Below are 45,794 nucleotides of genomic sequence, written 5' to 3' on the forward strand. Positions count from 1 at the left end.
CGCAGCACGAGTTCGAGCCAGTCGAGCTGATGGGCGATCTCCGCCGCCAGCCGCGGCGGCAGGGGCCGACCATCCCCCGTGATCAGCTGCGCCAGGCGCGGGCGGCGATCCGGCCGTAGCGGCTCGTAGTCGTCAATCCCCTGGGTGGCGCACAGCCCCTGAATCCGGTTGACGAGGCGAATACGCTCCTGCAGCAGCGTGGCCCGCTCGCGGCTCGGGCGACGGGCATCCTCCTCGTCCGGCGACGGCGGGCGGACCATGGAGCAGACCTTCGGCTCGCCGCGGGACCACGCCATCAGCGCCCGCAGCAGAGCCTGGGCATCCAAGCGGTCTGTTTTAACCCGCCGGGCCCGGCGGTCGACCTGCAGCGAACTCGGATCCATGACATGGCTGCTGACGCCGTGCGCCTCGAGAAGGCGGTGCAGCCAGAACCCGTCGCGTCCGGCCTCGTAGCAGCACGACACCTGCGGGCGCACGCCGGTGCGGCGTTCCACGCGGGTTCGGATGCGGGCGAGCAGGTCGAGCACTGCCTGTCCGTCCCCGGCGGGGAGCCGATGCAGCTCGATCTTGGCGGCATCAGGGGCATGCAGCGCCACCAGCCAGGAGCGGCGGCTGAGTTCGAGAGCGAGATAGATCGTGTGGGTGCTGTGCGAGAATGAAGCGTCTGCTGAGGGCGAGTAGAGCATGAGCGGCCTCCGGGGTGAGGTGACCGCCTTACCTCACCAATCCGGCGCTCACTGGCCCATGAGATCTTATATGGTTGTGGGCAATGACGAAAAGCTCGTCTGGGACGACCAGGGCAAGCCAGTCCTCTCTCCCGCAGGCCGCGACAGCGTCTTGATCGTCGACTTGGCAGACCCTGAAATGCCCAACATCATTGCCAATCTGCCCATCAAGAACTCAATCGTCGGACCGCCAGCGAATGTGGCTATTTCGCCGGATGGAGCGATTGCACTTGTTGCCGACTCGGTGGACGTGACAAAGGAAGGCGAGACCCTGAAGCAGGTGCTCGACAACAAGATTCATGTCATTGACCTCAACGCAACCCCGTCCCGCCTCGTTACGTCATTGACCGTCGGCAAGCAGCCCTCAGGTCTCGATATTTCCGCCAAGGGAGACCAAGCCCTTGTTGCCAACCGAGGTGATGGGACTGTGAGCCTGCTGTCGATCAGGGGGACACAGGTGACCATGACCGACACCGTCGCACTCGGGTCGCCGGCTGATCAGGTGGCCGCTGTCGCGTTTACTCCGGACGGTCGCAGGGCGCTGGTGGTCAAGTTCGCGAGCCACAAGGTTTCGGTGATTGAAATCCAGGATGGCAAGCTCGCCTACAACAAGCTCGACCTGCCGACCGGACCCTGGCCCTACAATGTCGCAGTAGCGCCGTCGGGCCAGATCGCCCTCACGGCCGACAACGGAAATGCCGGTGCCTCGGACGGCAGCGTTGACATGGTGAGCGTTGTTGACCTGGAGGCTACCCCTCCCCGCATTGTGGACCGTGTGGTCGTGGGGGACGGCCCCGAAGGATTAGCAATCAGCCCGACAGGCAATCTTGCAGCCACCGCGATCCTGAGTGGCGGTAACTCGGCTAAAACCGCCTATTTCTACAATCCCGCCGGTACGGTCACGATCCTGAAGATTGATGGCAAGCAGGTGGTGCGCCTGAAGGATATCGAGGTGGGCAGTTTACCGGAGCCGGTCTGCTTCACGCCGGATGGCCGCTATCTGTATGTCGGTAACTACCTCGACCAGGATTTCTCAATCCTCAAAGTTGAGGGTACTGAGGTGACGGCCACAGGTAAGCGCTTCAAAGTGCCGGGCCATCCAGCCTCCGCGCGCATGAGTGCCCGCTAATCGAATCGCCGGTGTGTCTTCCAGCGCAGATACAGGACTTAATCGGGATCAAACTTTCGTATTCCGCTGATTGAAGGTCAGCTCGTAAGCGCTGAAGCGGACCAGGCGCCAACGTCTCAGGAGTGCCAAAGCGGACCCTCGCATTTCAAGAGCACCCTTGGATGGTGCAGGGCCCGTGATCCACTTGCGCTCAATGGCGCCGGACGAGTCGCCCCCTGAGTTCGTCCCGGAAGCGTCGGTCCGGACGCGGATTGAAGATCATGGAGAGTGTTTCCCCGACTACAGCCAACCAGCGCATGTTCCCTCTCGCGTGTTGTTTGCGGCATCTTGCTCAAGGCGCCGTTGGCGGTCAAACTGGACAGTTTGTCGCTTTCGGGCTCGCGAGCGTTCAGCCCGTGGCGGCGAGTTCCAATAAAGCGAGATGTTGGCCCTTCAGCCAGCTCTGGGTCATAGAGTAGCGAACAGCAATTTAAATGAAGGTCGGATCCCCGTCTCACAAGCGGACCAAAGCGGCATTCGGTAGCAAACGCCACCAGATCGTCCATTGCCATGTCCCCGGTCCCGTTGACGCAACAGCTCCTGCGGCTGCGGAAACAGACCATCCGATGTTATCGCCAATGCGAAACACCACTGGTATCATGGGCAGGACTGTTGAGACGTCCCGCGAGTTGAGGGATCGGCTGCGGACGCATCAGGGGCCTACCTGGCGTATCTCTCCAGGGAGAGACGGCTATGGCAACAGCATGGGTCGAGCGGCGGCTGTCGGCGATCCTGGCGGCGGATGTCGTCAGCTATTCCCACCTCGTTGAACAGGACGAGGCTGGTACCCTGTCGGCGTTGAAGGGCCTGCGATGCGAGGTCATCGAACCGCTGCTGGCGGTGCACCATGGTCGAATCGTCAAGTTGATGGGCGACGGAGCCATTGCCGAGTTCGGCTCGGTAGTCGACGCTGTGGCCTGCGCGGTTGGCGTGCAGAACGGCGCAGCGGAGCGGCAGACCGATGTGCCGGCCGAGCACCGCATCCTGTTTCGAATCGGCATCAATCTTGGCGACGTCGTGGTCGAGGGGGAGGACCTCCTCGGCGATGGTGTCAACGTGGCGGCCCGGCTGGAGCAATTGTGCGACCCGGGCGGGGTTCTGGTCTCCGGCACGGCTTATGATCAACTTCAGGGCAAGCTCGACCTGATCCTGGACTTCGTCGGCGAGCAGCGGGTGAAGAACATCAGCCGACCAGTGCGAACCTATCGTGTCCGGCTAAAGGGCTCGCGGCCGAGCTTGCGACTCCACGTGCGGCGCTTTCGCCGATGGGTCGCCACTGGGGCGGCCATACTGGTCGTGCTGGTCATTGGACCCATACTCTGGCGGCGTCCGTGGGAACCGCGGCTGGAGGCCGCATCCGTCGAGCGGATGGCCCTGCCGCTACCCGATAAGCCTTCGATCGCGGTCCTGCCGTTTGCCAATCTGAGTGGCGATCCGGAGCAGGAGTACTTCGTCGACGGCATGACCGAGGACCTCATCACCGACCTGTCGAAGGTCGCGGGGCTGTTCGTTGTCGCCCGGAACTCGGTCTTTCCCTTCAAGGGCCGAGCCGTGACTGCGCGTGAGGTGGCGGAGAAGTTAGGCGTGCGCTACGTACTGGAAGGCAGCGTGCGCCGGGCCGGTGACCAAGTGCGTGTCAATGCGCAGCTCATCGACGCGACCACGGGCGGGCACCTCTGGGCTGAGCGTCACGACGGCAACGCCAAGGACATATTCGCCGTTCAGGACCAGTTCGTCCAAATCATCGTTCAGGCTTTGGCGCTCAACCTCTCGAAGGGCGAGCAGGAGGAAATCGGTCGCGGGCAGACAAAGAGCATCGCTGCGCGCGAGGCCTTCCAGCGCGCCTGGGAACTCTATCTCCGCTTCGCCCCTGCGGAGAACGCACGGGCGGCGAGCGAGTTGAAAGCCGCGATCGCTCTCGATCCGAACTACGGGAGGGCCTATGCCGCCCTGGCGCTGGTCTATTTCCGGGCGGTGCATGGCACTGGAGCGAGCCGTTGGGCATGAGCGTCGAACAAGCGTCCGACGCGGCACGCCTCTACTTACGCGAGGCGAAGTCGCGGCCGTCATCGCTTGCGAACGTCGCGGCGGCGCATTTCGCCCTGTTCCGTGGGCGGCATGATGACGCCTTTGCCGACGCGGCGCGGGCTCTTGCACTCGATCCGAATGATCCCGAAGCTCATCTCGGCATGGCCTGGGCCATGATCACAACCGGCAAGCCGCAAGCCGGGCTGGAATTCATCGAGACCGCCATGCGGCTCAATCCAAATTACCCCAGCCATTATGCCCTGGCCCAGGGCATAGCTCTGTTTACAAAAGGTGATCTCGACGAGGCCGCGCGTGTACTCGCAAAGGCGATCCAGGGCGACCCGCACGCCATCGAACTGGCGCCTCCCCTCGCTGCGACGTACGCACACCTCGGACGGCGGCGGGAGGCACGCGAACTGCTCTTGATGTGGAAGCCGGGAGCGAGCCAATCGGAGTTAGAGTATTATCCGATTGCCTATAGACTTCCGTACAGGTGGTCTGCCGCGGCAACTAAAACGGCAGAGCGGCTGTTCGACGGCCTCAGCGTTGCCGCGTTGCCGATGGAGGTGACGGTACCGAACCTTATAAATGCTTTGGAACAGGGCACTGTCTTCGAGCGCGGGCGGGCGGTAAGAACTCTGGGCCAATTCGGGGGCCAAGCTGGGGAGGCGGTTCCAGCCCTAATCCGCGTTCTCGCCAATGAAAGACCGCCCGTGCGCTGGCAGGCCATCATTGCTTTGAGGAAAATCGGCCCTGCGGCGCGGGCGGCCCTTCCTGCCCTCGCTGCCATCCAAGATGATGACTTGCTCGGATCCGACGCGAAGGATGCCGTGAAGGAGATCGAGAACAGGTGACCTGCGGTAGAAAGCGCGTTCAGGCCAGGACAATGAGGACGGCTGGCTGCCCTCTCTTCCTCTTCAACTCTCACGTTCCACACAACACCAGAGGACCCGGAGGGTCCCCGGCAAGCCAAGTCAGATTTGGCGGCTTGTGCTACCGAATGCCGAAGTTTTAGACGGGGTCCGACAGCCTGACCCCACAAGCATTGTGGGACTATTTAAGCGCAAAAAGCTTGTTCAATCAGTACTCAGCACTTGGTGGTCTTTGCTACAGAATGCCGGACCAAAGTGCTACTTCGGCCTCATGCCAAGCGCGGACCATTACCGTAACTCCGGTGGCGAAGAGGCACCGATTGGCGCCGCCTGGAGGCGCTGGAGCCGTCTCATCACAAGGCGACTGTCTCTCGTTTGACCCGAGCCCATCCGGCCTTCCTTTTGTTGAGGGCAAACGGCTTCACAGTCGTAGTCGTGGTGGTCCCGCCTGCATTGCTCCGAGCAATCCTCGTTACCGCACGCCTCGAGGCACGTCTTGAGGACTGGAGCGCATGGACGGCACTGACCCTGGCTCGACCGGTTCGTTTCCTGCGCGAGAGCGGTGGCCGCCGTCACGAGCAGCACGGAGACCAACAGAGCTCGCATATCATCCTCCTTCCGGGAGCAGCGCAAGATGTGTTCGCGATTGAGCGCTAAGAGAGAACGGATCGACAACTCCTTGAGCAGGACTTGAAGTGTGTCCCTATGCGTGCGGCACCATCACCTCGACATGCATTGGGTAACCCACTGTTGTTCTCTCATCCTATCCGCAAAGCCGACCAAGCAGTGTCACTTGCTCTGGCGGATCTTCCGAGGCCAACCCCTGTTCGCGTAGGGCCTCAAGCGTGACGCCGTCGAAGGCCACGATCCGGACGAGCACGCGCAGCCGCTCGTGGGCGCCCAGCGCCTGCTCAAAGGCAGAAACCAGGAGATGCATGTCATCCCGGCGGATGCGCCCGTTCACCTCGAATGCGATCACGTCCGGCCTGGTCGTTTCGATGAGGCGGACCGAGGGCGGTGCCAGCGCCGCCTCGGGCTCACCGGTCGTGATCGGCCGGGCCACCCAGGTCAGCGCTTCGTCCCGGTCCTCCGGCGCGAAGGTGCGGATCTCGATCTGAGGCAGGATGCGGCCTTGCATCTGGACGATCCGGCGCACCCACTCCTGCTCGGTCACACCGCCATTCGGGCGAAGCGGCGCAACTCGCTCAAATGGCGAAGCCCGTAGCCGAGATCGCGGGCGAACGCGCCCGGCGTCATGCCTGACATGGCGACCTCCGCATAGAGCGCAATACGGTCCTGACGAGCCAGGGCTTCCTCGACTGCGGCGATGCAGCGCTCCACATCCTCCTTTTCGATGCGTCCGCTCACGCGCATGGAGACCACATGCTCGGCGCCAGGCAGAACTTCCAGCACGACGGCACCCTCCCAGATGTCAGACTACCCCTGCGATCCGGCGTGGCCTCATTATAGGGCGTCACACCACGATGTGGTGTTCCAGTGAGCGCACAGCAGCCGCGATCTGTCCTACTTGGCAACGCTCGAGGTGATGGAGGTAATCACCTCGGATGTCTTCAGGAAGGCAGCATCCCGATCCGTAATGCCATGCCGGCGGGCGAGGTACTGGAAATTATTATAGACCGTCCACACTGTGCCGGTTTCGTCTTCTGTCACTAACAGCCGCACCGGCCTGTCAATGCCCGCATTCGGGTTGGAGGTAATGAACTGCTAGCCGAGTGCCGGATTGCCGAACACCAGAAGCGTGGACGGCCTGAGCTTAATGCCGGCCTCGGAGGCAAGCTTCGATTGGTCGACGGCGAAGAAGAACATGATGCCCTTTGCCGCGACATCCTGTTTGATCCGGTCGATGGTGTCAGCGAATGGATAAGCGCTTTTCACGCGCACGATGCCATTCTCGAACACCTGCCGGCCAGGATCCTCCGCTCTGGTCGGGACGGGCGCGAGAGCGAGCGCGAAAGGGATCAGGGCAGCGGCATAAAGGCCTGCAATGCGGGTAGCCATCGGGCACTCCTTCGGGTTGCCGCCCACGCACCGCGCGTGAGCCATGGCAGCAGCATGGACAAGGCCGCCTGCCTGTTGAAATACCGAGTGGCTCCCAAATCCATACCCATCAGCTATCGTCACCTAATGGCGGAGCCAGCGTCCGCGACGTGCGAGGGATGAGGCCTCGCCTGCAGCCAATCGTGCTGCCGTCATAGCCGCCGGCTATCGGCTCCATTGTTCAACGGTATTTCAACCGTACGGCCCTTTCCGGGATTATGTCCCAACCGGCAGCGCAAGCAGGGACGAAGCTCCGTTTCGAGGAATCAGATCAATGCTTCCTGGCTGCTGGAACGGAACGGGAGGGAACTGTGGGATCTTCAGCCTCCGGCATGCGCTCCGACGTCGCTAGCCTCACCGAGGCGCTGGCAACCCGGTTCCCCGTCTGCCGGTCGCTTGCGGGGGAGGATGTCTTCCGGGCCATGGCGCACGCCTTTATTGCGTTGTCGCCGCCCCTCTTTCCCGTGCCCATGACCTACGGCGACGACTTTGGTGATTTCATCGACACTTTCCCGCCGGCCCACCCGGTGCCGTATCTCGGGGACGTGGCGCGTCTCGAGGCAGCGCGAACCCGTGCCTCTCATGCGGCGGATGCAAACCCTTTGACCGTCGGGGAGCTTGCTGCTTTCGCCCCTTATGCCTGGGAGCGGTGTCTGGCCGTTCTCCATCCCTCCGTTCAGGTCGTGAGATCCACCTACCCTATCGTGACGATCTGGGAGGCGCACGCCACTGAGTCCCAAGGCCCGGTTACCAGTTCAAGGCCGGAGGACGCCCTGATCGCCCGTCCGGATCTTGGAGTCGAGGTCCATCGGCTGCCGCCTGGGGGCGCGGTTTTCATCCAGCACCTGATGAGCAAGGCGACGTTCAGGGAGGCGGCGGACAAGGCTGCTGTGGCCGACCCACGGTTTGATCTCGTCACAAGTCTGAGCATGCTTCTCAGCCATCACCTGATCGTCGGGCTCAACTCACGCGCCGACCGTTGATCTGAGCCGGGAAAACTGTGGCCGTCACTGGTTGCATGTATGAAATCATCCAGTCGGGAGCCGCGCTCAACGCGGTGGGCCTGAATGCGTCAATACGGCGTGCCCTCAGTCCGCTGACGCCGCAGCGCCTCAGCGTACCAGACCAGCTCGTCGAAGAAGCGCCCGGCCGACTTGTCGAGCCAGGGCTGCTGCGGGTTCCCTTCTGGGTCGAGGGTTTTGCCGATCTCGGGGACCGGCAGCAGGGATGGGATGCTGGGCATCCCGAGTTCGCAGAGCATCGCTCGCAGCTGCATGGCGGCCCTGACGCCGCCAAAACGCCCGCCCGAGTAGCAGACGATGGCGGAGGGCCGCCAGAAATACTCCTCCAGGAAGTGATCCAGCGTGTTCGACAGGCCAGGTGGGATGCTGTGGTTGTACTCGCCGGACACGACCACGAAGGCATCTGCCCGTCGGAAGAGCTCCGCGAGACGCTCGAGAGTCTCGGGTGCCTCTCCCTTGGGATATTCCTTGTACATGCGATCGAGCAGCGGCAGCTTCAGCTCGACCGGATCCACCAGGGGCGCTTCATGTCCTCGGTTCTCAAGATAGCGAATGATGAAGCGGGCGGCCTTCAGGCCCTGGCGGTCGGAGCGGATGGAACCCAGGATCACTGGCATAAGAAGCGGCATCTCATCCTCCTGTTCGATCGGGTGTGGCTGCTGTCGGCCGCGATCCCAAGCCCCTGTCGCAGTCTTGGGATCACTGGCGTCATCGTACCAGCCCGTTGCCAGAAGCGCTCATAGACGGATCCTATCGACATGGCAGGCAACAGGTATTTCAATGGATACGCAACTGCTGCCACCATGCTGGTGTCGAACATGGCCGGACCAAGCCGGCGAGCGGCGCGGCACAGGGAGGCCGTCATGAGCAGGAACGAGCACGAACGCATTCTGGTTGTCGATGACAACCCGATCTTCCGGGAAACCCTTGTGAGCTGGCTCCGGGCCGCAGACTACGATGTCGTCGCGGCGGACAGCGGTCAACGCGCTTTCTTCATGCTGCGAGATTGGCAGCGCCCCATCGGCTGGCTCTACACCCGAGCCACGCTTCCCGGGTTGATCGACGGCTGGATCCTCGCGGATGAGTACCATGACACCCATGTGGGTCGTGCGGTCATCATCGCGGCTCCGCAGCCTCGGGGTTCTCGTGAAGGCGATATCATCCTGGGTCAACCGAGCCCGCGCGTGGTCTTGGAATCGATCCGCCAGGTGATCACCGGCGGCATGAATGTGCCGGCAGCAGCTGAGATCGACTGCGGCCCTCAGCAGCAAGCTGCGTGATGACGATGCATCTGCTGTCACCGCGGGTCCCTGATTGCCTAACCATCGACGAGACTTGTCCCATTCGCCTCGTCCTCTGACGCGGTGTCGCCACTGACATCAGGCCCCGACCAACCAGGCCTCACTCATGAGAGGCGATAGCGCCACGACATGAAGCCGATAGAGAGGCGATATGTCTGCTTCCGGGAACCACCTGGGACAATTGAAGGCATCTCTACAGGAGGATCACATGACGGAACGCTCCAATGCCCCCAAGCGGGCCCGCGTTGTGATCGTCGGCGCTGGCTTTGGCGGTCTGACGGTCGCAAAGGCCTTGGCCAAAGCTCCGGTCGATCTCACTGTGGTCGATCAACACAATTACCACCTGTTCCAGCCCCTCCTGTACCAGGTTGCGACGGCGGCACTGTCGCCGGCCGACATCGCTTCGCCCATTCGCACCGTTCTCAGGCGACAGCAGAATACCTCTGTGATGCTGGCACAAGTCACCGGCATCGATACGACGTCCGGCGAGGTCATGGCGGGGAACCGCAGGATTCCATTCGACTATCTTGTTCTCGCAACTGGCGCCCATCATGCCTACTTCGGTCATGATGAGTGGGAAACCCATGCCAGGGGCATCAAGACAATTGATGATGCAACCGCCCTGCGTCGGAAGATCCTGCTCGCCTTTGAGAAGGCTGAATTCGAGGCTGACCCAGAGGAGCGTCGCCGCTTGCTTACCTTTGCGGTCATCGGCGGCGGTGCGACAGGCGTGGAGATGGCCGGCGCCATGGCCGAACTGGCCCGCAAGGCCCTTGCGACGGACTTTCGTTCAATCGATCCGACGCACGCCCGCATCCTCCTGATCGAAGCGGGCCCGCGCCTCCTCCTAGTCTTCGAGGAGCGTCTCTCGGAGGCTGCCCGGCGCTCGCTGGAAGAGCTCGGCGTTGAAGTGCGCCTCTCCACGGTGGTGACGGGTTGTGACGAGGATGGCGTCACGGCTGGAGATCAACGGATCGAAACCTGCACCATCGTCTGGGCTGCAGGGGTGCAGGCATCGCCGGCTGGTCACTGGCTTGGAGCCGAGGTCGATCGAGCCGGGCGTGTCATGGTCATGCCGGATCTCAGCGTTCCCAAGCACCCGAACATCTTCGTCATCGGAGATACGGCCCACGTGCTCGATATGAGCGGAAAGCCTCTCCCGGGTGTTGCTCCCGTGGCGAAACAGGAGGGGAAGGCCGTGGCGGGGCGATCCGTGGACGGATCGAGGGCCGCCCAGTCGCACCCTTCTGCTACCGCGACCCGGGATCGCTGGCGACGATTGGCCGGAAGAAAGCGGTAGTGCAGTTCCGCCGGATCCGCCTCAGCGGCTATCTGGCATGGTGGCTCTGGTGCCTGGCCCATATCTACTTCCTGATCGGCTTCTGCAACCGGCTGGTTGTGGCGATGAACTGGGCCTGGACTTACGTCAGCTTCCAGCGCGGGACACGCCTCATCACGGGGCCCGAGCCCGGACCCGAAAAGGGAACCTCGAATGCCACCACGACGAAAGCATCACTGCAGGGAGCAGCGTAGCTCTCATTCGGCCGGCTCGAAGGATGGCCGCTCGATAGCCCCCCGCTCTTTTTCGGCTCGAGCGGCGATCGCCGGCTGACCGAGCCAGCGGGCCTGCATCGCCTCTTTGACCAAGGCGCCGACCGCGGGTGAATGCGGACGCCCGCGGACGGTCACCAGGTTGACCTCGCGCCAGAACTCGGGGTCGACCATGGGGCGGCACTCCACGAGAGGATGCTTGGCGCAGCTCTGGGTCATGAAGCCAAAGCCAAGCCCGGCGGCAATCATCGCCAGGATCCAGTCGTCCCGTTCGCTGCGGTAGACGGTCTCACAGCCCTCGAACCCATGCTCCCGCCAGAGCGCCCCGGCATAGCAGAAGAACTCGCAGTTGACCCGGTTGAGGTAGCGATCGCCCGTGAGGTCGCGTGGGCGGATGGTGTTGTGATGCGCCAAAGGGTGGTCGGGCGACACCACGATCATGAACTGCTCCCGGAACAGCGGCATGTAATGCAGGCGCTCGTCCGGTTCCTGCCCGGGGATGCAGTAGATTGCGACCTCGAGATTCCCGTTCAGGAGTCGGTCCTCCAATTGGGCTGCACTGGCGTCGACCACCTCAAGCTCAATTCCCGGGTGCCGAACCTGCAAGCCACTGACCAGATCGATGAGCTCATCCGGCTGGATGGTGCACATCACCCCGAGCCTCAGTCTGATCCTCTTGAGCTCGGTGAAGTCGAGCGCCTGCCTTTTGGCTTCCTGGGCCTGAGCATAGACCTCCTCCAGGTGGGGCTTCACCATGCGCCCAAGCTCCGACAGATGGGTGTTGGTGCGCTCCCGATGGAAGAGCTGACCGCCCAGTTCCTCCTCGAGCAGCTTGATCGCCCGGGTCAGGGAGGGCTGGGCCACATTGCAGCGCTCCGCCGCCCGCGTGAAGTTGAGTTCCTCGCAGACCGCCAGGAAATACCGGATCTGATGCATCTCCATTGGAGTCCTCCTTCACGAGGCTTGATCACATTGGCCGTTGCTGCCCATGCACGCGGCCACAACCCGAGTCTTAATCTACCCCCGTACAGTCGGCCGTGGTGATAGCTTCTGGCTATGGAATTGGGGCCCATTCGGCATTTCACATCCACGCCCCTCTGGCCGACGATCAGATTACCGCATCGCGTCGGCTCCGCCCAGGTGCCTCCATCCGGGCGCGGCGGAACAGAGGAGACATCGACATGCTGAACCGAATTCAAGATCCTCGTCTCATCCCGACAGGACTCTGCGCGGTCGCTCTTGTACTAGATCCTCGACACAGTGATTTTGACCGGTTGGCCTGCCGTCTCTTGTGACGGCACTTCGAAGCGGTGCGGGATCTGCAAGTGGATTGATCCCCATTGGACGGGGCCTCGGTACCAGATGCGAAGTCCGCAGCACGAGCTTGGCGGTGTCAAACCGTCAAAATCACTGTGCTAAGGATCTAGGCGCCGTCCTCGTTACCCCGGCGAGTGCCGGGGAATGCCCAGCGGACAAAGTGAGCCCAGGCGTCCGGACGTCGGGTGAGACAATGCCCAGAGGCGTCATGGATACAGTCCTGGCCTCAGTGGATCTGTCGAAGGAGAAGGTGAACCTCCAGGATCACCTGTTGCGGACCCGGAAGCTGGTCATCCAGCCCGGGGGGATCGTTCCCTGGCACAGCCATGAGGACCGTCCGGCCCTGATCTCCGTCATCTCGGGCACGATCGAGGAATACGCCAGCAACTGCTCCGTGCCGATCGTGCATAAGGCCGGTGAGGTCTCGGTCGAAAAGAGCGGGGTCCAGCACTGGTGGAAGAACACCGGCAAGACCCCGGTCGTGCTGCTGTCCTCGGATGTGTTCCACGACATGCCCAAGGCAGACGCTCACATGATGTGAGTGACCTGCTCGATAGGTCGACATGCAACGCGCCCGGCCGTCCGGACCGGGCGCCAGCCTGCCGTTGCCACGGGAGACGAAGATGACAGATCTCAGCCAAAGCCAGCCAGTGCCAATGCATGGTCATCATGCCGGTACGCTGGAACGGACCTTTCTGATCGGCCTGATCGCCTTCCTGACGGTGGTCGATCTGTTTGGCACGCAGGCCATCCTGCCGGCGCTGGCCAGGGCTTATGACGTGACCCCGGCCGCCATGGGGTTTGCCGTCAACGCGACCACCATGGGCATGGCCGTCGCTTGCTTAGGCGTCTCCTACTTCAGCCATGGCATCGACCGGCGCCGCGGCATCCTGATCAGCCTGACAGTGCTCGCGATCCCCACCGCCCTGCTCGCTGTCGCACCCACCCTCGCAACCTTCATGGTGCTGCGGATTGCTCAAGGTCTGTGCATGGCGTCCGCCTTCACGCTCACCCTCGCCTATCTCGGCGAGCATTGCAGCGCCGCGGACGCCGGCGGAGCCTTTGCGGCCTACATCACCGGCAATGTCGCCAGCAATCTCGTTGGCCGGCTGTTTGCAGCTGGGCTCGCGGATCATCTCGGCTTACCGGCGACCTTCGTGTCCCTGGCTGGATTGAACCTGCTTGGTGCGGTGATCGTCTATGTCTGGCTCACGCAATCCGCAATGATGACGGCTCAGGACGAACCCGGCCGGGCGCCATTGTCGATCTGGGCCGAGCACCTGCGCAATCCGCTCCTGCGACCCTGCTTCGCCATCGGCTTCTGCATCCTGTTCGCCTTCATCGGCACCTTCACCTACGTCAACTTCGTGCTGGTGCGCGAGCCGATCGCGATCAATCAGATGACGCTCGGATTCGTCTACCTTGCCTTTGCGCCTTCCATCGTCACCACCCTGTTGGCGGGCCGCGCGGTGCAGCGGTTTGGGACCCGGCCCACCTTCTGGGGATCGCTGGCCGTTGCCGGACTGGGGCTGCCGCTCCTCGTCGTTCCGCAGCTGGCTGCGGTTTTGATCGGGCTGATGCTCGTTGGCATCGGCACCTTCTTCGCCCAGGCGACCGCCACAGGCTTCGTCAGCCGTGCGGCTACAACCGACCGCGGCTCCGCGAGCGGGCTCTATCTCGCCTCGTACTTCTTCGGCGGGCTCGTCGGCAGTGCCGTCCTGGGCCAGATTTTCGATCGCCTCGGCTGGGCGGCCTGCGTCACCGGTGTCGGGATCTCGCTCCTGGTCGCCGCATTCCTCGCTGTCCGGCTGCGGAAAACGGCGGAGACGACCTTACCAAGGGCGGGAGGCGAGACCTCGGTCCCGGCCGCTCTCCACTAGGCGTGTGCGTATTCCGGCAGCTCGATAGCGGCTCTCTATGGAAACGGCAGCGAACCGGCATTTCCGCTCCAGGCCACTGGCTGCCATCGTCAGACGGGTTGGGTTTCGCTCCGCCCGGACAGTGCACCACAACCATGCAGGAGGATCATCATGAACATCGCCCTCATCCAGCCCGCCACCGGTACGGCAAGAGTTCTGGATGGCAAGGTTGCCGTGATCACCGGCTCCACCAGCGGAATCGGCCTTGGCATCGCCCACTCATTCGCCTCTGCCGGCGCCTCTGTCGTCATCAACGGCTTCGGCAAGCCGGAAGAGATCAACGACACGGTCGAAGGCCTGCAACGTGAGACCGGCAGCAAAGCCGTCTATTCCGCGGCTGACATGACCAAGCCGGACGAGATCGCGGCGATGGTAACCCTTGCCCTGGAGACCTTTGGTCGCCTGGATATCCTGGTCAACAACGCCGGCATCCAGCACGTTAGTCCGATTGATCAGTTTCCGGTCGAGAAATGGGATGCGGTTCTGGCGATCAACCTATCCTCCGCCTTTCATACGATCCGCCTGGCGCTCCCGGCCATGCGTCGGCAGGGCGGAGGCCGCATCATCAATATCGCTTCCGCGCACGCGCTCGTCGCCTCCCCGTTCAAGGCCGCCTATGTGGCCGCAAAGCACGGGATCGTCGGCCTGACCAAGGTGGTGGCGCTTGAGACGGCGGAGCAAAACATTACCTGCAATGCCATCTGCCCGGGTTATGTCTCGACCCCGCTGGTCGAGGCCCAGATCGACGACCAGGCCAGGTCCCATGGTATCCCGCGCGAGCAGGTTATTCGGGACGTGCTCCTGGCGCAGCAGCCCAACAAACGCTTTGCGACCGTCGAGGAGATCGGGGCTTTCGCCACGTTCCTGGCCAGCGATGCCGCCGCCTCGATCACGGGCGCCGCTCTGCCCATAGACGGCGGCTGGACCGCCCATTGAGGAGGATGCCATGATGAAACACGTCACGCCTGATGTCCTTACGGCGGAGAGAGGCTCCGAAGAGGCGGTGATCAGCGAACTCGAGCGGACCGGAACGCCGGCTTCGGCAATCACAGAACAACGAATCCCCGCCGATACTCCGCGCCGCCTGCGCCGGCCCCCGAAGGAACTTGGCCAGATCGTCCTGGTCCTCCAGGGCGGCGGAGCGCTCGGCGCCTACCAGGTCGGCGCCTATCAGGCCTTGCACGAGGCCGGAATCGAGCCGGACTGGGTCATTGGTACCTCGATCGGAGCGATCAATGCCAGCCTCATCGCCGGAAACGCGCCAGAGGATCGGATGGAGCGGCTCCAGGAGTTCTGGCGCCGCATGCAGCACAGTCCCTGGATGGAGGCCCTCGGGGCTTGGCCCCTGATGGGTCCCCTCGCCTGCAACCTGATGACGGTCGCCCAAGGTATCCCGGCCTTCTTCCGGCCGAACACGCCTGCCTTCCTCGGCGTCAATGTTCCGCTCGGGCCGGATGCGGCAGCCTACTACGATACCACTCCTCTCGTTAGAACACTGACTGATCTCGTTGACTTCGATCGCATTAATGACAGGGAGACACGGCTGACCGTTGGGGCGGCCAATGTGCGCACCAGCGAGATGCGCTACTTCGATAGCCGAGATATGAATCTCGATGTACGGCATGTGATGGCGTCCGGTGCCCTGCCTCCGGCCTTCCCGGCGGTGCGCATTGATGGCGACCTCTACTGGGACGGCGGCATCCTGTCGAACACGCCGGTCGAAGCCGTATTCGACGACAACCCACGGAAAAACTCGGTCATCTTTGCGGTTCATATCTGGAACCCGCAAGGGTCTGAGCCGGATACGATCTGGCAGGTCATCAGCCGGCAGAAGGACATCCAGTATTCGAGCCGTGCCGTCAGTCACATTGCCCGGCAAAAGCAGATCCATCGCCTGCGCCATGTGATTGCGGAACTGGTCCGCCGCCTGCCGGAGAGAGAGCAGAAGACCGAAGCAGTCAGGGAGCTGGCAAGCTACGGCTGTCTGACCCGCATGCACGTGGTCCGGTTGCTGGCCCCGCCGCTCGATGGGGATGATCACACCAAAGACATCGACTTCAGCCCGCGGGGCATCCGCAAGCGCTGGGAGGCCGGCTATGCCGATACGAGCCGGGTGCTCGAAATGGCGCCCTGGTCGGGTGAGTTCGACCCGGTCGAGGGCTTTATCCTGCACGAGGCGCGGCCCGGAGTCATGATGACAGCTGGGTAAGGTGCCGATCATGCAGACCGCCCCTCCATCAATGAATGAATGGGTTGACCCGATCGAGCTGCCGCAGGAGATAAATCATGCACATCCCCCTTCCCCAGCCAGCGGTCGGCACCGCGAAGATACTCGACGGCAGGGTGGCGCTTGTCACTGGCTCGACCAGCGGCATTGGGCTTGGCATCGCCCGCGCTTTCGCCTTCGCAGGCGCCTCGGTGGTGATTAATGGCTTTGGGAAACCCGAGGAGATCAACGACACGATTGAAGGCTTACAGAAGGAGACTGGCGCCACGGCGGTCTACTCCGCCGCCGATATGACCAAGCCAGACGAGATCGCCGTGATGGTCAACCTCGCTCTCGAGACGTTCGGCCGGCTCGACATCCTGGTTAACAACGCTGGCATCTTCCATGTTGGCCCAATTGACCAGGTCTCGGCCGAGAAATGGGATGCGGTTGTCGCAATCAATCTGTCCTCCGCCTTCCACACGATCCGCGTCGCTCTTCCGGCGATGCGGCGGCAGGGCGGAGGTCGCATCATCAACATCGCGTCCGCTCTCGCTCTCGTCGGCTCGCCGCTCACGTCGGCGTATACGGCGGCCAAACACGGGATCATCGGCCTGACCAAGGTGGTTGCTCTGGAAACGGCAGAACAGAACATCACCTGCAATGCCATCTGCCCCGGAAACGTCTGGACGCCACTTGCCGAGGCGCACCTTGCAGAGCAGGTCAAGACGGGAGGTCTCCCACGCGAGCAGGTCATTCGAAACGTATTGCTGGCCGAGCAACCGAACAAGCGCTTCGCCATGGTCGAGGAGATTGGGGCTTTCGCCACCTTCCTGGCGAGTGATGCCGCCGCCTCGATCACGGGGGCGGCGCTTCCCATCGACGGCGGCTGGACCGCCCATTGAAGTAGGAATCGGATGAGCCCTGGCGAAGAATGCGGAGATCTGCGTTCACGGGGTTGTGTTGGGGCGATTACATCTCCAGGCCTGGATCGGGTGTACCGTGACAACAGCCTGAGGCCATCGCAACGGGAGACCACCATGGTCGAGCAACCCAGGGCTTCCATTCGCCGGCATTCCGTTTTGGTCCGTGTGACTCATTGGATCAATGCAGGCTGCCTGCTGATCCTTCTGATGAGTGGCCTTCAGATCTTCAATGCCCATCCGGCGCTGTACTGGGGCCAGGCCTCTGCCTTCGATCGCCCGGTGCTCGCCCTGACAGCGACCAGCAGTGACGAGAGCGGCATCAGGGGTGTCACCCGTCTCTTTGGACATGCCTTCGACACCACGGGGGTTCTCGGCGCGTCACCCGGATCCGGAGGGGTGATGCAGGTGCGGGGCTTCCCGGCCTGGCTGACGGTCCCGAGCTACCAGGATCTGGCGACTGGGCGTCGCTGGCACTTCTTTTTCGCCTGGCTGCTCGTTCTCAACGGCGCCGCGTATCTTCTGTACAGCGTGGCAAGCCGACATCTCACGAAAGACCTCCTCCCGACGGGACCACAGCTCAGGAAAATCGGGCACACGGTGTGGGAGCACCTGCTTCTGCGCTTTCCACGAGGTGACGACGCCCGGCACTACAATGTGCTCCAGAAGCTCGCCTATCTGATCGTCGCTCTGGTGTTGCTGCCGCTGATGGTTGTCACCGGCCTGACCATGTCGCCCGAGATCGATGCGGCTTTTCCCGAACTCCTGACCCTCTTCGGGGGGCGGCAATCCGCCCGCACGATCCACTTCCTGGCTGCATCCGGACTGGTGGTCTTCGTCATCGTGCATGTTGCCATGGTCCTGCTCTCGGGCGCCTGGAACAACCTGCGCTCCATGATCACCGGATCCTACGTCCTTCCGGGAGGCGCCCATGCGCACGAATCCTGATCGACGGAGCTTCCTGAAGCGCACGGCCGCCCTGACCGGAACCCTGGCGCTCGGCGGTTGTGACCGCCTGTCCGAGGCGCGCTGGTTCCGGCAGGTCCTCGACAGTGCCGAGAGCGCCACACTGCGGGCACAGCGGCTTCTACTCGGTTCCGGCTCTCTCGCCCGGGAATACACCGAGGCGGATCTCTCGCCGGTGTTCAAGGCGAACGGATCGACCTCGGTCGATGACTTCGACTACCAGACGTTCGCGGACAAGAACTTTGTGGATTGGCGGCTGCAGGTCGACGGTTTGGTCGAGCGCCCTCAGCAACTCTCTCTAGCCGAGCTCCGGGCGATGCCCTCGCGCACGCAGATCACGCGTCACGACTGCGTGGAGGGATGGAGCTGCATCGGCAAATGGACAGGCGTCCCGCTGGCGCACGTGCTGGAGCAGGCCGGAGTGCAACCTCGAGCGCGTTACGTTGTGTTCCGCTGCGCCGACACGCTTGAGCCGACGCTGGATGGAACAGGGCAATACTACGAGAGCATCGGGTTCGAGGATGCCTACCACCCGCAGACGATCCTGGCCTACGAGATGAACGGCCGTCCGCTGCCAATCCCGCATGGGGCGCCGCTGCGACTGCGGGTCGAGCGTCAGCTCGGCTACAAGATGGCCAAATACATCATGCGGATCGAACTTGTGGAGAGCTTTGCCGGGATCAGCCGCGGTCGCGGCGGCTTCTGGGAGGATCGTGGCTACGAATGGTATGCGGGTATCTGACCGGTCTTCTTCATTCGTCTGCGGATTGCACTCTGTTTGGCCTCAGCGCCTTGGAAGGAGTCATCGATGTCATCCAACGCAACCATCAACAGGATCGTGACAGCCGTTCAGAAGCAATTGCCGAACGGTGCCCGTGGAACCCTTCTGGCGGTTGCTGCCGTCGGATTTGCCCTCTGGTACTTGTCGGCTGCTTCGTCCCACGCATCGGTCATCATCCCACCGCCTGCTGTCGATGAACCGGTCAGCGGGAATTCCGAAACCGTTGTTCTCGCAGGCGGATGCTTCTGGGGCGTTCAGGGCGTGTTCCAGCATGTCAAAGGCGTGACCAGTGCCGTCTCCGGCTATTCCGGTGGCACCGCAGAGACTGCGCACTATGAGACTGTCAGTTCGAGCCGGACCGGTCATGCGGAGGCCGTCCAGGTCACCTTTGACCCGCATCAGGTCAGTTTTGGCCAGATCCTGCAGATCTACTTCTCGGTGGTTCATGACCCGACAGAGCTCAATCGGCAGGGGCCGGATGTCGGGCCGCAGTATCGCTCGGCCATCTTCGCGGCCAATCCGTCCCAGCTCGAGGTCGCACGGGCTTACCTTCAACAACTCAGTCAGGCTCGCGTGTTCCCACAACCGATTGTGACCACGGCAGATCGGCTGACAGGCTTCTATCCGGCTGAAAGCTACCACCAGGATTTTCTCACCCTGAACCCCCACTATCCGTATATCGTGATCAACGATCTTCCAAAAATCACTGATCTGAAGCAGCTGTTCCCGGAGCTTTACCGCGACACACCCGTTCTGGTCACGAAATCCGGAACCTGAATTTGCATCAGCTGGGGGCAAGATCACCGATGGATGCAGGCAGCTCTTGGGCCTGCTCGACAGCCAAAGCTCGCTTCCCGAACCAGCGGGTGCTCATCGCCTCGCGCACCAGCGCCCCAACGGCCGGCGAGTGCGGCCGGCCGCGGATAGTGACCAGGTTCACCTCGCGCCAGAATTCGGGCTCGATGATCGGCAGACCGACCACAGCCGGATGATGGACTGAGTTGGCCGGCATGAAGGCCCAGCCCAGCCCGGCCGCGACCATCGCCAGCGTCCAGTCGTCCCGCTCGCTCCAGTAAACAGCCTTGCACTTGACGTTCTGGGCCTGAAACACCGGATCGGCGTAGCCCGCGAACTCGCAGTTCGTGCGATGGATGTAGCACTCCCCGTCCAGATCTTTCACCCGGACGGCATTCCGGCTCGCCAGACGATGTCTTGTCCCGAGCGCCGCCACGATCTGTTCCCGGAACAGCGGGAGAGCATGGAGGCGCTCGTCAGGCTCCTGGCCGGGAATGCAGTAGATGGCGACCTCCAGGTCGCCCTGGAGGAGACGCTCCTCCAGTTCCCAGCCATTGGCGTCGGCCATCTGCAGCTCGATCCCTTCATGCCGCGCCTGCAGCGCACCAATGAGATCAACGATCTGATCGGGAGCAATGGTGCACATGATACCGAGCTTCAACGGAGTATGTGTCAACCTCGCGAAGTCCCCGGCTTGGCGCTTGGCTTCCTGCATCTCGCGGTAGACCTGCTCCAGATGCGGGCGGACAATCCGGCCGAGCTCAGACAGGTGGGTGTGAGCACGCTCGCGGTGGAAGAGAGCGCCGCCCAACTCTTCCTCGAGCTGCCGGACGGCTCGTGTCAGAGAAGGCTGGGCCACATGGCAGCGCTCAGCCGCGTGGGTGAAGTTCAGGTCCTCGCACAGGGCCAGGAAGTATCGCACTTGATGCATTTCCATGGCACGCCTCCCGGGAGTTTAGGCTTCAAACGATCGGGTTGTCCTCTTCTTGTCATTCAGACTTCTGCTCCACCACTGCAGGTGACGGAGAGAGCCAGGAGGGCCGGATGCTCCAACCTGCCTCATTCTGGGTACAGCGGCTTCACGTGAAGCCCGAGCGTCTTGCGAACTCATGGCGTGACATGGCGAAGGGCCACAGTCGGTAGACCCGTTACGGTACAGATGCCAAAGCGATGATCAGGCCGATGCCTCGTGGGACACCGATATCAAGGCTGATCGTCGCAACCGGCTCCAGCGCCAACCGCAAGGCACAGTGTTACGCCAGGCGATGCCGATTTCCTAGTTTCCTCGAAATGATGGCAAACTGAGGATGCTTCCCCGGGGGCAAGGATCAATCGGAACCATGTGGCGGTCAGCGGCCTTCGGCAATGCTCCGATGAGGCGATCAGGGATTTCGCAAAGGCTCTACTGGCCACTGCCAGTCCGAGAGCAAATGCAGCAACCCCGATGATGACTGAAAAACGCTGCGCTCGCGGGGAACGATAGTGGCACAGGCGCTTGGGCGGGGTGAGCTTTTATGGTCCTGTGATGATCACAGTGCTCCGGAGGGCAACAGGCGCCCACTTGGCGAGGTTGATGAGGATAGATCGCATAGACCAAGACTATGGAATTCCTAGCAACCCGGTATTTCCGTTCGGCATCTTGGGTCTCCATTATGATCCCACAGCGGTCAAATGGATCGTCCGTCTCGGCATGATGTGGTCCGCTGTGATGGATTTGTCAGGAGAATGCGCAGATGATTCACTCCCGCGACGAACTTCACTCTCTCATTCGGGCCTTTGAGGCTTCGGCTCAAACCCATATCAATTGTGCAAAGCAGGCGCAGACCGGGTTTCAACGCACGTTCCATGAACGCGGGGCATCTGAGGCTCTGCTGAAGGCTGACAGGTACCGTCGCGAGCGGCAACATCTGCAGAATCGAGGTTGAGCTGGGTGGTTGTGCTGATCAGAGGGAAACCGGAGTGACTTTCTTCCTCCTGCCGAACCTGGCACCTAATGATCGGTTCACTGCCTCCAGATAGACTGGCGCCTGGTAAAGCATCTTGTCGTTCAGGAATCTGCCGTCGGGTCGGCTCCGGGATCGAATAGAGTGCGACGGCCTGAACGAGGCAGAGCTATCCCGTGCCAGACTTCCTGTTCGAAACGCACTTTGACGTCGGCAACCTGGAACAATCGACCGCGATCTACCGTGATGTTGTCAGTCTTGAGCCGGCCTATGTCCTCTCAGAACGGCCGGTGGCGTTCTTCTGGACTGGCGGGCGGCGCAACACCATGATCGGGCTGTGGTTAAGGACCTCATCGCCCAATGCATGAGGCTCCAGGTGGCCTTTCGCATGCGCTGAGGTCCTGCAGGCAGCAGGCGTCCAGCCGCTGGACTTCCATGCTCAGCCAACGCAAGAGCCCTCAGTGATAATGGATGCTTCCGTGCTCTTTGATGATCAAGACGGTCACCTGCTGGAATACCTGGCCGCGCTTGTGCATGAGGCAAGGCCGGACACTGGTGTTGTCCCGTACTCCGAGTGAATTGAAATTTGGACCTGATCAAGCAGGTTGATGATGTCGGGTCGTCAGTGCTTCGCGAGGGACACCTTCTCTCCCACCTGTTGCGGAGCCCTGACAGACGTAAAAGCCTGAGCAATCGCTGCCGGCAAGCAAATTTCGGATCGCTGCAAGGGTCGATATCATCGACGCATGGACGTCCACGAGACAATCTGTCGGCGGATTAAGTTCCCGGCTTGGGGCATGGCTCAGGCGTCAATGCTCTCCGTCTATCGACGCAAGAGCCACACGGTATTTCCGCTTCGTGGCGGCGGCTTTCATTATGAGTCCGTTGATTTATAGAAGGCCTCTTCGACCATGACCGACATTTCTGAAGTAGAAACTTGGCTGTCAGCGGTAGACGACCGTAGCGCGGCGCGAGATGCGGGGACTACCGCGTTCAGCACAAACGTCTACTCGGGCCCACGAATGCAGAAGTCTCTGCGGATCACGAGACTTGGCATAGGGGCGACCCTGTTGATCGGCCTCGGCTTTCCGGCCGCGGCGATGAGCCCAGCGGCTCCGAAGAGCAAGGTCTCCGCGAGCTCGTCCGGCGAGCTGTCAACTGTGCTGCGCCCCGGGGACAGACGGTCCGCTGAAGGTCTCTCTTTGCCGCGGCAGTGGAGCGTGCAACTGGCCGGCAGCTTCTCGAAGGATCGCGCGCTTGCCTCCCTCGTGAGCCTCCGCGACAGACATCGTGACGCTCTGGGAATCGGGTCCCCGATCGTCATCAACACGCCCTACGGCAATCGTGGGCCGAGCGCGTTCTATCGTGTCCATCTGCCGGCCTCCTCGCGAACGGCGGCCATCGAACTCTGCACCAAGCTTCACTCCGATGGCGAAGGCTGCATCGTCCTCGCAACGCCCTGAAACCGTCTGACGGCCACGCCGGACGACGTGACCAAGGTATCAATTGACGGCCTGGTCCGGGTTCAGGTGCCAATCTCATGGAGTTCGGAACATGCGCAAGCTTCTCTTGGCCTTTCTGGTCGGCGGCATTTTGGGATTCGGCGCCGGAGTGCCCCTCGGGTTGTTCCTCTTCCCCTTTGTCTTCCCTCCTCCGGTCGCAATCGATGCCCTGAGTGACTCCGAGCGGATGAAGGTCGTTGCGACGGGTGAGTTCCTGCACGCCAATCCTGCGGACCCGATCCACTATGGGCGCGGGCGAGTAACCGTCACGCCGCGAACCGTCTTCCTCGAGGACGACTTTGACGTCGGTCCCGGTCCGGCATTCCATGTCTACTTGGTTCCAAAAAAGGAAGTGCGGCGGTCCGCGGATGTCATCGGAGCATGTTCGTCGATCTTGGCCCCCTGCGGGCCTTCAAGGGAAGCCAGCGCTATGCGGTCCCGAACGGCGTCGACCTGGCCCAATTCGACAGCGTGGTGATCTGGTGCCGCGAGTTCTCGGTTTTGATTTCGCCGGCGGACCTTCAGTTTGGAGGATCCCGCTCAAGTGATTTAAGGGAACCTGGCTTGCCGAGGATTCGATAAGCCTTGTGGATCGCGATTCAACGCGACATGCGGGTCGGTCCTCATGTTTCATCCTGCAATGATGCCTCGCGTGAATGTCGCAGGGCCCTACGCAACTCGGCATTTTCCGCCCGGAGGCGCTCGATCTCTTCGTTCAAAGGAGTAATGATCTCAGCGACGTCCGTTGCATCGAGTTTTTGCGGGATGTGCTGGGGACAGTTGATATCCCAGGCTTCGATTTTGAACAGGAGCACCTGTTCGGCTCGGGCCGAGTAATTCTCCGGCATCAATTGAGCGATCAGCGCCGGATCATCCTCGACAATTCTCGCGCGCCCCCAGATCTTGACACGGCGCTGGTGGGCATAATCGATCAGGAACAGGAAGGCTTGGTCATTCTCCGCGAGATTTCCTGACGTGATGTACTGTCGGTTGCCTGCGAAGTCGGCGAAGCCGAGCGTCTCGGCATCGAGGACCCGGATGAAGCCTTTCGGACCGCCGCGGTGCTGGGCGTAGGGCCGCCCGGCGGCGGAGGCCGTGGCAAGATATGCCGTGTCGACCTGTCCGAGGAAGGCGACGAGCTCAGGGGAGATCCCGGTACGGAATCCACCGCGTTCCTCCAGCTTCGCATAGCCTCTGCGCGAGCCCCGCCGCTCCTGAATGGCCTTGACGGCGGCCGTGAAGGCCACGTCGCTTGAAGGTGCTTGCGTCATGTCTGCATCTCCAAAGTTGTGGCCGGCTTCGCCGGAGACACCAGGCGAGCCGGCCGCAGGTAGCGTCAGGCGGCTGCCACCACATGCGCATGAGTGATCGGAAAGTCGATGTCTGTGCCGGCGACGTGGTTCAGGTAATTCGTGAAGATATTGACCACCACGTGGGCGACCGCTTCAACGATTTCTCCGTCGTTGAACCCGACCTTGCGAAGTTGTGCCAAATCAGTGTCGGACACCAGGCCGCGATTGTGGACGACGGTGCGTGCAAAGCCAATGATCGCGGCATCCTTCGGATTGCCCGTGTGGCCGTGGCGGGCCGCACCGATATCGCTGTCGCTCAGCCCCAGACTTTTGCCGATCGCAGTGTGGGCCGACAGACAGTAGTCGCAGCCGTTCACCTCAGCGACAGCAAGAGCGATCGCCTCCCACAGCCGGGCATTGAGGCGGCCCTTGGCGAGGGCGCCGGACAAACCGAGCAGTCCTTCGAGCGCCGCCGGCGACTGCGCCGCGACCTTATACAGGTTCGGCGTCATACCGATGCTCTTCTGGACCGCGTCCAGCAAGGGTTTGGCTTTAGGATCGACTTGAGCCGGATCGAGAGCAGGGATGCGAGACATCGCTGAATTCCTCCTTGTTCAACCAGAGATGAGGCATGACTGGAGTATGATCGATGCGCGATACAAACATAATCATTCAAATTGACAACACACTGTTGCCGAACCGACAATGATCCATGCTTGATCGTCTTGACGGAATGGTGGCGTTCGTCGCTGTCTGCGACGGTCCCGGCTTTGCCGCGGCAGCGCGCCGTCTTCACCTCTCGCCGTCAGTGGTCACCCGGCGTGTCGCGGCGCTGGAGGAGCGAATGGGCGTCCGGCTGTTGCAGAGGACCACCCGCTCGATCATGCTGACGGAAGCAGGGGCGCGGTTCCTGGAGCGGGCCCGCCGCATCCTTGCAGAAGTCGAGGAAGCGGAGCTGTCCGCGCAGGACGAGCGCACCCACCCGCGCGGCAAGCTTGCGGTGTCAGCCCCGCTCCTGTTTGGCCGAATGCATGTGGCGCCGCTCCTCTCCCGCTTTCTGGCGACTTTCGCGGAGGTCAGCGCCGAACTCATGCTGACCGACCGCCTCGTGAACCTCGTCGAAGAAGGGGTCGATGTCGCAATCCGGATTGGCTCTCTGGCGGATTCCAGTTTGATTGCCACGAAGCTCGGCCAGACCCGGCGGGTCCTCGCGGCTGCGCCAGCCTACCTAGCCGCAAAGGGCGGGATGCCAGAACACCCGCGCGAACTTGCGCGATATGATATCATCAGCTTCGATGCCCTGCTCCCCGACACCGAATGGGTCTTCATTGGTGCGGGAGACGATGAAATTCGTGTCAGGATCAAACCGCGGCTGACGACCAACAACGGCGATGTGGCCATCGGCCATGCCCTGAGCGGGGGCGGCATTACGGCGGCATTCTGTTACCAGGTGGACCAGGCGTTCAGATCTGGCGCTCTTGTCGAGGTGCTGCCCGCATTTGCGCCTCCGCCCGTCCCGATCCAGGCGGTTTTCCCGACCTCCCGGCTGCTTTCAAGCAAGGTGAAAGCGTTTCTGACGCTGGCAAAGGAGGCGGCGTCCTCGTGGCGCTTTCTCGATCACTTTGCCGGCAAAGCCGACGCGTGAGTCCCTGAACTCCAGAAGCTGGAGGATCGGCTGGAGCGTGCATCAGGTCGACATGGAACGGCTCAACCCCGCGGCTGCGGGGCCCTCGCGACTACCCGACGGGTGCAAGCTGCGCCTTCATCGTGCCAAGTCCGGATCATGCCGCAGCCAAGCCTGCGGCGGGATGCCAGAGCTACGAGGAGGCAGGTTCGCGGAGCGAAATGATCCGAACCTGGTCTGATGTCCCTGCCGTGACCGCCTTTCGCGCTTCACGTTGACCCTGAGCCACGACAAGGCTCGCTCTTCACCCCTGACCTACGCTCCCCCTCTCCTGCTGTCATGAACGCGCTTTGGTGCGCTGACGCACAGACGAGCTTCTGTGGTGACGATTATAAACTGATGAAAGTTGATATTCGTCAGGCGTCAGATCAGCCTGATCGGAGCAACGCAAGACTCTGGTAATGCGCCGGCTTGTCTCGGGTCACAGCCAAACGCCCGAGCCCGTTTGAGACCTTGGCCGAAGGTGAACGCCATGTACGCATCCCTGCCCATGCTCATTCTCGGTATCACCGTCGCGCTCGCCGGCTGCCAAGCAACGCCGCAGGAGGCAGCGAAACCCGTTCGCCCCGTCCTGGTGCAGTCGGTGGCCTTCACGCCTCAGACCCCAGAACGGACCTTTGTCGCGACCATCCGGCCCCGCGTCGAGAGTGATCTCGGATTCCGGGTTCCGGGTAAGGTCGCCCGGCGCCTCATCAATGTCGGTGATGCGGTCAAAGTGGGCCAAGTGCTGGCTACCCTCGATGCAACCGATCTGCGCCTCCAGCGCGAACAGGCCGAAGCTGAGGTGAAGGCCGCGTCCGCGGCGCTCAAGCAGGCCGAGGCTGAACTCCAGCGCATCCTCACCCTGAGGGGGCAGGGCTGGTCCACCACCGCAACCTTCGACCGTCAGCAGGCTGTCACCGAGGAGGCGCGGGGCCGCATGGCCCGCGCCGAGCGCGGCCTGCTGCTGGCCGCGAACGCTCTTTCTTACGCCGCCCTCACTGCCGACATCGACGGTGTGGTCACCGCAACCCAGATCGAGCCGGGACACGTGGTCGATACCGATAAGGTTGCCATCCGCATCGCACGCCTGTCGGAGAAGGAGGCTGTGATCGCCGTTCCCGAAGCCCAGATCGCCGCGGTCCGGACGGGCGTCGCGTCCCTCTCGCTCTGGTCCATTCCTGACAAGCGCTATCAGGCGACGCTGCGCGAGCTTTCCCCCTCTGCCGATCCAGCCACCCGCACCTATTTGGCCCGCTTCTCGATTCCGACCGCAGACGAGCCGATGCAGTTCGGCATGACCGCGACGGTCACGATCGGCGAGACGGCGGCCGCTGAAGTCGTCCGCCTGCCGTTGACCTCACTCCACAACCAAGGCGACGGCCCGGCGGTGTGGGTGATCGGTGCCGACGGCCGCCCAGTCCTGCGGCCGGTCATGGTTGCGGCTTACCAGTCCCGTGACGTCCTGATCACCCAAGGCGTGGGCGACGGCGAGCGCGTCGTCGTCCTGGGAGCCCAGAAGCTCGATCCGGGCCAGCGCGTCCGCATCGTTGAGGCACTGCAGTTCTAACAGTCGGGAGTTCCAGCCATGAAGCAGTTCAACCTGTCGGAATGGGCCGTACACCACCCGGCGCTCATCCTGTTCCTCATCCTTGCCCTCAGCGTCGGCGGCCTTCTTTCCTTCCGCTCGCTCGGGCGTGCGGAAGATCCGAATTTCACCATCAAGAACGTGATCGTGACGGCCGTCTGGCCCGGTGCCACGGCGCAGGAGATGCAGGACCAGGTTGCGGATCCGGTCGAGAAGAAGCTGCAGGAGTTGCCGTGGCTCGACAAGGTGGTCACCTACGCCAAGCCCGGCTTCGCGGTGATGAATGTCGGCTTTCGCGACAACACACCGGCCCATGAGGTGCCGCAGCTCTTCTACCAGCTACGGAAAAAGCTCGACGACATCCGTGGCCAACTGCCCCGCGACCTGATCGGCCCCAGCGTGAATGACGAGTACGGGGATGTCGATTCCATTCTCTACATGCTGACCGGCGACGGCGCCGACTTCGCACAGCTCAAGAAGGTCGCCGAGGGGCTGCGCCAGCAGCTGTTGAAGGTTCCGGGGGTCACCAAGGTCAACCTGTATGGTGTGCAGGACGAGCGGATCTATGTCGAGTTCAGCCACGCCAAGCTGGCCACCTTGGGCATCCCACCCCAGGCTCTGTTCGAGTCGCTGCAGCGGCAGAACGCGGTCGTGCCGGCCGGCATGGTCGAGACCAGCGCCCAACGGATTCCTGTGCGCGTCACGGGAGCCCTCGATGGAGCAAGGGCCGTGGCCGAAACCCCGATCGAGGCTGGCGGCCGTGTGTTCCGTCTCGGCGATATCGCGACTGTCACCCGTGGCTTCGAGGATCCTTCCGACTCCCTGGTCCGTCAGCGTGGCCAGCCGGCGCTTGGCCTTGGGGTCGTCATGGCCAAGGGAGCGAACATCCTGGCTTTTGGCCGGGAGGTGAATGCGGCGGCGGATGCCTTCATGCAGGCGGTGCCGCAGGGCATCGACCTCGAGCAGGTTGCCGACCAGCCGCAGGTGGTCGACCATGCCGTCCGGGAGTTCGAGCATTCGTTCCTGGAAGCGCTGGGTATCGTGCTCCTCGTTTCGTTCGTGTCGTTGGGCTGGCGCACTGGCATCGTCGTGGCGCTCTCTGTTCCGCTCGTGCTCGCCATGACATTTGCCATGATGAGCCTGCTCGGCCTTGACCTCAACCGCATTACCCTCGGTGCCCTGATCATCGCCCTCGGCCTGCTGGTGGATGACGCGATCATCGCGGTGGAGATGATGATCGTGAAGATCGAGCAGGGCTGGGATCGCACGCGAGCGGCGGCCTTTGCCTGGACCTCGACGGCATTTCCGATGCTCACCGGGACGCTGGTGACGGCGGCAGGCTTCCTTCCGATCGGCTTCGCCAATTCGGCGGTCGGTGAATATGCCGGCGGCATCTTCTGGGTCGTGGCGATTGCCCTTGTCGCCTCCTGGCTGGTGGCGGTGATCTTCACCCCCTATATCGGCGTCAAGCTCTTGCCGCGGGCACATTCCGGACCCGCGCCTGCGAACCCGCATGAGATTTACGAGACCCGCCTCTATCGCGGCCTGCGCCGGATCGTGCAGGCCTGCGTCAACCGGCGCGGCCTCACGGTGCTCGCCACGATCGGCATCTTCGTGGCTGCCATCGTGGCGTTCGGCCGGGTCCAGCAGCAGTTCTTCCCGCTGTCCGAGCGGCCGGAGCTGTTCTTCCAGATGCGCCTGCCCGAAGGAACGGCCCTTGGCGTCACCACCGAGACGGCCCGGCAGGCGGAAGCGATCCTCCGCGATGATCCCGATATCGCCACCCATACGACCTATGTCGGTCAGGGCTCCCCGCGGTTCTGGCTCGGTCTCAACCCGCAACTCCCCAACGAGGCCTTCGCGGAGATCGTGATTGTCGCCCGGGACGTGCCGGCGCGCGAGCGCATCAAGGCACGGATCGAAGGGGCGGTGGCGCAGGGCGCCCTTGCGGCAGCGCGGGTGCGGGTTGACCGCTTTAACTTCGGGCCGCCGGTCGGCTTCCCGGTTCAGTTCCGCGTCGTTGGCCCGGACGCGATGACGGTGCGCCAGATTGCGTCCGAGGTTCGCGACGTCATGCGAGCCAACCCCAACGTGGTCGATCCGCATCTTGAGTGGAACGAGTTGACACCATTCGTGCGGCTTGTGGTGGATCAGGAGCGTGCCCGTGCCCTTGGGCTCGATCCGCAGACGGTGTCGCAGTCCCTGCAAACGCTCCTGTCCGGCCTCCCCATCACCACTGTCCGCGACGGCACCGAGCGGGTCGAGGTCGTCGCCCGGGCCGCACAGCAGGAGCGCCTGGATCTCGGGCGTCTCGGCGACCTCACCGTGGTGTCCCGCAATGGACTGGCGGTGCCGCTGGCTCAGGTCGGGCGCATTGAATACGCCCATGAGGAGCCAATTCTCTGGCGGCGCAACCGCGACCTGTCGATCACGGTCCGCGCTGATGTAATCGACGGCGTCCAGCCACCGGACGTGACGAACCAGATCTGGCCGACCCTGGCGGGGATCCGTGACCGGCTCGAGCCCGGCTATCGCCTCGAGATCGGCGGTGCGGTGGAGGAATCCGCGAAAGGCAACGCCTCCATCTATGCGCTGTTCCCGCTGATGATTGGTGTGATGCTGACGCTGCTGATGGTGCAGCTGCAGAGTTTCTCGCGCCTGCTCCTGGTCTTCCTGACCGCACCGCTTGGTCTGATCGGCGCGTCCCTCGCGCTGAACCTGGCCAACCGGCCGTTCGGCTTCGTGGCGCTGCTCGGCCTGATTGCTCTTGCCGGCATGATCATGCGCAACACCGTGATCCTGGTCGACCAGATCGAGGCCGATGTGGCGCAGGGCGCAAGCCGGCGCGAGGCCATCGTGGAAGCAACGGTGCGACGGGCGCGTCCGGTGGTGCTCACCGGGCTGGCGGCGATCCTGGCGATGATCCCGCTCTCCTCGTCGGCGTTCTGGGGCCCCATGGCCTTTACCATCATGGGAGGTCTGTTCGTCGCCACCTTCCTGACCCTGCTGTTCCTGCCGGCGCTCTACGCGCTGTGGTTCCGCAAGCACCTCGACGAGCGCGGCTCCGAAGCCGTGGTGGCAGAGGGGCCAAGTCCAGGCCAGGCAGGAGAGATGGAGCGGCAGCCTGCGCTGTCGGTGGCGGCAGAGTAAGCCGCTGCCGGGGCGCTATCCTCGTGCGCGCTCAGCTGAGCCGACGCCACCCATTCGTTGACGAATGATGAATTTTATCATACGTTTAGCTCATGGATGCTGACGCTGCCCTCGCCTCGGCTGAGCCGGACACCCGCGGCCGTATCGTCGCAACGGCCGAGCGGCTGTTCCGGCAGATCGGCTATCAGAAAACCACCGTGGCCGATATCGCCAAGGCGCTCCGGATGAGCCCGGCCAACGTGTACCGCTTTTTCGACTCCAAGAAGGCGATCAACGAGGTGGTCGCCGAGCGCCTGATGCGCGAGGTCGAGGGTGCCCTCGAGGCCATCGCGTGCCAGAAGGCTCCGGCCGCGGTCCGGCTGCGGGACATGATCGCGACCATGCACCGGATGAATGCGGCGCTGTATACCGACGAGTTGCGCATGCACGAAATGGTGGAGCGGGCGCTGAGCGAGAGCTGGCAGGTTGTCCACGGCCACCTTGAGCGCAAGAATGCGATCTTCCAGCGTGTGGTGGGAGACGGAATCGAGACTGGCGAGTTCGCGTCGACCGATCCTGTGATTGCGTCGCGCTGTGTTCAGGTTGCCCTGATCCGCTTCTGCCATCCCGCGCTGCTCGTGCAGTGCGCCCAAGAGCCCGGTCCATCTCTGGACCAGATGACGGAGTTCATACTGGCCGGGCTGGGCTGGCGCGCGGAGCTGCCAGCAAAAAAGCGGACCGAACCACGACAGTCAAAAGCAAACTCGCGAGCAGTGTAGGTGGAGGACTTGGCCGGCAGACAAGGGGCAATCCTGAGCAGGCACTTGGGTGGCGAACGCCCGTTCCAGGATCGCCAATAGGATTCTGCCGATCGTGTCTCGCTCCTGATGAGGAGCTTCCGACGCCTTCATCGTCCCTCTCTACGGCACCGGGCTCGGATTATCAGGCCTCGATCCGCTATAGCCTGTTATGCGATCCCATATGACGTCAAGAAAAATCGAGCAAAGCACACGGAGTTCGTCTCGATAGGTCCTGCTCTACGCCTTCGCTGTTGAGGATGCATCCCCTGGATCGGACCCAGAGATCCGCCAAGCCGGAGAAACTCAGGACCGCTCCTGGGGCGTTCCGAAGGAGGGTAGCATCCTGGTCTCGACCTGAGACCGGCCACCTGTCGAGAAAGCGGCCCAGCACAACGTCTGAGCCGCGGGGTATCGCGCTCAGCCAAATCCGGCCCAGCTGAGCGAGACCGGACGGCTGATTGATGAGGGGCGAGTGCGTGTTGTGGTCGATAGAGCATTCGCACTGATTGAGACAGGGGCAGCCCAGGACTACCTCGAGCAAGAAAACGTGCGCGGAAAGATCGTCCTGCGAGTTACTGACGGGACCTGATGAGAACCCTGAGGGTTGAAGCTAAAAGGTTCAGCCAGCCGCGAACTCGATTGGAGCAAGCCTCCCATGCCTGACCTCTCCCGTGCCCGTGACCGCATGGTCGATGTCCAGATCGCAAAGCGCGGGGTGCGGGATTCTCACGTTCTGGATGCGATGCGCCAGGTGCCACGCGAAACCTTCGTCGAGCCAGGCTTCGAGGAATTCGCCTATGAGGACGGGCCCCTGCCGATTGGCGAGGGCCAGACGATCTCCCAGCCCTATGTCGTCGCCCTGATGATCGAAGCCGCCGAGGTGAGGCCGGGCGATCGCGTGCTCGAAGTGGGCGCAGGATCAGGTTATGCCGCCGCGGTCATGAGCCGGATTGCGGAGCGGGTCTATGCCATTGAACGCCATCCGTCCCTCGGCGCGTCGGCTCAGGAGCGGTTCAGCGAACGGGACCTTCGGGACCTTATGGAACGTAGACTCGAATGGGAGAACTAATCCGGGAAGGTCCGGAGCGGGTCGAGCCTGTGTCAAAACGCGGACGGGCCGCTCCGTGAAGCAATTTAATTTCTTGCAAGCCCCGATAGACCGGGAAATCCCCGGTACAGAAGCCCGAACTTGTACAAATCGTTCGGCAAGGCGGAGCTTGCTCGAGTTTTGACACACCCTCGGTCAACTTGGGAAGTTTAGACATGCCCCCTGAAGGTCTGTTCACCGCGGGAGAACAGACCTTCCGGCCTGATCACAGGCCCCTGATTTAGACTCCTTCCGCAAAGAAGCATCAAAACAGCTTCTTCCGGCGCTCGATGACGATCGGAAGACCACTCGGAGCGTGACCTACGACCTCATGCGTCACCCCAGACGGTAGTTTGCCCTCCTTGTCCGCCCGACTCGCCTCGCCGCGGTCGACCAAACCGCGCACAAACGACTCCTTCTCGGGAGTATCCGGAACGATAGCATCCTTGGGGATTGGCTTATGGTTCATGGCGCGGCCTTTCTCGTGGCTGGCGGGTGGATCCATATGAGCTCCGTTGTCCTGTGTCTCTCAGGCTCGACACAGACCACAATCACACAATCGGCGTTCGAGCCGGAGCATCCGACCAAGATCAACCAGCCTATGGGTTTTCAGCCCAAGAACAGGATCCATGCGGGTCTCGTCCACCCCAGCCCCATCACAGTCGACTTTGCCTCTCAGAAAGAGATCCTCCACAAAGCCTCGGGCCGTGGTTTCCGAGGCTGACGGCTCAATCGACCCAAAGGCGTTCGCCGCCGCTTTGGCCGGGAAATGCCTTGGCTGAGAGGGGGTCTCGACGACCAGCGGGCGATCCCCCAAGCCGTAGGCGTTGCCCGCGAGAGCAAGCTGCCCGAGAGCCTCGGATGGAGCACCGAGACCGGAGGCCCCGCCTGACGGGAACAGCGCGGCTCGGAACGGCTCGACGGCAGCCGCCGAGGAGAGGGACAGGATATGCCGGCGGATGAAGGCCGCTTTCAAGACCCGCGGGTAGCCCGGATCGGCCGCCGTGCTCGCTTGGATCATGCCGGCCGCAACTTGGGCATAGAAGTTCGACACCACTGGAGCCTGCTGGATACCGGCCAGCAGAATGTCGCCCATGTGCTGGCTGACAACTTCCAGATCTTGCTCGGAGGGCGGGACTTGTTGTCCTGCGGCCACGACCAGCATACCCGCGAGCGCGTCCAGAAAGGCGCCTGTGAACACCCGGGAGAACGAGTGCGGCTCCGAACTCAACTGCGCCGCTGGCGCACTGGAGGGGAGCTGGAGCGGATCCTGATACGTGAACGAATTCGCGGCATTCCGGAGGCTATCCCGGCTTACGGCATCTGGATGGGTCTCACGGATCGCGGCCCCGAGCTGCTCGGCTAGCCGGGACAGGCGCGAGTTGCGGTTGATGCGACCGCTCGTTGCGCTCAGAACCAACTGCCGCATCATGGGCAGTTGCAGCGCCGCCAGCATCGCGCTCATGTCACCGAAGGTCTCGTGGAACGCGGCGGCCTCATGACTGGCCACATTCCACAGCTGCGGCTTCAGGCCATCCAGAACCGCATGTCCCATCTCATGGCACAGAATGTCCGGGCTCTCGCCGGAATACACCGTTCCCGTCGAGGCCTGGTCGTGGAAAAAGGTCAGCGCCTGGCGATCATAGTAGGCATTGAGATCGACGCCCTCGTCGAGCAGGACGTTCAGGATTGATCCTGTCTGCCACTTCAGAGACGGCAGGCGGGCGGTCCAGAAGTCGGCGCCGCGGCGCAAGGCTTCGGCAGCGGTCCAATACCGGAATTCGGCCGTGCCGACCTCGTACAGACCGGGGCGAATGGCCGGACCGCCAAAGCGGTATTTGAGCTTTCCGGCTGTTAGGCTCGGCACCGGCCGCTGAATGATCGTCCCCTCGAGAGGATCATCCTCCCAGGCATTGACGCTGCCACGGGGTGTGACTCTGCGCCGCGACGAGTCCGCTGTCGGCGTTGTGCCGGTCCGAGCGGCTCGTTTCGAGCCAGTTTTAGATCGTGAGGCGTCTGCCTCCGCCAGAGCTCGACTTGATCGCTGACGTGTGTTGTGGGCCAATTTTGCCTCCCATCAATACGCGGAAGAGCGAAACGGCCTCCGCTGGTATACCCCCTTGTCGCTGAGCATTTTGGTGTGAGACCCCAGCTTTCGGAGCCGTCATGGACATCTTAGCGTGAGATACTTGGAGTTCGGAATCTCTGGCTAACTGTCCATGTCAGACCGGTTAGGGAACACCCCTCCCCTACGCCTTGCGGTTAGCTGAAAAGCATTTGCGGCTAACGCAGCGCGTTTGCGATCGGAACTCGCGTCCACTCTGAGCCCACGCAACGTTTGCGCACCGGAATCTCAAATTTAATACTCAGTGCTAACCAAAAAACTCACGCTAGGTGCCCAAAGCCACCGAGAATCTTACGTTTGCTGTACCAGGGATCGCCTCTCCGATGAGGTGATCTCAGTTGCCGAAATCGAAGGCCTTGGCCAAACTTTCCACTGCGCCGTAGCGTGCACTTGGCAGCGGAGCAAGCTGATGCCGCTCCCCGATCAGCCTCAGGATCGACGTTGTGTCATATTGCGTGTGGTCGATCGTTCCTTTGCGGGCGAAGGGGGAGACTATGATGGTCGGCACACGGGAGCCTGGCCCGAAGAAATCCGCCCGTCCACCGGCAATCGACGGCTGCGGCGGTGAGACATGATCGAAGAACCCGCCGAACTCGTCATAGGTGATGATGACGGCAAACGAGTCCTTCATCGGGCTGTCCTCCATCAGGCCAACGATGCGGCCAACCTCCTCATCCGCCGCAACAAGGTTGGCATACCCTGGATGCTGATTCAGCACGCCGATCGGCTTGTAGAGGACAACTGGCGGCAAGGTTCCTGTCTTGATGTCCGCCTCGAGCTGTGACGCGTCCTTCAGGTGTCTCTCCCGCTCGCGCCGACCGGTCTCGTTCGTGGGATCAAAGCGGGCGAAGTACGCAAAGGGCTGATGGTGCCACTGGAAGGCAAGATCGGTGAGCTGCTTCTCCTCGTCTGCCGTTCTACTCTTGATCGCAAGATTCCAGCCGCCCGAATACCAAGCCCAATCGACCCCTTTCTCGCTCAGCCGGTCCCCAATGGTCACGGACGTCTGCGGCGGCAGGAGGTCGCCGCCCTGTCTGCCGTTGTTGAGGAAGATCGACTGTGTGGTGTTGACCGCGTAGTCGCCGTCACCCGCCGCAGTCACCCGGCGCTCCCGGACGACGATGCCCTTCTCGTCGATTTCCGACCGCAACTCCTTCGGGGGATCGGGCCAGACGGGAGTGCAGGCGCAGACAAGCCAGATATGGTTGAAGAACGAGCCGCCCAAGGCGCCTTGGAAGAAGTTGTCGAGCAGAGTGTAGCGTACGGCAAGCCGCCAGAGGTTGCTGTCCTTGAGCGCGGCCGCACTGTAGTGACCCATGGTGAGGCCCTTGGCATCCGAGAACTGGGCGAACCAGTCGTTCCTGCCGCCGTGGATCTGGGAGCGGTGGGTGTAGAAGGCGTGGATGAGATCGCGGGTGAACGTGGCCGTGGTCACGCCGGGCCGGATGCCATCAATGACGAAGGGCTGGTTCGGCAAGTCCCCGAGGCTGGTGACGTCTCTCAGCTCGGGTGGGTTCTTCGTGATGTCGAAAGGCTTATCGGTCACGGGCAGCGTGGCGAACGGGGTGCCGTCCCGATTGTGCTGGATGACTGCGTCTCCGGCGGTGGCAATGCCGTTTGCTCCCGGGAACTCGCCAAACATGTTATCGAAGCTGCGATTCTCGAGATAGAGGACCAGGATGTGCGAAAGCTTCTCAAGCCCCTGCGCGGACTGGGCCAGGGCCGGGGGTGCCATGGTGGAGCAGGCATAGGCAGCCGTGGCAAGAAGAGATAGCCGGTTCATCATGGCCGCATCTCCCTGATCTCCTCGTGGAGACGAGATCTGAGCAATTTACGCCCACTTGCGGTGCTGCGCCACCTGTCTGCCTCGTCAGGGCTATACGGCGGTCGCACTGACGCGTCAAAGACAGGATCAAGCGAGGCCAGCCCTGCGCGTAACGTCGTTGCCCCACACTTTCTCATGCTCCCTCCTTCGACGACTGGCGAGCTGCCCAGTGGGCGTAGCATACTATGTCGGACATCTACTTTTGCGTGAGGACATCATTGTCGCCTAAGCGGGTATCATACCCCTGCAGAGGCAGGCGGCGTTCTGCTCGACCTACAAGCGAGGTGTTGGAGCAACGACGCCGAGCGTCACATTATCGAGACGAACTGAAATCAATCTCAGGATGTAATCGGACTAACCGGAGTCCAGGCCGAGCGGTAGCATAGCAGTGACAGGAGGATTAGGTGGCAGAGTCGAGCAAGCGATTCCGCGATCTGGTGCAAAGCAGTCGGGATGAGCGCACGCGAGTAAGAGCGCTTGTCGCCGCCAACCGCTGGAAGGATGCGGAGCCGAACCGCGACAGATTTAGCCGTTTCTTTGCTCGTGCGGCCTCTAAGGTCGCTCCGCGCGGACGCGAGTCGCTACAGGGCGACACAATCGACTTTCAGCCCGCTTGGTTTCTCGGCGAGGGGGCGATAAGGCGCCGCGCGGTCGCCTACGTCGAGGTCAACAGCGCGGGAAAGTCGTCCGTCGGCACAGGCTTCATGATTAGCCCGCAGCTCTTCCTGACGAATCAGCACGTTGTCGAGAGCGAAGTCTCGGCGCGCGGCGCGCAGATTAGCTTCAATCGGGAGACGGGCGAAGACGGACGGTTGGAGCCGATAACGACGTTCTTGCTTGATCCGGATCGATTTGCATTGTTCTCGCAAGAGGAGGAACTCGACTATGCCATTGTGGCCGTCGGTTCCCGGATTGCCGGAACGGGCGCTGTTGCAGACTTCGGTTATTGCCCCCTGCTCGACCGCGCCAATAAGCATGTGATCGGAATGACCGTCAACATCGTCCAGCATCCGAATGGTATGCCGAAGGTCATCACTGTTCGTAACAACATTCTCCAGTTCCGCACCGAGCGAACCCTGCTCTACCAGACTGATACGGATCATGGCTCATCTGGTGCTCCGGTGTTCAACGACGATTGGGATATCGTGGCGCTTCACCACTACGGCGAGCCATTCCTCGAGTCCAAAGATGAGGGTGGACAGCCCATCCCAACCAACATCAATGAGGGCGTGCGCATCAGCGCAATTTACAAAGATCTCGACAGGACGCTTGAAACCCTCCCCGCCGCAACCCAGCCGCTGCTGCGCGAGGCTTTGGCTTACGACAAGCTGGCGGACGCCAATGTTGCCGGGCGGCATCTGTCGCCTCCGCATGCCGGTATCGTAAGTAGCGCGGAGAGCGCCCCGCGTTCTATGGAGGAGCCTTCTATGTCACAGTCCTCAGACGACCAACAGTTTCGCGTGATGATCCCACTGGAGATCACAATCCGAGTGGGATCAGCCGCAGCGCCGGAGGCCCAAGTCGCAGCGCCCCAGCTACTGAAAACGCTCAAACGCAGCGCGGAGAAACTGCAGGTCGATACAGATTACACGAACCGTTCGGGTTACGATCCAGATTTCATCCCTGGCGTCCACATCCCTCTTCCTGAGCCAAACCCGAAACTTGCTAAGCAGGTCGCTTCGCTGCGCGCCGGCGAAGCGAACGCGGCAGGCGGTGAGCTCGAGTATGAGCATTTCAGCATCAAGATGAACAAGTCCAAGAGAATAGCCCTGTTCACTGCCACAAACATCGATGGAGAAACCTACCTCGTCGTGGATCGCAAGACGGGGGAAGTCACCGGTGGCGCTGAAGGAGAGACCTGGTTCAGCGATCCGCGAGTTAGCTCAAGCTTCTTTTTAGACCAAAGCTTCTATTCCGCATGGTCCCACCTTTTCGATCGTGGCCATCTCACGCGACGAACCGATCCGACCTGGGGTGATGATGACACCGCCAAGCGCGCCAATGCTGATACCTTCCATTTCACAAACTGCTCGCCGCAGCACTTCCGGTTCAATCAGACTGCCAAGTTCTGGCAGGGTGTCGAACGCTACGTGCTCGAGAATGGGGTGCTAGCAGCCGGGACAGGTAAGCACCTCTCAGTGTTTCAGGGACCGATCTTCAACGATGCCGTAGATCGCTGGGCTGACGACGTGCAGATTCCTTCCTCCTTTTTTAAGGTAATCGTCTGGAAGGGTGAGGCGGGGCTGAGATCAGTGGGACTTGTTGTTGACCAACTTCCACTTCTCGACGAGGAGCGCAAGAACTTGGGGGCGCCCCAAGACCTTCCTTCTATCGATGTCAGGCACTGGCGCGTGGCCATCGAGACGATTGAGAAGCGCACCGGGCTCTCCTTTGGGCCCGATGTGTTAGGAGCAGACACAATATCAAAAGGGACGCAGCCTCGGGTCGGCGAGGCGCAGGTCGAGGTTAGATCGTTAGCAGACATCCCCTTGATTTAGCTGCTAGGCGCACTGGCATCACCTCTAGCAAGGTGAGCGTCAGCGTGCCCGGCGAGGCTCAACATCCTGTATGCTGCCGACATGAAAAACGGCAGTTGCGGACTTTTTCAACACTATCTGCCAGGAGCTGACCTCCGTGCCCCTCGGGTGCACCGATGTTTACCGCGCCTTTTGTGAAATTATGGGCTAGGCTGAAGCACCTGGTGCTCTGCGGAGAGACCGGGCCGGGAGGCGCCCATGGACGTCGTGGCCTGGCTGCACGGTCTCAGCTTGGGGCATTATGAGGCGGTTTGATCCTGGGCCTCATAGGGGCGGATCGTGAGGGGCCTGTTTGATGCCGATGCAAACACCTGATCTGAAATCATCGCTATCCTGTCTCCCGAAGCGTCAGCACTGCCGCCTCAGGACCTTTCCTTGAGCAAGGATCACTTCGGTGCACCCCTTTTCGAGCCCACAGACATACGAGGCGTCGCAAGATCTTCTCTCACACAATACCCCAGGCGTGGGAGCGGGAGCGGCCAGTGAGGTTGTGCGGGAGTGCTCCACCGGGCATCGTCAGGTTGCCGCGACAGTGACTGGACCTGAGCGTAAGCGAGAGTATGAGCCCGACCGGTCGTTCACGAAGTCGGCGACCACGGATGCAAAGCGCTCCGGCTCCTCCCAGTGCGGCGCATGGCCCGCGCCCTCAAAGATCAAAAAGCGGACATTCGGAATTGAGCGGAGGAGGATTTCCTGCTCAGCCCGAAGGGCCATGTCGTCCCGCTCGCCCCAGACTATCAGGGTCGGTGCCGTGATGCGGGTCAGATCCGGAGTAAGGTCCGCCTCAAGCAGGCCAGCCCACGCCGCCTTCCAGACCCGCGCCGGCACCTTCAGGCTCGGCCACGATCCGATCCAGTGTTGCCTCCGGCAGTTGCCGGGCCAGGGTGCTTTCCTGGAACTCACGGACGAAAGCAGGGTCCAGCGGATCAGCGATAGACGCCAGCGTGGCTTCTCCAAATTCGATGCACGCCGGATTTCGCCGCAGGGCTGCGAAGGCGCCCACCAGGACAAGCCCGAAGACGCGTTTGGGGTGATCGATGGCAAACCGCTGGGCAACCGCGGCCCCCATGGAGTGCCCGACCAGGACGACCCGCTCCAGGCCAACCTCATTCAGAAAACGTTCCAGGTCGGCTGCGAAGTCGGCCACACGGTAGCTGTCGGGGGCACTCGCATCGCCGTGTCCGCGCTGAGTGGGAGCAAGGACGCGAAGGCTTCCAGGCAGGTGGGCCATGACAGGCTCAAACGAGAGGCTTGAATCCGTGATCCCATGCAGGAGGACCAGGGGTGGAGCATCGCGCGGGCCTTGATCGAGGTAGGGCAACAGCAAGCCGCTTGGCAGGCTGGCCGTCTTGCGGGCTGGGGAGAGCATCGGAATCCTCATGATGCGATAGCAATCTGAATCCAGCATGCCTCCGAGACATGACCGACGCGGTGCGGCATCTCACCCGCCGACCAGGTAACGCCATGAGGTGTGGAGGCCGTACGGTGCGGATCGGACGGGAGGTGGCGTGTACCTTTGGGAGAGCCGCGAGGCCGCTGAGGCCACGTACTCTGAGACTTGGCGGCAGCGGATTGCGGAGCGCTTCGGTGCGCCTCCACAGATCGAGTACTTCGATACACCCCTGATCATTGACAACGCCGGATCGGCCAGGTGACCACAACACCTACAGGATCTGAACCTGTACTGGCGGCCCGGAGACTTCGAGACTGTCTAGTTTCCCGGGTAGGAGTTGAAGGCTAGCACAGTCGAGGTGTTGCACCACTATCGAGATGTCCCACGAGGCCACCGGTCCAGCCCCTCAGGCCTGCTCTCTCCTGAAGTAGATTGGGTCAAGCGCATAATGCTTGGCTTGGTCGTTGGCTTGGTCGACAGCGTCATCCAAGGTAAGGAATGGTCCACTCACGGCGATGGCTGTCCCATCGATTGACACCGTCACAGTGTACTCCATCCCGCGCCCGGGCCGCACCACCTCTGTCAGGACAATGTTGTTGTCCTGATCCATCGGCTGTTGGTTGGAGGTCAGGACATGGAGGTCAGGCATCTCGGAGCCTCTGAATGTTCGAACCCACGTTAGCTGATGATCTATGGAGGATATGGCCGCCCGATGGCTGACATACCCGATCGATGTCGCTTCCTTGGAGAACGTCGGCTTGTCGCCCACTGAGCAGAGCCTGCGGTGGGTTCGGTCACAAACCAGGCAGGGCAGGATAGCATAATGGCCCGCATCCCGGATCGAAGCTCGCCTTCGAAGATATCCGCCGGTGCGAACCGACAGCCCCGCGCTACCTCGACGAGCCCCTTTGCCGTCCTGCGGATCGGCGCTAACCTGCCCGGCTGTGGTTCCGGTGAGCGGAGCGATGGATGGAACCGGACCCCAAGCGGATCGAACGCAGGCTGGCGGCCATCTTGGCCGCTGACGTGGCGGGCTATTCCCGACTCATGAGCCAGGATGAGGCCGGCACGTTGCAGGCCCTGACCGCTCATCGCGAAGTCATGGACTGGCTCATCGCTGATCACGGTGGGCGGATCGCCAACACCGCGGGCGACAGTGTCCTGGCCGAGTTCGCAAGCGCTGTCGATGCAGTCCGCTGCGCCGCCAAGGTGCAGGAGGCCCTCGCAGCCTTGAACCAGAATAGTCCTGAGGAGAGGTGCCTCCAGTTCCGGATCGGGGTGCATGTCGGTGACGTGATGGTGCGCGGGGGCGACCTGCTGGGCGATGGGGTCAATATCGCCGCACGGCTGGAAGGCATTGCCGATCCAGGCGGCATCTGCATCTCGGATGCCGCCTATGGCTCTGTGCGAAAGGCCCTGCCCCTTACATTTACGGATCTCGGGCCGCAGAATCTGAAGAACATCGACGAGCCCGTTCGAGCCTATGCCCTGAGCCCCGGTTCATCCGTCTCGGCTGGGGCAGCATACGCCGCATCGCTCCCCTTGCCCAAGAAACCCTCGATTGCGGTGCTCCCGTTCAGCAACATGAGCGGCGACCCCGAACAGGAGTACTTCGCCGACGGCATCGTGGAGGACATCATCACGGCCCTGAGCCGGGTCAGGTGGCTCTTCGTCATCGCCCGGAACTCGTCCTTCACCTACAAAAATAAGTCCGTCGATGCGGGCCAGATCGGCCGTGACCTCGGCGTCCGTTATCTCCTGGAAGGATCGATCCGCAAGGCCGGTCAGCGTGTCCGGATCTCGGGACAACTCCTCGAGGCCGCCACGGGCGCCCACCTGTGGGCGGACCGCTTCGATGGCGAGATCTCGGAGATCTTCGAACTCCAGGATCGCATCACCACAAGTGTCGTGATCGCGGTCGAGCCGAGCCTGCGGTTGGCGGAGATCGAACGGGCCCAGTGCAAGCCGACCGACAATCTCGATGCGTATGATTTGTATCTCCGGGCGCTCCCGGCCATTAACGTCTACACACGCGCGGGCTTCGAGGAGGCCGAAGGACTGTTGCGCAGAGCGGTCGCTCTCGACCCGACCTATGCGGACGCGCTTGCGGCCCTTGCGGAATGTCTCGTCCGGATGACAGTCAACGGATGGGCCGCGGACAAACAGGCCAGCACCACCGAAGCCTGCGCGTTGGCGGGACGCGCGGTCGCGGCCGACCCTGAGAACGCGGCGGTTCTGGCAATCGCGGCCTGGGCCTATTCAACCCTGGGCGTCCGCTTCGAACAATCGCTCGACCTGGCCAACCGGGCGCTCGTCCTTCACCCGAACTCGGTGCATGTGCGCTCGTTCTGCGGGTGGGTGTTCCACTACATGGGGGACAGTCTGCGGGCCATTGAGCAGTTCGAGGCGGCGCGGCGGTTGAGCCCTGTCGACCCGAAAAGCTATTTCCCGATGCTCGGTCTGGCGGCGGCGCACTTCTTTGCAGGCCATTTCGAAGAGACGGTGAGCTTGACCGGCCGGGTCCTGGTCGAGGTTCCGACGCACAATGTCGCGCGCCGCTACCGAGCCGCAGCGCTCGCTCATCTGGGCCGCATCGATGAGGCGAAGGCAGTTGTCGCCGAGCTTCTGAAAGCACAACCCACCTCCAGCCTTCGAACATCCCGAAGCACCAGTTTCCACGACCCCCGCATGGCTGACCTCTACCTCACAGGACTGGAAAAAGCCGGCCTGCCCGAGTGACGGCGCATCCCACCCCGGCCGTGCGCCTGACGCACGCACTGTGGATCCATCGATCTCGAACCGGGTGAATGCTCCTGAGAGTGTCCGGTTTCGGCCTTTGCAGAGAAGACGGAGGAGTTGGTGAAGTTCACGCTCCTGACGCGGGACCGTTCCGACTACCTGACGGACCGCTACAGCGAGCGCAAGGAGGCGGCCGAGAAGGAAGCCAGGCACCTTGCCGCAGAATCCATGAGCCACGAGGTCAAGGCGGCCGAGTAGGCAATGACGCGATAACATGGGCCGCCCACTTGCACGCCCCATGGGGATGCCTCGTGAAATGCCGATCGAAGCTTGCCGATGCTCAAAACCCCGCTAGGGAGAGATGTGAGCTTAATGCGAGTTGTTGCCGCTGTGTCACAGACCTGTGGGTAGATGTGTCCGGCTCACCGAAGGGGAACAGCTCATGCGTAAGCTCATTCAGAAGGCACCGCTGCGCCACCTGCGCGAGCAAGGAGAGCCGACAGGCGCTCTCCTGATCACATTTCGTGATGGCCAGCCGCAGATGACCGGTCTCATCGACGAGGCTGACGAGACCGCTGAAGCGATCATCACCGCCATCATGAACGCCGTCAGTGAACCAGACGCCGCTGACGAGAATGATGACCCTATCGGCCCCTGCGCGGGACAAGCGTGATGGACCCTCGTTCAGATTAACCGATCGAGGAAGGATCTTCAGAATCGCCAGAATGGCTCGAGACCTGCGAGTTCCCGGTACTGCCCTTTTGCATTGGCCAGCAGGCCGTCGACGCGGGACATCTGCTCCTGATGGATTGCCTCAGCAGTGGATGATGGCTCCATGTGTGAGCCCACAGCAATGTCGTTGAGTTCCCCCAGTGTCTCCTGGAGCGCCTCAAGCGTGCTCAAGGCAGCCCGCTTCCTCTTCTTCGCGCCACCACCTTTGAACAGGCTCTCGAAAAACTCGATTGCATAGCGAAGCTTCTTGATCTCGATCCGCACCTGATGGCGCTCCTCTGGATCGAGCTCCACCAGGTTCCTGCCCTGTTTGATAATCTTTTTCCAGCGCCGGCCGAGCTCCTCTTCGGCCAGAGCTGCTACGGGTTGGTCACGCCGCTTGCGAGCGGGCTTGCTCTCATCCCGAAGCCAGTTCCCCGCCTCAATCCAGGCAGCCGTCCCCAGAACACCGGTGTTGAAGCGCGGTGAGGCGATGGTCTTCTGAACCATCTGGTAGGCTTCGTCACGCCGCTTCCGGTACTCGGCCAGAAGGTTCTGGTAGCCCTCGTCCCTGCTGTGTTCATTTTGGGCGGGTTCAAGGACCTTAGTGATGTAGACGTCCAGATCTCGTGCCTCTCCCAGCACATTGGCCATCCACTTGAGCTCGGCCCTGATCGGGTCCCGTTGCTCGTCCTCGACAACGGCCTTGAACAGGGTGATAGCAGCCCGGAGCCGCCGCAGGGCAACCCGCATCTGGTGGACGGCATCAGCCTCCGGCGCGCGCCGGACGATCGTCTCATTGGCCATCAGATGCTGAAGACAGGAGGCGCCGATGCGCTGAAAGGCTTCTGCGCCTGTCATCTTGCGCTTGAGCACGACCGGAGGAGCTTTGACACGGGTGGGCTGCTCGCCAGTGACGGTCTCGAAGCCGCGCTCAGCCTTGGTCTTGAAGCTCAGGCGCAAGGGGGTTGCTGTCGAGAGGGCCAGGGCAAGCTGAAACAGATCGGCCGGTATGCCGTCCTTGAGCTCGAGTTCAACTTCTCCGAAGGAAACCGTCTGCTCCTTTCCCTCAACCTTGCTGTCATCCGCAGCAAGCTCAATGATGGAGTTCTCGAACGGCACTGTGTGGATGGTCCGCTCCGTCGTCACGCGGAAGACGGGCTGGATCGAGCCACTATGCTCAAGGAGCGGCTTGAGGCCGGTTTGCTCCGCAAGGGTATAGTCAGGGTTGTCGCTGTCGACCTCGTGTTCCCACTCGTCCCGAGCCAAGGCAATGCCGTCAGGTGAACGGGCGGCCTTGATCGTTTGGATGCGCTGGTCGCCGTTGCGTCTGACCCGGAGCGAGATCCCCGCCTGCTGTAGGGCGTGATCCGGGGTATCGAAGTAGGTCGCCTTGAGGGTCTGCGTTGTTGAACCGTCCGATTGTTCACTGAGGAGCGGATGGGCCAGCACCTTCTCAAGCTCAGAAGGCGCAACCTCCAGCTTGAGCTCGACTTCCTGGGGAGGGTTGGGCTTAGCTGGCATGGAGCGTCTCAGGTTCAATTCTTAAATTCGGAACGTCAGCCCGCTAGAGCGGTTCCACCACGAGCGGGACTTCGACAAAGCCGGTGAGCCATGTTCTTGCAGAGGATCATCCATCGCGTGTTCAAGCCGTACCAGCAGACCGTATGTTCGTTGCCGGTGGAGGTGGCTCGTCCCAAGCTATGCGATGAGCGAGGGTTGCGCTGGATGGGCCGGCGCCGAGCCTCCCGCACAGGGGACGAGCCATGCAGCAGAAGAGCAAAGTGTTTGTCGGTCTGGATACCTCCAAACTGAAGATCTCCGTCGC

At 62.2% G+C, this 45,794-nt stretch carries 37 protein-coding genes and 6 pseudogenes; 28 read left to right on the top strand and 15 right to left on the bottom strand.

The window, feature by feature from the left end:
* The coding region (locus FS320_RS10585; protein ID WP_152711434.1) for an IS110 family transposase at positions 1-686 on the bottom strand (686 nt) is incomplete at its 3' end.
* A gap of 70 nt (positions 687-756) precedes the next feature.
* Between FS320_RS10585 and FS320_RS10590 the strand changes: the two genes are divergently transcribed.
* The 3 genes from FS320_RS10590 (at position 757) to FS320_RS10600 (ending at position 4,775) form a co-directional block, all read left to right on the top strand.
* Positions 757-1,854 (top strand): YncE family protein, encoded by a 1,098-nt coding sequence (locus tag FS320_RS10590; RefSeq protein WP_152711435.1) that lies wholly within the window; start codon positions 757-759, stop codon positions 1,852-1,854.
* A gap of 732 nt (positions 1,855-2,586) precedes the next feature.
* Complete coding sequence (locus FS320_RS10595) at positions 2,587-3,900, top strand: adenylate/guanylate cyclase domain-containing protein (RefSeq protein WP_152711436.1); 1,314 nt, start codon at positions 2,587-2,589, stop codon at positions 3,898-3,900.
* Entirely contained in the window at positions 3,897-4,775 is an 879-nt protein-coding gene (locus tag FS320_RS10600) for a tetratricopeptide repeat protein (RefSeq protein ID WP_152711437.1), read from the top strand. The genes FS320_RS10595 and FS320_RS10600 overlap by 4 nt, the downstream gene beginning before the upstream one ends.
* A 781-nt stretch (positions 4,776-5,556) precedes the next feature.
* On the opposite strand, the pseudogene FS320_RS47745 reads toward FS320_RS10600, so the two are convergent.
* The 3 genes and pseudogenes from FS320_RS47745 to FS320_RS47760 all read right to left on the bottom strand — a co-directional run bounded on the left by FS320_RS47745 (position 5,557) and on the right by FS320_RS47760 (position 6,812).
* Positions 5,557-6,167: pseudogene (locus tag FS320_RS47745) on the bottom strand (SpoIIAA family protein).
* A 150-nt stretch (positions 6,168-6,317) separates the two neighbouring features.
* Positions 6,318-6,464: a DUF302 domain-containing protein gene (locus FS320_RS47755; protein WP_244627074.1), complete on the bottom strand. Its 147-nt coding sequence runs from the start codon at positions 6,462-6,464 to the stop codon at positions 6,318-6,320.
* Between the two features lie 54 nt (positions 6,465-6,518).
* On the bottom strand, positions 6,519-6,812 hold the full coding sequence (locus FS320_RS47760; RefSeq protein WP_244627075.1) for a DUF302 domain-containing protein: 294 nt from the start codon (positions 6,810-6,812) through the stop codon (positions 6,519-6,521).
* Between the two features lie 350 nt (positions 6,813-7,162).
* Between FS320_RS47760 and FS320_RS10620 the strand changes: the two genes are divergently transcribed.
* A complete protein-coding gene (locus FS320_RS10620) occupies positions 7,163-7,834 on the top strand; it encodes an HvfC/BufC family peptide modification chaperone (RefSeq protein WP_162002917.1) in 672 nt (223 codons plus the stop codon).
* A gap of 89 nt (positions 7,835-7,923) precedes the next feature.
* On the opposite strand, the gene FS320_RS10625 is transcribed toward FS320_RS10620, so the two are convergent.
* Positions 7,924-8,502 carry an NADPH-dependent FMN reductase gene (locus FS320_RS10625; RefSeq protein WP_152711441.1) on the bottom strand — a complete coding sequence of 193 codons (579 nt, stop codon included), beginning with the start codon at positions 8,500-8,502 and terminating at the stop codon, positions 7,924-7,926.
* A 129-nt stretch (positions 8,503-8,631) separates the two neighbouring features.
* Here FS320_RS10625 and FS320_RS10630 point away from each other — a divergent pair, with 129 nt between their 5' ends.
* Positions 8,632-9,153: a response regulator gene (locus FS320_RS10630; protein WP_152711442.1), complete on the top strand. Its 522-nt coding sequence runs from the start codon at positions 8,632-8,634 to the stop codon at positions 9,151-9,153.
* A gap of 229 nt (positions 9,154-9,382) precedes the next feature.
* Positions 9,383-10,707 (top strand): annotated as a pseudogene (locus tag FS320_RS10635) (NAD(P)/FAD-dependent oxidoreductase).
* A 3-nt stretch (positions 10,708-10,710) separates the two neighbouring features.
* Here the strand turns inward: FS320_RS10635 and FS320_RS10640 are convergent.
* A complete protein-coding gene (locus tag FS320_RS10640; RefSeq protein ID WP_152711443.1) occupies positions 10,711-11,667 on the bottom strand; it encodes a LysR family transcriptional regulator in 957 nt (318 codons plus the stop codon).
* A 583-nt stretch (positions 11,668-12,250) separates the two neighbouring features.
* Here FS320_RS10640 and FS320_RS10645 point away from each other — a divergent pair.
* The 8 genes from FS320_RS10645 to msrA all read left to right on the top strand — a co-directional run bounded on the left by FS320_RS10645 (position 12,251) and on the right by msrA (position 19,614).
* On the top strand, positions 12,251-12,583 hold the full coding sequence (locus FS320_RS10645) for a cupin domain-containing protein (protein WP_244627076.1): 333 nt from the start codon (positions 12,251-12,253) through the stop codon (positions 12,581-12,583).
* Between the two features lie 82 nt (positions 12,584-12,665).
* Positions 12,666-13,922: an MFS transporter gene (locus tag FS320_RS10650; RefSeq protein ID WP_152711445.1), complete on the top strand. Its 1,257-nt coding sequence runs from the start codon at positions 12,666-12,668 to the stop codon at positions 13,920-13,922.
* Positions 13,923-14,072: 150 nt separating this feature from the next.
* On the top strand, positions 14,073-14,897 hold the full coding sequence (locus FS320_RS10655; RefSeq protein ID WP_152711446.1) for a 3-hydroxybutyrate dehydrogenase: 825 nt from the start codon (positions 14,073-14,075) through the stop codon (positions 14,895-14,897).
* 10 nt (positions 14,898-14,907) lie between these two features.
* Positions 14,908-16,170 (top strand): patatin-like phospholipase family protein, encoded by a 1,263-nt coding sequence (locus FS320_RS10660; protein ID WP_152711447.1) that lies wholly within the window; start codon positions 14,908-14,910, stop codon positions 16,168-16,170.
* A 77-nt stretch (positions 16,171-16,247) separates the two neighbouring features.
* Positions 16,248-17,072 (top strand): 3-hydroxybutyrate dehydrogenase, encoded by an 825-nt coding sequence (locus FS320_RS10665; protein ID WP_152711448.1) that lies wholly within the window; start codon positions 16,248-16,250, stop codon positions 17,070-17,072.
* A 135-nt stretch (positions 17,073-17,207) separates the two neighbouring features.
* Positions 17,208-18,038 (top strand): cytochrome b/b6 domain-containing protein, encoded by an 831-nt coding sequence (locus FS320_RS10670; protein WP_152711449.1) that lies wholly within the window; start codon positions 17,208-17,210, stop codon positions 18,036-18,038.
* A complete protein-coding gene (locus FS320_RS10675; protein ID WP_152711450.1) occupies positions 18,022-18,798 on the top strand; it encodes a molybdopterin-dependent oxidoreductase in 777 nt (258 codons plus the stop codon). The genes FS320_RS10670 and FS320_RS10675 overlap by 17 nt, the downstream gene beginning before the upstream one ends.
* Before the next feature lie 66 nt (positions 18,799-18,864).
* Entirely contained in the window at positions 18,865-19,614 is a 750-nt protein-coding gene (gene msrA, locus FS320_RS10680; protein ID WP_152711451.1) for a peptide-methionine (S)-S-oxide reductase MsrA, read from the top strand.
* Positions 19,615-19,621: 7 nt separating this feature from the next.
* Here msrA and FS320_RS10685 read toward each other — a convergent pair whose 3' ends face one another.
* On the bottom strand, positions 19,622-20,569 hold the full coding sequence (locus FS320_RS10685) for a LysR family transcriptional regulator (protein ID WP_152711452.1): 948 nt from the start codon (positions 20,567-20,569) through the stop codon (positions 19,622-19,624).
* Between the two features lie 1,182 nt (positions 20,570-21,751).
* On the opposite strand from FS320_RS10685, the gene FS320_RS10690 reads away from it, so the two are divergent.
* The 4 genes from FS320_RS10690 (at position 21,752) to FS320_RS50695 (ending at position 23,659) form a co-directional block, all read left to right on the top strand.
* Positions 21,752-21,943 carry a hypothetical protein gene (locus FS320_RS10690; protein ID WP_152711453.1) on the top strand — a complete coding sequence of 64 codons (192 nt, stop codon included), beginning with the start codon at positions 21,752-21,754 and terminating at the stop codon, positions 21,941-21,943.
* Positions 21,944-22,597: 654 nt separating this feature from the next.
* Positions 22,598-23,038 (top strand): SPOR domain-containing protein, encoded by a 441-nt coding sequence (locus FS320_RS10695; protein ID WP_162002919.1) that lies wholly within the window; start codon positions 22,598-22,600, stop codon positions 23,036-23,038.
* Positions 23,039-23,129: 91 nt separating this feature from the next.
* Positions 23,130-23,555, top strand: a complete 426-nt coding sequence (locus tag FS320_RS10700) for a hypothetical protein (RefSeq protein WP_202882848.1) — start codon at positions 23,130-23,132, stop codon at positions 23,553-23,555.
* Positions 23,459-23,659, top strand: a complete 201-nt coding sequence (locus FS320_RS50695; protein ID WP_202882847.1) for a DM13 domain-containing protein — start codon at positions 23,459-23,461, stop codon at positions 23,657-23,659. Before FS320_RS10700 ends, FS320_RS50695 begins: the two co-directional genes overlap by 97 nt.
* Positions 23,660-23,700: 41 nt before the next feature.
* Here FS320_RS50695 and FS320_RS10705 read toward each other — a convergent pair whose 3' ends face one another.
* Positions 23,701-24,348, bottom strand: a complete 648-nt coding sequence (locus FS320_RS10705) for a pyridoxamine 5'-phosphate oxidase family protein (RefSeq protein ID WP_152711455.1) — start codon at positions 24,346-24,348, stop codon at positions 23,701-23,703.
* Between the two features lie 65 nt (positions 24,349-24,413).
* The gene (locus FS320_RS10710; RefSeq protein ID WP_152711456.1) at positions 24,414-24,965 is read right to left on the bottom strand and encodes a carboxymuconolactone decarboxylase family protein; all 552 of its coding nucleotides are present in this window, start codon (positions 24,963-24,965) and stop codon (positions 24,414-24,416) included.
* 116 nt (positions 24,966-25,081) lie between these two features.
* Between FS320_RS10710 and FS320_RS10715 the strand changes: the two genes are divergently transcribed.
* The 6 genes and pseudogenes from FS320_RS10715 to FS320_RS10740 all read left to right on the top strand — a co-directional run.
* Positions 25,082-26,014: a LysR family transcriptional regulator gene (locus tag FS320_RS10715; RefSeq protein WP_152711457.1), complete on the top strand. Its 933-nt coding sequence runs from the start codon at positions 25,082-25,084 to the stop codon at positions 26,012-26,014.
* A gap of 511 nt (positions 26,015-26,525) precedes the next feature.
* Positions 26,526-27,602, top strand: coding sequence for an efflux RND transporter periplasmic adaptor subunit (locus tag FS320_RS10720; RefSeq protein ID WP_152711458.1), 1,077 nt, complete (start codon positions 26,526-26,528; stop codon positions 27,600-27,602).
* An 18-nt stretch (positions 27,603-27,620) separates the two neighbouring features.
* Positions 27,621-30,770: an efflux RND transporter permease subunit gene (locus FS320_RS10725; protein ID WP_152711459.1), complete on the top strand. Its 3,150-nt coding sequence runs from the start codon at positions 27,621-27,623 to the stop codon at positions 30,768-30,770.
* Positions 30,771-30,862: 92 nt separating this feature from the next.
* Positions 30,863-31,528 (top strand): TetR/AcrR family transcriptional regulator, encoded by a 666-nt coding sequence (locus FS320_RS10730; protein WP_152711460.1) that lies wholly within the window; start codon positions 30,863-30,865, stop codon positions 31,526-31,528.
* 445 nt (positions 31,529-31,973) lie between these two features.
* A pseudogene (locus tag FS320_RS50700) lies at positions 31,974-32,138 on the top strand (zinc-binding dehydrogenase); the annotation flags it as partial.
* Between the two features lie 66 nt (positions 32,139-32,204).
* A pseudogene (locus FS320_RS10740) lies at positions 32,205-32,597 on the top strand (protein-L-isoaspartate O-methyltransferase family protein); the annotation flags it as partial.
* A 304-nt stretch (positions 32,598-32,901) separates the two neighbouring features.
* On the opposite strand, the gene FS320_RS10745 reads toward FS320_RS10740, so the two are convergent.
* The 3 genes from FS320_RS10745 to FS320_RS10755 all read right to left on the bottom strand — a co-directional run bounded on the left by FS320_RS10745 (position 32,902) and on the right by FS320_RS10755 (position 36,547).
* Complete coding sequence (locus FS320_RS10745) at positions 32,902-33,105, bottom strand: hypothetical protein (protein ID WP_152711461.1); 204 nt, start codon at positions 33,103-33,105, stop codon at positions 32,902-32,904.
* Positions 33,106-33,165: 60 nt separating this feature from the next.
* A complete protein-coding gene (locus FS320_RS10750; protein ID WP_192926270.1) occupies positions 33,166-34,503 on the bottom strand; it encodes a gluzincin family metallopeptidase in 1,338 nt (445 codons plus the stop codon).
* A gap of 592 nt (positions 34,504-35,095) precedes the next feature.
* Positions 35,096-36,547 (bottom strand): alkaline phosphatase family protein, encoded by a 1,452-nt coding sequence (locus tag FS320_RS10755; protein WP_152711462.1) that lies wholly within the window; start codon positions 36,545-36,547, stop codon positions 35,096-35,098.
* 443 nt (positions 36,548-36,990) lie between these two features.
* Between FS320_RS10755 and FS320_RS10760 the strand changes: the two genes are divergently transcribed.
* Positions 36,991-39,084, top strand: a complete 2,094-nt coding sequence (locus FS320_RS10760) for a DNA/RNA non-specific endonuclease (protein WP_162002920.1) — start codon at positions 36,991-36,993, stop codon at positions 39,082-39,084.
* A gap of 555 nt (positions 39,085-39,639) precedes the next feature.
* On the opposite strand, the pseudogene FS320_RS50705 reads toward FS320_RS10760, so the two are convergent.
* Positions 39,640-40,531: pseudogene (locus FS320_RS50705) on the bottom strand (alpha/beta fold hydrolase).
* A 391-nt stretch (positions 40,532-40,922) separates the two neighbouring features.
* On the bottom strand, positions 40,923-41,165 hold the full coding sequence (locus FS320_RS10775) for a hypothetical protein (RefSeq protein ID WP_152711465.1): 243 nt from the start codon (positions 41,163-41,165) through the stop codon (positions 40,923-40,925).
* A 320-nt stretch (positions 41,166-41,485) separates the two neighbouring features.
* Between FS320_RS10775 and FS320_RS10780 the strand changes: the two genes are divergently transcribed.
* The 3 genes and pseudogenes from FS320_RS10780 to FS320_RS10790 all read left to right on the top strand — a co-directional run bounded on the left by FS320_RS10780 (position 41,486) and on the right by FS320_RS10790 (position 43,928).
* On the top strand, positions 41,486-43,255 hold the full coding sequence (locus FS320_RS10780; RefSeq protein ID WP_152711466.1) for an adenylate/guanylate cyclase domain-containing protein: 1,770 nt from the start codon (positions 41,486-41,488) through the stop codon (positions 43,253-43,255).
* A 111-nt stretch (positions 43,256-43,366) separates the two neighbouring features.
* A pseudogene (locus tag FS320_RS10785) lies at positions 43,367-43,513 on the top strand (arsenical resistance protein ArsH); the annotation flags it as partial.
* A gap of 184 nt (positions 43,514-43,697) precedes the next feature.
* Complete coding sequence (locus tag FS320_RS10790; protein ID WP_152711467.1) at positions 43,698-43,928, top strand: hypothetical protein; 231 nt, start codon at positions 43,698-43,700, stop codon at positions 43,926-43,928.
* A 38-nt stretch (positions 43,929-43,966) separates the two neighbouring features.
* Here the strand turns inward: FS320_RS10790 and FS320_RS10795 are convergent, their stop codons facing one another.
* On the bottom strand, positions 43,967-45,490 hold the full coding sequence (locus FS320_RS10795) for a CYTH and CHAD domain-containing protein (protein ID WP_152711468.1): 1,524 nt from the start codon (positions 45,488-45,490) through the stop codon (positions 43,967-43,969).
* Between the last annotated feature and the right edge of the window lie 304 nt (positions 45,491-45,794).

The organism is Microvirga tunisiensis, from assembly GCF_009296175.1.
GTDB classification, from domain to species: Bacteria; Pseudomonadota; Alphaproteobacteria; order Rhizobiales; family Beijerinckiaceae; genus Microvirga; species Microvirga tunisiensis.

What these genes read in the sequence shown, in the direction of transcription:
- FS320_RS10590 (WP_152711435.1), top strand. Translation starts at nt 757, where the DNA reads ATGGTTGTGGGCAATGACGAAAAGCTCGTCTGGGACGACCAGGGCAAG.
- FS320_RS10595 (WP_152711436.1), top strand. Translation starts at nt 2,587, where the DNA reads ATGGCAACAGCATGGGTCGAGCGGCGGCTGTCGGCGATCCTGGCGGCG.
- FS320_RS10600 (WP_152711437.1), top strand. Translation starts at nt 3,897, where the DNA reads ATGAGCGTCGAACAAGCGTCCGACGCGGCACGCCTCTACTTACGCGAG.
- FS320_RS47760 (WP_244627075.1), bottom strand. Translation starts at nt 6,812, where the DNA reads ATGGCTACCCGCATTGCAGGCCTTTATGCCGCTGCCCTGATCCCTTTC.
- FS320_RS10625 (WP_152711441.1), bottom strand. Translation starts at nt 8,502, where the DNA reads ATGCCGCTTCTTATGCCAGTGATCCTGGGTTCCATCCGCTCCGACCGC.
- FS320_RS10630 (WP_152711442.1), top strand. Translation starts at nt 8,632, where the DNA reads ATGGCAGGCAACAGGTATTTCAATGGATACGCAACTGCTGCCACCATG.
- FS320_RS10640 (WP_152711443.1), bottom strand. Translation starts at nt 11,667, where the DNA reads ATGGAGATGCATCAGATCCGGTATTTCCTGGCGGTCTGCGAGGAACTC.
- FS320_RS10645 (WP_244627076.1), top strand. Translation starts at nt 12,251, where the DNA reads ATGGATACAGTCCTGGCCTCAGTGGATCTGTCGAAGGAGAAGGTGAAC.
- FS320_RS10650 (WP_152711445.1), top strand. Translation starts at nt 12,666, where the DNA reads ATGACAGATCTCAGCCAAAGCCAGCCAGTGCCAATGCATGGTCATCAT.
- FS320_RS10655 (WP_152711446.1), top strand. Translation starts at nt 14,073, where the DNA reads ATGAACATCGCCCTCATCCAGCCCGCCACCGGTACGGCAAGAGTTCTG.
- FS320_RS10660 (WP_152711447.1), top strand. Translation starts at nt 14,908, where the DNA reads ATGATGAAACACGTCACGCCTGATGTCCTTACGGCGGAGAGAGGCTCC.
- FS320_RS10665 (WP_152711448.1), top strand. Translation starts at nt 16,248, where the DNA reads ATGCACATCCCCCTTCCCCAGCCAGCGGTCGGCACCGCGAAGATACTC.
- FS320_RS10670 (WP_152711449.1), top strand. Translation starts at nt 17,208, where the DNA reads ATGGTCGAGCAACCCAGGGCTTCCATTCGCCGGCATTCCGTTTTGGTC.
- FS320_RS10675 (WP_152711450.1), top strand. Translation starts at nt 18,022, where the DNA reads ATGCGCACGAATCCTGATCGACGGAGCTTCCTGAAGCGCACGGCCGCC.
- msrA (WP_152711451.1), top strand. Translation starts at nt 18,865, where the DNA reads ATGTCATCCAACGCAACCATCAACAGGATCGTGACAGCCGTTCAGAAG.
- FS320_RS10685 (WP_152711452.1), bottom strand. Translation starts at nt 20,569, where the DNA reads ATGGAAATGCATCAAGTGCGATACTTCCTGGCCCTGTGCGAGGACCTG.
- FS320_RS10695 (WP_162002919.1), top strand. Translation starts at nt 22,598, where the DNA reads ATGCAGAAGTCTCTGCGGATCACGAGACTTGGCATAGGGGCGACCCTG.
- FS320_RS10700 (WP_202882848.1), top strand. Translation starts at nt 23,130, where the DNA reads ATGCGCAAGCTTCTCTTGGCCTTTCTGGTCGGCGGCATTTTGGGATTC.
- FS320_RS50695 (WP_202882847.1), top strand. Translation starts at nt 23,459, where the DNA reads ATGTTCGTCGATCTTGGCCCCCTGCGGGCCTTCAAGGGAAGCCAGCGC.
- FS320_RS10705 (WP_152711455.1), bottom strand. Translation starts at nt 24,348, where the DNA reads ATGACGCAAGCACCTTCAAGCGACGTGGCCTTCACGGCCGCCGTCAAG.
- FS320_RS10710 (WP_152711456.1), bottom strand. Translation starts at nt 24,965, where the DNA reads ATGTCTCGCATCCCTGCTCTCGATCCGGCTCAAGTCGATCCTAAAGCC.
- FS320_RS10715 (WP_152711457.1), top strand. Translation starts at nt 25,082, where the DNA reads ATGCTTGATCGTCTTGACGGAATGGTGGCGTTCGTCGCTGTCTGCGAC.
- FS320_RS10720 (WP_152711458.1), top strand. Translation starts at nt 26,526, where the DNA reads ATGTACGCATCCCTGCCCATGCTCATTCTCGGTATCACCGTCGCGCTC.
- FS320_RS10725 (WP_152711459.1), top strand. Translation starts at nt 27,621, where the DNA reads ATGAAGCAGTTCAACCTGTCGGAATGGGCCGTACACCACCCGGCGCTC.
- FS320_RS10730 (WP_152711460.1), top strand. Translation starts at nt 30,863, where the DNA reads ATGGATGCTGACGCTGCCCTCGCCTCGGCTGAGCCGGACACCCGCGGC.
- FS320_RS10745 (WP_152711461.1), bottom strand. Translation starts at nt 33,105, where the DNA reads ATGAACCATAAGCCAATCCCCAAGGATGCTATCGTTCCGGATACTCCC.
- FS320_RS10755 (WP_152711462.1), bottom strand. Translation starts at nt 36,547, where the DNA reads ATGATGAACCGGCTATCTCTTCTTGCCACGGCTGCCTATGCCTGCTCC.
- FS320_RS10775 (WP_152711465.1), bottom strand. Translation starts at nt 41,165, where the DNA reads ATGCCTGACCTCCATGTCCTGACCTCCAACCAACAGCCGATGGATCAG.
- FS320_RS10780 (WP_152711466.1), top strand. Translation starts at nt 41,486, where the DNA reads ATGGAACCGGACCCCAAGCGGATCGAACGCAGGCTGGCGGCCATCTTG.
- FS320_RS10790 (WP_152711467.1), top strand. Translation starts at nt 43,698, where the DNA reads ATGCGTAAGCTCATTCAGAAGGCACCGCTGCGCCACCTGCGCGAGCAA.
- FS320_RS10795 (WP_152711468.1), bottom strand. Translation starts at nt 45,490, where the DNA reads ATGCCAGCTAAGCCCAACCCTCCCCAGGAAGTCGAGCTCAAGCTGGAG.